This is a genomic window from Salinisphaera sp. LB1 (genome assembly GCF_003177035.1).
Taxonomy (GTDB): domain Bacteria; phylum Pseudomonadota; class Gammaproteobacteria; order Nevskiales; family Salinisphaeraceae; genus Salinisphaera.
Genome location: NZ_CP029488.1, coordinates 2,812,712 through 2,870,382, shown reverse-complemented (window position 1 = coordinate 2,870,382; position 57,671 = coordinate 2,812,712). Strand labels below are relative to the sequence as shown.

The following is a 57,671-nucleotide window of genomic DNA, read 5'->3' as shown; positions in this document are numbered from 1 at the left end:
GAGCGGGATAGCGCGGTCGAGGTGGGCATGGGCGGATTCGATATCGGCCTCGATGCAGACATCCGAATGCTCGTTCTTATAGAACTGGTTGAGGTTGTCGCACAGTTCCTGGAGGTACTTGCCGAATTCGACGTCATGCGCCTGGCCGGACTGGTACAGATGCTGATGCAGGCGACCGAGCGTCGTCACACGGTTACGCACCGCGCGAAAACGCTGCTGGGCAACCGAGTCGTCGAGGCGGGCGGTTTCGATCGACAACAGATTGCTTACGACCTGCAGATTGTTCTTGACTCGATGATTGAGCTCGTCGAGCAGCGTTTCCTTTTCGCGCAGCAACACATCCTTGTCGTGCACGGCGCGCTCGAGCGCCTGCTCGGTCTGTGCGCGCTCGTGGGCCGAAGCCAGAACGTTGGCAAGCGATTGCAGGAACGCCGCGTCGTCCTCGTCGAACACACGGTTGCGCGCCGACGTGTCGGCCTCGAGCACGCCGAACGGCTCGCCATTCCCCTGGATGATGACGTTGATCGCCGTGTCGACCCCGTGATCGGCCAGCACCCGGGGCGTACGAAAGCGTTGCTCGCCCCGCAGATGGTTGGCGATGACCGGCCGGCCCGTATGCAGGGCGTACCCCGCGGGCGAGTCGAGCCCGCCGCCGATCGTGGCGTGGCCGACCACCCCTTCATGCCAGCCCACGCCGGCATACACGAGAAAATGGTTCTCGGCCGGCTGATAGATCAGAACCTTCGCCAGGCGCGAATGCACGCCTTCCGCGGCCAGCCGCGAGGCCTCGTTCGCCAGGGCCGCGAAGTCGCGGTTATTCAGCGCATACAAGCCAAACTCGGAGATCAGGGATTGCTGTCGCAGGCGGTATTCAATGGCTTGGTCTGTCATGTCACGCAAGCGGGCCAAAGTTCGTGGGACATAGACTCGATTCGCAACCAACGTACGCAGGATAGCCTACGCACGCTGAACATCATCGGCTCGAATGGCTGTATCCGAACCGACGCGAGCCGGCCGGTGGCCGGCTCCGAGACTCAGGGCGTGCTGGCAAGCAGCCTTGGCGCCGGAGCGCCGTCGCAGTGCAGGTATCGCGAATGCTTGATCCACGACGGCTTGGGGTAATACGCAAACACATACTGCCCATTCTTGAGACTGTTGATCAGCGGCTTGACCACGGCCGGCCGAACGGCCGGGCAGCCCAGACTGCGCCCCAGCCGTCCGACGCGATGGATGAAGGCAGGCGTGGCGTATTGCGCGCCGTGAATGACGATCGCGCGGCTGTAGGCGTTACTGTTGATGCCGGGTTCCAGACCTTTCAGGCGCAGCGCGTAGCCATCGTGCCCGTGGTAACTGTGCAGTGTGCGGAACAACCCCAGGCTGGACTCGTGGCTGTCCGGAACGTTGGAGAAATGCTCGGCCTCGTTGGCGCCGGTGGCCCGGCCATGCGCGACCCATTCCTTGAACAGCAGCTGCGGCTGCGATAAATCGAACACCCACAGGCGACGCCGGGTTGACGGCAGCGAATAATCGATCACGGCCAACCGATCCGCGCCAGGCTGGCCGTGGCGCTCGGCACAGGTCATGGCTGAGGCCGCCAACGCCAGTACACGCGGATTGGCGCCCGGCGCCAGACGTTCGAGCATGGCGGTCAGACTGCCGGCGTGGGCCAGGCCGGCGCAGGCCGCCCAGCCGATCAGAACCCGGCCGAGCATCCGGGCCGGCCACCACCGGACAGCCGCATTCGAACGCAAAAACCAGGCAAGACACGACAGCAGCTTGATCAGCATCGGCATTGGATCCCGTGTTGGCGCACACGGGCACGGACCTTGATCCCGATCAATCCGTGCCGCGGCACAAGCCGCCATTATGGCGAAATGATGATCGGCGACAAGCATTTGAGGCATTTCGCGTGGCGATCCGGCGCGATTTGACGGCTTTCGGCCTCGCCCTGCTGCTGTGGGCGCTGCAGGGCACAGCCTGGGCGCAGGCCGTGGATGAACCGGCGATCGCCGCGCAATTTCAGGCCATGCTGCCCCATGTGACGGCCGAGCCGTCGCCTGCCGGTGCCAGCATGGCACAGGTCCGGAATTTTTATGCCGCGCGCGATTTTCGCCCGGCCTGGGACGGGACGGCAACGGTGCCGGCCTTCCTGGCGGCACGGTATACACAGGTCGACGACGGTCTGGCGCCGCGCGATTACGGCGCCGATCGCCTTGTCGCCGCTTATCGTCAGGCCGGTGCATCGAACCGGACGACGGCCGCGACCCGCGCACGCTGCGACTTGAACACGACCCGACTGTATCTGAGCGTGCTCGACGATCTGAACCGCGGCAAGGTCGATCCGGCTCTGCTCGGCCCCAGCTGGGGCCTGCCCGCCGAACGCTACCGGCCCGACATGAGGTTATTGTCGCGGGCCGTGGACGCGCTGGACTTCGAACAGGCGTTTGCCCGCGCGCGCCCGGCCCATGCCACTTACCCGCGGCTGCCGGCGGCACTGGCGCATTATCTCAATATCAAAAGCCGGGGCAGCTGGCCACAACTGCCCGCGGGCTCGACTGTCCTGCACCCGGGTGATGTCGATCCTGGCGCGGCGGCACTCCGCCGTCGGCTGGCAGCCATTGGCGAACCGGTGGCCGCATCGGCCCGGCCCGATCTTTACGACGCGATCCCGGCCGGTGCGGTGCGCCGGTTTCAGTTCAATCATGATCTGGCGGTCGATGCGGTTGTCGGCGCGCAGATACTTTCGGCGCGGGCAGAAGCGTTCGACATTGCATGTGGCGGTCAATGCACGCAGCGATCAGATTCGCGTCAATGTCGAATCTGCAGACGATCGTGCCCGGCACAGTTCGAGCAAACACTCGATTCTCCGACATCACCGTCCCCGAAATATCCACCAGCACTCGTGTCTTGGCAGCCGCCGATCGCCTTCGCGCATCGGACTTGCCGGCACCGGCGACACGCGCGTTCCAGCAAACTCGCAGGCGTCCCGTCCGGCAGCGATTCACGACGAACCGGAATCGCGAGGGACCGGGAAGGCGGGGTCGGACTGGACTGATCGTGCGCAACACCCCGAACCGAAACCATACCGTGTCTGGGGCGCCGATCGGCCGCTCGCTCGACGAAACCATCGACGTCCCAGGCCAATCCGCGCATCGTGCGACCGTGCTCTGCGTCCTGCTGTGGATCACGACCGCGGGTTCACTGTTGTTCACGGCATTGAACCTCGCCCATCACCACTGGGCGCTGGCCGTGATCGAAGTCGGTCTGGCGGTATATGCCCTGGCATTGCTCAAGGCAACCCGCGGCCGGAGTGATCCCGGTCGCTACGCACTGGCCTATGTCATCCCGCTCAGCGTGGTGATCCTGTACGGCTATATCGCCGTACCGCTCGACGAATCGATCTACGTCTGGATGCTGGTGGTGCCGATGGTGTCGTACATCCTGCTCGGCCAGTGGCAGGGGTTCGCTGTCACCCTGGGCTTTTTCACGCTCGCCCTGGTCGTTTCGCTGTTCAAGCTCGGCGCCACCGCTTCCAACTGGGATGCGGCGGCAGTCAACCTCGTGGTCTGCTTCGTATCCGTCGCCGGCCTGGTCCATGTGTACGAAGTCGTCCGCTCGAACGCCGAAGAGCGGCTGCGCACTTCGGCGCTTCGGGATTCCCTGACGGGGGTGTTCAATCGCACCGGCGTCAACATGCGCTTCGACCACCACACGCGGCGCGTAGACGGCAAGTCCACGCCACTCGCCTTGATCGTGCTCGATCTGGATCATTTCAAGCGCATCAACGACAGCCACGGCCATCAGGCCGGCGACGATGTACTGCGCCGCGTCGCGCGCTGCCTCGATGCCCACATCGGGGCCCAGGACACCATCGCCCGCCTCGGCGGTGAGGAGTTCGTGGTCCTGCTGCCCGGTCGCGGGCTCGAACAAGCTCGAGGCATCGCCGAGCGCATGCGTTGTGCGATCGCGTCATCCCACGGCGCATTCGACATGGCACCGATCGAAGTCACGGCAACTCTCGGCGTGGCCGTGCGCGATCGTGATGAAAGCCTGGATACGCTGCTCGAACGCGCGGATGCCCGGCTGTATCGCGGCAAGCTCAATAATCGCAACCAGGTGGTCGCCACGGCGTAGCGCCGCCCGGGCCGGGCCGCGCTCCGGAAAATCGCCGGCACCGGTTGCACCGAGCCATTCATGCCGGCATATATGCCGGCATGAGTACCCCGGGTTCAAATACCGTGCGCAAGATCGTGCATGTCGACATGGATGCGTTCTATGCGTCGGTCGAACAGCGCGACAAACCCGAGCTGCGCGGCAAGCCGGTGGTCGTCGCCCAGCGCAGCCCGCGTTCGGTGGTCACCGCCGCCAGCTACGAGGCCCGCCCGTTCGGCATTCATTCGGCGATGCCGGCGTTGCGCGCGGCCAAACTATGCCCCGAAGCGGTGTTCGTACCGCCGGATTTCGCGCGCTACAAGGCCGTTTCGGCCCAGATCCGCGAGATCTTCTTTCGCTATACGCCACATGTCGAACCACTGTCGCTGGACGAGGCCTATCTCGATGTCACCGACCCGCTGATCCCTTCGACCTCGGCTACCGATACGGCGCGCGCGATCCGGACGGCGATCCGCGAGGAAACCGGGCTCACCGCCTCGGCGGGTATCGCACCGAACAAGTTCCTGGCCAAGATCGCTTCCGACTGGCGCAAGCCCGACGGCCAGTTCGTGATCAAACCACATCAGATCGAACGCTTTCTGGTCGATCTGGAGGTCGGCAAGATTCCGGGCGTGGGCCGCGTGATGCGCGCCAAGCTTGCCGAAATGAATATCGCGACCGCGGGCGATCTGCGCGCGGTGGGCGCGGCGGTGCTCGTCGAACGCTTCGGGCGTTGGGGCCAGCGTTTATCCGAGCTGGCCGAGGGCATCGACGAGCGCCCGGTGAAAGCCCATCGCGAGGCGGTGCAGATTTCGGCCGAGGACACGCTACGCGAGGATCTTCTGCTATCGGAACTGGCGCCACATATCCAGCGTATGGCCGACAAGACCTGGGCCAATTATCAACGCAAGGCCGAACGCGTGGCCTGCACCGTCGTACTCAAACTCAAGACTTCAGACTTCCAGATCCTGACGCGCAGCTACACGCCGGTCGCCCCGCCACGTAGCGCCGCCGAACTCACGGCCATTGCCTGTGCCCTGCGCGATCGGGTCGAGCGCAGCCCGAGCGAGCGCTATCGACTGGTGGGCGTGGGCCTGTCCGGATTCGTCGCGGATCATGAAGCCGTGCGCCAGACGGCGCTGTTCTGAATCGCCCCACCGTATCATCGCGCATTGACGCCGGCCGATCCCTTTGCTGCGATAGCGGAATAACTCGCAACGGTAACCACCATGAGCTACAAGCTCTATTACTGGCCGAGCATCCCCGGTCGCGGCGAATTCGTGCGTCTGGCGCTCGAGGATGCGGGCGCGGAATATGTCGATGTGGGCCGCGACCAGGGGGCGACGGCCGTCGCACAGATGATCCACAACGGCGCGCATTTCGCGCCGCCGATTCTGGCCGACGAATACGAATCGGTCTCGCATGTGGCGCATATCCTGGCCTGGATCAGCCGCCCGCTCGAACTCGCGCCCGGCGACGAGCGCGATTTCCGGCGCATGCATCAGATGCAGCTCACGGTGACCGATTTCGTCGGCGAGATTCACGATACCCATCATCCGCTCGGCCCGAGCCTGTACTACGATGAGCAGAAAGAGGCTGCGGCGCGACGCAGTGCCGTGTTCATCAGCGACCGGCTGCCGAAGTTTCTCGATTATTTCGAGCGCATGCTGACCGACAACCCGGACAGCGACGAATGGGCCATCGGCCGGCGCTGCACAACGCTCGATCTGTCGCTGTTTCAGGTCATGCGTGGCTTACGCCATGCCTTTCCGAACGCCCTTTCGGCGAACGAAACACCGGCACTCAACGAACTCACGCGCCGGGTCGCCCGGCGGCGGGGCATCGCCGCTTATCTCGATAGCGAGCGTTGCATCGACTTCAACCAGGACGGCATATTCCGCCACTATCCCGAACTCGACGGGCCGAACCGATGAAGCAGGACTTCTGGCTGGAACGTTGGAAAAAAAAACAGATCGGATTCCATCAGCCGGAGGGCCACCCCTTGCTGCGCGAACACTGGCCGCAATTGTCGCTGGTGGAAACCAGCCGCGTGCTCGTGCCCTTGTGCGGCAAGTCTCAGGACATGCTCTGGCTCGCCGAACAGGGACATCGGGTCACCGGCATCGAGTTCAGCCCCATTGCGGCCCGTGAGTTCTTCGAGGAAGCGGGTCTGGGTTGGCGGCGCGAACGCAGCGGCGCCTTCGATTGCTTCATAGGCGATCGCATCGAGATTCGCGTGGGTGATTTCTTCGACCTGCCGCGTGCGGACCTGGCACGGTTCGAGGGTTTCTACGATCGCGCCGCCTTGATTGCCCTGCCGGAGGACATGCGCCACGCCTACGTCGATCATCTGATGTCGGGGCTGCGTCGTGGCGCCACCGGCCTGCTGATCACCTTTGGCTACGACCAGACGATCATGGACGGACCGCCCTTCAACGTGGACGACGAGGATGTCGGCGAACTCTACGGCCGTTATGCCCATGTCGACCTGCTGGCCGAGCGGCGCGGCCTGCCCGAGAGCGATCACCTGCGCGACCGCGGGCTGACCGATGCGCGCGACGCCGTCTACCGTATCGTGCGGCGTTGACGAAAAACCGACGAAAACGAAAAGAAGTCTTGTCGAATACCGCGATCCAAGCTTAGATCGCGCCATCGCCCGCGCTGCCCGCCGCATGCAACCGCGCCTGCTCAAGCATCTCATGAACGTCTGGCCGCCCTTCGCCGCCAGCGGCATCCGTGTCGCCCATATCGCCGACGACTGGCGCCAGGCGCAGGTCACACTCCGCCTGCGGCCGTGGAACCGCAACTATGTCGGGACCCAGTTCGGCGGCAATCTGTTCAAGATGTGTGATCCGTTCTGGATGCTGCTGGCGATGGAACGCCTCGGCCGTGACTACATCGTATGGGACAAGGCCGGCGCGATCGATTTCGTCTCCCCCGGGCGGGAAACGGTACAGGCAACATTCGTGTTCGACGACGCCCTGCACGCCGAAGCCATCGTCGCCACCGAAGACGGTGACAAGTTCTTGCGCTGGTACGAAAACGACATCACCACCGCCGACGGCACGGTGATCGCCCGCATGCGCTTGCAGCTCTATATCCGCCGCAAGCGCCGCGACCGCTGATCGGACCAAGACGGACGCCCGCACCGAAATCGCGACCACGCTCGCCCGGTGCATGTTTCGCGAGTCACGATGCGCCCAACGTCTACGCTACTGAACGTGAGCCGACCAAGAACGAAAGACGTTCTTTATATCTGCGTAAATCTGCGTTGATCTGCGGATAAGTACTTTGAGAGAAAGGCAAAGTCCCCATGACCTGTTGCACACAAGGGCCTGTTGCCGTTTCGTGCGAGTCCGCGCCAAGCGCTGTTTTGCGGCAAGACGAGGCGTAGTGCGCGCCGTGCAGTCACTCTGCACAAGCGGGCTACAACGCTGGATTGCCGCAAAACAGCGCTTGTCCCGAAGGGTTGGGCCGCAAATCGCGCCCGGCGGCGTTGCAAGTCTTGATCGTGGCACGCCACGATCGGCGACTCGCGCCTTGCCGGACACGATTTGCGGTCTCCAACGCGGCGCTCGCACGAAACGGCAACAGGCCCTAGAACGCCGCCCGCCGATAACGCCGATAGCGCGGGAACCAGAAGTTGCGCTCCACTGACGCCTGGATCGCCTCGTCGGAAGACGACAGGGCCACGCCATCCTTCTGTGCCTGCTTGGCGACGGCAAATGCGATCGCCTTGGACAGTTCACGCACATCGGACAGCGCCGGCAGCAGGGCCCCGGTGTCCGAATGGGCCAGCGGCGAGTTTTCGGCCAGCGCGCGCGAGGCCGCCATCAACATTTCGTCGGTCACCTTCCAGGCATTGGCCGCGATCACGCCAAGCCCCACGCCGGGGAAGATATAGGCGTTGTTGCACTGGGCGATGGGAATCGTGCGGCCGTTGATCTCGACGTCGTCGAACGGGCTGCCGGTGGCGACCAGCGCGTCGCCGTCGGTCCAGGTGAGGATTTCTTCCGGGGTGGCTTCCACGCGCGAGGTCGGGTTCGACAGCGGCATCACGAACGGATGCTTGCACTGGCTGTGCATCTGCTTGATGACCTTCTCGGAGAACAGCCCGCGCTGGCCCGACACGCCGATGAGCACGGTCGGCTCGGCGTTCTCCACCGTCGTCATCAAGGCCTCGTCGCCGAGATCGCCCGACCAGTCCGACAGATCGGCTTTTTTCTGGGCCAGTTTCTGCTGGAAGTTGTAGAGATTATCCGTATCGTCGGTCAGCAGGCCCGACTTGTCGATCATGAAAATACGCTGGCGGGCTTCGGCGTCCGACAGCCCCTCGTCGACCATGGCCACGATGATCTGCTCGGCGATGCCGCAGCCGGCCGAACCGGCGCCGACGAACACGATGCGCTGGTCGGAGACCTTTTCCTGCTTCGCCTTGCAGGCGGCCAGCAGCGAGCCGACGCAGATCGCCGCGGTGCCCTGGATGTCGTCGTTAAAGCAGCAGATCTCATCGCGATAGCGCTTGAGCAGCGGATTGGCGTTGGTCTGGGCGAAGTCCTCGAACTGCAGCAGAATCTTCGGCCAGCGGCGCTTGACCGCCTGCACGAACAGATCCACGAACTCGGCGTAGGCCTCGTCGGAAATCCGTTCGTGGCGCCAGCCCATGTACATCGGATCGTCCAGCAACTGCTGGTTGTTGGTGCCCACATCCAGCACCACCGGCAGCGTATAGGCCGGCGACACGCCGCCGCAGGCGGTGTACAGCGACAGCTTGCCGATCGGAATCCCCATGCCACCGATGCCCTGATCGCCCAGGCCCAGAATGCGCTCGCCGTCGGTGACCACGATCACGCGCACGTTGTCCTTGGTGGCACTGCGCAGCATGTCGTCCATGCGATGGCGATCGGGGTAGGAAATGAACAGCCCGCGGTGATTGCGATAGATCTCGGAGAACTGCTCGCAGGCCTCGCCAACGGTCGGCGTGTAGATGATCGGCATCATCTCTTCGAGATGCTCCTCCAGCAGGCGGAAGAACATGGTCTCGTTGTCATCCTGAATGCCGCGCAGGTAGATATGCTTGTCGAGCGCCGTGTCGCAGGCCTTGTACTGCCGGTAGGCGCGCTCGACCTGTTCCTCGATGGATTCGACGTTCTGCGGTAGCAGACCGATCAGATTGAAGTCGACCCGCTCATCGGCCGAGAAGGCGCTGCCCTTGTTCAGAAGCGGCATTTCGAGCAGCGTCGGGCCGGCGTAGGGAATGTAGAGCGGGCGTTTTTCGCGATCGGTCATGGTGTCGGATGCGGGCAACGATGAGTGGGGTGCCTAGGATAACCTCTCTGCCCGGGTTGGCTACCCGGACAGCCGACCGAGACGACCACGCGCACTGGGGCCGGTTCATGCGAACGACAGCCGTCGGCGGCGAGTATCGCCGGATCGTACAATGCCGCACGTCGCCCGCCAGCTCCCGTTTCGATGTCGATCCATGCCCTGATCACGCTCGTTGTGCTGACCGCCGTTCTGGTCACCCTCGCCCTCAGTTCGCTGGGCGCCGATCTGGTGCTCATGGCCGGCCTGGTGGTACTGCTGGTGTTCGGCATCGTCTCCCCGGCCCACGCCTTGTCGGGTTTTTCCAACCCCGGGGTCGTAACCATTGCCGCGTTGTACATCGTGGTCGCCGGGCTGCGCGATACCGGGGCCACCGAATTACTCATCGGCCGCCTGCTCGGCCGTCCGCGCTCGATCCGCCATGCCCAGGCGCAGATCATGCTGCCGACTACGCTGATGAGCGCATTTCTCAACAACACGCCGGTGGTGGCCGCGCTGATTCCGGTGATCGGCGACTGGGCCCGCAAGTATCAGTTGCCGGTCTCGCAACTGCTCATGCCGCTGAGCTTTGCCGCGATTCTCGGCGGCACCTGCACGCTGATCGGCACCAGTACCAACCTAGTAGTGAATTCACTGCTGATCCGCCAGACCGGCCACGGCCTCGGCATGTTCGAATTGGCCTGGATCGGCCTGCCGATCGCGCTCGCCGGATTGGCGCTGATCATCGGCGCCAGTCGCTGGCTGATTCCCGACCGCCGCACGCCCGTCGCGCAACTCGACAACCCGCGCGAATACAGCGTGGAGATGATCGTGGCCGCCGACGGTCCGTTGCCGGGCCAGACCATCGAACAGGCTGGCCTGCGCCACCTGCCCGGCATGTTTCTGGCCGAGATCGAGCGCGACGGGGCGCTGCTGCCCGCAGTCTCGCCGCGCCAGCCGCTGGCGGCACACGACCGACTGGTGTTCGTCGGCATCGTGGATTCGGTGGTCGAGCTGCAGCGCATCCGCGGCCTGATGCCGGCCACCGAGCAGATCTTCAAGCTGGACAGCCCGCGCCGCGCCCGGGTGCTGATCGAAGCCGTGGTGTCGCCGAGCTGCCCGCTGATCGGTGCCAGCATCCGCGCCGGCGGTTTCCGTACGCGCTATAACGCGGTGGTGCTGGCCGTGGCCCGCGACGGTGAGCGGGTCCGGGCCAAGATCGGCGATATCGTCCTGCGCCCCGGCGATACGTTGCTGCTTGAAGCGCGCCCAGCGTTCGTAGCCCAGCAGCGCCATTCGCGCGATTTCTTCCTGGTCAGCCAGATCGAGAACTCGCACCCGCCGCAGCACCACAAGGCCTATACCGCGATCGCGGTGCTCGCGGCCATCGTGCTCAGCGTGGCCTTCGGGCTGATCGATATTCTGGAAGCCTCGTTGCTCGGTGCCGGCGCGGTACTGGCCTTGCGTTGCAGCACAGCGGAAGCGGCGCGGCGCGCGATCGACTGGTCGCTGCTGGTGGCGATCGGCGCGGCCATCGGCATGGGCGAGGCAGTGCAGAACACCGGGCTCGCCGCCGACTTCGCGCAGGCCCTGACGCACCTGGCCGGCCAGGGCACCCACGCAACGCTGGCCGCCCTGTTTATCACCACGGTGGTGATCAGCGCAGTGATCACCAACAACGCCGCCGCCGTGATCGTGTTTCCGGTGGCCGTATCGCTCGCCCACGGCGCGGGCGAGAACGTCATGCCGTATGTGATCACGGTGGTGATCGGCGCCTCGGCCAGCTTTCTCACGCCGATCGGCTACCAGACCAATCTGATGGTCTACGGCCCCGGCGGCTACCGCTTCACCGACTTCGTCCGTCTCGGCCTGCCGCTGACCGCGATCATCGGCGCGCTCACCGTGGTGCTCGTGCCGATGATCTGGCCCACGGGCGGCTGAGCCGAGCCGCGGCTCAGCGTTGGCTGTGCTGCCAGTTCTCGGGCCGATACCAGGCCTTGTCCTCGACGATCGGCGTACGGCCGCGCACCGCATCGGCGATCTTCTCGGCGATCATGATGGTCGGCGCATTGAGATTGCCGGTGGTGATGCGCGGCATGATCGAGGCATCGACCACGCGTAGCGATTCCACGCCATGCACCCGGCCCTCGCCGTCGACCACGGCTTCGTCGTGATGGCCCATGGCACAGGTCCCCGACGGATGGTAGGCGGACTCGCCCATCCGGCGCACCCAGGCATCGATCTCATCGTCGGACTGGACCTCGGGGCCCGGTCCGAACTCCTTGCCGCGATAACGATCGAACGGCTTCTGCTCGATGATCTCGCGGGTCAGACGGATCGAGTCGCGCATTTCACGCCGATCGCGCTCGGTGGCCATGTAGTTGAACAGAATTTTGGGCGCGGCCTTGTAGAACGACGAGGCCAGCGTGACCTCGCCGCGCGACTCCGGCCGCATCGGCCCGACGTGGGCCTGGAAGCCATGGCTGGTCGCCTTGGCGCTGCCGTCGTAGGACACGGCCATCGGCAGGAAGTGATACTGGATGTTCGGGTACTCGACGCCCGGCTCGCTGCGGATGAAGCCGCCCGATTCGAAATGGTTGGTCGCGCCCAGGCCCTTGCGCGTGAGCAGCCACTGGGCGCCGATCTTGCCCATGGCCGCCGGGCTCTGCGCCGAATACAGCGTGATCGGTTCCTTGCACTCGTACTGAACGTAGACTTCCAGATGATCCTGCAGATTCTGGCCGACGTTCGGATTCTCGTGCACCGGCGTGATGCCGTGCGCCCGCAACTGATCCACCGGCCCGATGCCCGAGAGCATGAGGATCTGCGGCGAATTGATCGCGCCGGCGCACAACAGCACTTCGCGCTCGGCCTCGACCCTGGAGCGCGTGCCGAGATGATCGATCTCGATGCCGACGGCCTTCTTGCCGTCCATCAGGATCCTGCGGGTGTAGGTCCGCGTCATCACCGTCAGGTTCGAACGCCGCATCACGCCGCCGCGCAGATAGGCGTTGGCAGTGGACCAGCGCACGCCGTCCTTGGTGGTCATGAACATCGGGCCCACGCCTTCCTGCTGGAAGCCGTTCATGTCTGCGGTGTATGGATAACCCGCTGCCATGCCCGACTCGATGAAGGCGTGATACAGCGGGTTGCGGCCCGGGCCGGTGGTCACATGCAGTGGGCCGCCGGCGCCATGATAGTCGTTTTCGCCCTGATCGAAATCCTCGGCCTTGCGGAAGTAGCCGAGCACATCCTTGTAGCGCCAGTCCTCCAGGCCGAAATCGTTGGCCCAGCCCTCGAAGTCGAGCGCGTTGCCGCGAACATACGCCATGCCGTTGATCGAGGACGACCCGCCCAGCACCCGCCCGCGCGGGCAATGCATGACGCGGTTGTCCATGTGGGGATCGGCTTCGGTGTGATAATTCCAGCTGTAGGTATCGCCGTTCATGGGATAGGCGAACGCCGACGGCATGTGGATGTAGATGGAGCGATCCATCGGGCCGGCCTCGACCAGCAGCACCGACACATTCTTGTCCTCGGACAGCCGGTGGGCCATCACGGCACCGGCCGAGCCGGCACCTACGATTACGTAATCGTATTGCTTCTTCGGGTTGCTCATGCGCTAGAAACCTCGTTTGAATCGAGCGTATCGATGATTCGCATCAGATCGCCTCGTCGTCGTCGCAGCCCTGGCCGGGGCGGATCGTCGTCAACGACCCCGCGCGATCGCGGGGCCGTGGCCGGATCAGGCGCCGGCACAACCCAACGCGTTAGTACGGCGCTTCCACCGCGCCGCGGGCGACGAACACGCTCTTGATCCGCGTGTAGTGCTCGAGCGCGCGCCGGCTGTTTTCCTTGCCGATGCCCGAACCCTTGATGCCGCCGAACGGCATCTCGATCGGCGTGATGTTGTAGTGGTTGATCCAGCAGATACCGGCTTCCAGTTCGCCGATCACCCGGTGGGCGCGCTCCAGATCGCGTGTGAACAGCCCGGCCGCCAGACCGAACTCGGTGTGGTTCGCGCGCTCGATTACCTCGGCCTCGTCGGTAAACGACAGCACGGACATCACCGGACCGAAGATCTCTTCGGTGACGATCTTCATGTCGTCGCTGCAAGCGTCGAACACGGTCGGCTGGATGAACACGCCGTATTCGCAGCCGTCCACCGCCACCTGTTCGCCGCCGATCACCAGCTTCGCGCCGCCGGCCTTGCCGGCCTCGATATAGTCGAGCACGATCCGGCCATGTTCCGGGCTGATCATCGGGCCGACATCCGTATCGGCATCGGCCGGATTGCCGATTCTGAGTTTTTCAACCCGGGCGACGAGCTTGTCGAGGAACGCCTCGCGCACCGATTCGTGCACGAACACACGCGTGCCATTGGTGCAGATCTCGCCCTGGGTGAAGAAGTTGGCCAACAGTGCCCCGGACACGGCATTGTCGAGATCGGCGTCGTCGAAGATCACCAGCGGCGACTTGCCGCCGAGTTCCAGCGACACGGTCTTGAGCGAACCGGCCGCGTCGGCCATGACTTTCTTGCCGGTATCCGCCCCGCCGGTGAGCGAGATCTTGTCGATGCCGCGGTGGTTGGACATCGCCTGCCCGGCATCGCCGAAGCCCGGCACGATGTTCAGCACGCCGTCCGGCAGCCCCGCCTCCTTGGCCAGCTCGCCCAGACGCAACGCCGAGAGCGGCGTCAGTTCGGAGGGCTTGAACACCAGCGTGTTGCCCGCCGCCAGCGCCGGCGCCGACTTCCAGCAGGCGATCTGCAGCGGGTAGTTCCAGGCGCCGATAGCCCCGACCACACCCAGCGGCTCCGGCCGTGTGTAGAAGAAACCGCCGTCGACTTCCTGGTACTCGCCCTGTATCGAGCTGGCCTGGCCGGCGAAGTATTCGAGGCAATCCGCGCCCGAATCAACGTCGGCTTCCGGCGTCTCGGCGATCGGCTTGCCGCCATCCAGCATCTCCAGTCGCGCCAGTTCGTCGCGGTGCTCGCGCAGCAATACCGACAACCGATGCAGAATCCGCCCGCGCTCGACACCATTTAGGGCCTTCCAGGGGCCGAGTGCGGCGCGTGCCGCGGCCACGGCCGCATCGATATCCGCCGTGCCGGCCTTCGCCACCTGCGCCAGCGACTCGCCGGTCGCGGGATTCACCGTTTCGAAGAATTCGCCCGATTCGGCTTCGACGTATGCGCCGTCGATCCAGAGGAGTTTCCGCTCGCCCGATGCTGTCATGTCTGCCTACCGTGCCTATGGCCCTGGAAAACCGACTATGCTAACACGCAGCCATGACGATTCTTTTGCGCCGCGATCTGCCCGCGCCCGGGTTTTCAACATCGCTCGGGGATAAGCCTGTGGATAACATCGGGGAGAAGCATCCCAGCCACCGTGTAACGAAGGCCGGAGCAGAATGAACATTTTATGACCAGCGCTTAGGCAGCAATCGGCGCGCGGCAAAATAAGCCATCGCACCCCGCCCGCGCGACCCCCCGGGTTTTGCACACCGAGCCTGAACAAGCCTGTGGACAGCTCGGTTACAAACGCTTGAAACGCCCACAACACGGGGGCTGCGAACAGTTTGATCAAATTCTGACCAGATCGCTATCGTCCCGGGCGCGACCACTGGCCGCGCCCCACACCGCTGCCGGCGACCGCGACCGACGCGGCTTGTTGCAGGAACTTGTCAGCCCCGGTGCTAGGCGCTGAGCCGGCGCACTTTTTCACAGACGCGCTGTACAAGCCTGTGTATAACTCTGTGGTAAACGCCGCAATCGCCGTCTCCACGCGCATTGCAGCAGACTGATCAGTCCTTGACCAACCCCGGCCCGCGCGCCACATCGCGACCGCCGGACGCGAAAAACCCGCGACCGGCAACCGGCCGCGGGTTTGGCAGGACAACGACAACTGCGCCCGGATCAGGACGGCGCGTCGCCGGTTTCCTCCGGAGCCGCGTCGTCGCCGCGCCGCCGCCGCTTGGGCCGGTAGTTCGGGTCGTCGGCATCGACATCGGCATCGGCTTCCAATACCCGCACATTCGCCGCCGGCGCCTGCCCCTGGCGATCCTCGCCGAACCAGAGCGTCTGATGCGGGAACGGGATCTCGATCCCGGCCCGGTCGAAGTGGATCTTGACCAGGCGGTTGAACGCGCGGCCCACGCCCCACTGCGTGCCGGGCGTGGTCTTGATCATGATACGGATGTTGACCGCACTGTCGGCCAATGCGGTCACTCCCGGTACAGTCATGTCCTCGAGGATATTCGGCCCCACGTCCGGGTCGGACTTGAGATCCTCGAACGCCTCGCGCAGGTAGTAGATCGCGTTGTCGATATCCTCGCGATAGGCGATGCCGTACTCGGTACGGAAATACGCCCAGTCGCGCATGAAGTTCGACACCACGCTCGCCGAGGAGAACGGCACGATGTGGTAGGCGCCGTCGATGTCCCGAATCGACACCGAGCGGATGGTCAGGCGTTCGGCCGTCCCGGTGACGCCGCCTACGCTCACCACGTCGCCCGTGTTCATGGCGTTTTCCAACTGGATGAATACGCCGGTGATGATGTCCTGTACCAGCTTCTGCGCACCGAAGCCGATGGCCAGACCGAACACCCCGGCACCGGCGATCAACGGGCCGATGTTCACACCGATCTGCGACAGGGTGATCATGATGGTAAAGGTCGCGATCAGTACCGCCAGTGCATTGCGGAACAGCACCAGCAGGGTCTGCTGGCGCGCGCTCGGCGCCCCGCCCCCGGTGTTCGGACTCAGACGATGCTCGATCACGCTGGCGGCAACGAGCCAGAACAGGGCCGCCGCGACCAGTATCACGGCCACCTTCAATGTCACCGAAATCGTCGTCAGGCCGGCACTGGAGGTCAGCCAGGTATTGAGGTCGAACACGTGCCAGGCATTCGCGACCACCGCCGCGAAGATCAAGAGAATGACAACCCGGACGGCCTTGAGCGCGGCCGGCACGTAGGAGTTCACCCGCGCCTCCAGCAACGGCAACTTGTCATGCAGCGACTCGGGGAAGGTAATGCGATGGCCGATGGCGCGGGATAAAAGCCCCGACAGGCCAATGCCGATCCCGGCGGCGACCAGGCTCTGCGCGGTGGCCGAGAGCATGAACGGTAATGCGCCCGCCGGATCGGCCTGGCTGGCAAAGAACAGCACGGAAAAATACACGACTGCGATCAGGACCCATAGCCGGGCGAACAGTCGGTAAAGCACCGCGAAAAAACCGATGGACGCGGTCTCTGCCTTGTGAATCAGGCGTTCGGTAAGCACACGGCGATTGGCGAAGATGACCTTGAGCGCATACACATAGGCCGCCCCCATGATGAGAAAAGTCAACACCGCCCCCATGAACAGCGACAGCTGGGCATTGACAATAGGCACGGCCACCAGCAGTCCGTAACCGACCACGCCGACGAACCAGCGCAGTCGCAGGCTCCACCAGCGGGCCACATCGGCGTCGACCTGGATCAGTCGCAGGCTATCGTAACGTTCGGCGAACAATGCCCGAATCGCGACCTTGATCAACTCCACCAGCACGAAGGCGTTGATGAACAGCGATTCCCGCGTGCCCATGCTGCCATGGTCGCCGACGGCGTACAGCCCGACAAAATAGCCGGCGCTGCCAGCAGCCAGCACGACAGCCGTATCAACGGCGATGCCGACCAGGACGCCCGCCGCCCGGCGGAAGAGCCCGCGACCTTTCGCCCCGGCAGTGGCAAAGCGACTGATCCCGGAAAACAGCACCGTGGCCACCAGGCGTAGCACCAGGAACGCCACGATGGTGGCCGCAACCACCTCGGCGAATATCAGCAACGCGCCGAAGAAGACGCTCGCATTGAACACGCCTGCACTGTGCTTGCCATTGCCCTTGTGCGCCAGCGCCACCACCGTGTGCCAGGCGCCGACGATATGGGCGCTGATGGCCTCCGACCAGGACGAAGTGATCTGTGCGAAGCGACGGGCGAACGAGGCGCTCTGCTTCGATACCGGCTGTTTCCGACCCGTGGCGGCTGGCCCGGACGCGCTGCCCTTGGCACCCGACTCGGCCTTGGCGGCCTGTCTCAGCTCATGGATCAGCTGCTTGCGCGTCTTGTCGTTCTCCAGCAGATTGGCCAGCTGGTTCAGCGACACCGACTGACCCGAGTCACTCTTAGCGGCATTCTGGCTCTGCGGTGCAGCGGCATCGGCCTGAACCAGCGGCGCGAGGGCGAACAGACAAATCAGGGCGCAAGCGAGAAAGGCCGGCATGAGGCCGGCTCTCGAACACAGCGCTCGGTATGGATCCATGGGCGTTCTACCTTGTGGCGATTTATCCGTGGAGATCACGCCTGAGGCCGTCATGGCGAAACATGCGAGCGCCGGGACCCCAGACTCCAGCGCTCCATGATGCCGTCCCGTGGGTCATCAAACAATCGCGCACGACCGAGATACCGCCCCGAATCGCGCCGATGTGGCCGGCATTGGCGCCCGCCTGCCCCGTTCGACGTGGGCGCTGCGCACGATCGCGTGCCGGACACGCCGGGCTATCGCGACCGGCCGTGGCGCAGACAATCGGGGCGCGCCACCTCGGCCGTTTCGCGGGCTGTGCGGCGGGTCAATCGTCCGCAGGCTCCGACGGCACGATGGTGCCGACCCGCGCCAGCGCCCGTCGGGTATCGAAGAAACAACACCGAATCCGCTCGAGGTCGCTGCTTTCGGACAAACCGTGCCCCGCGGCTTCGAGAATCGTCTCGGCGTGCCTCGCCAGCGCCCGGCGTTCGAGATCGCGCCGGGTCAACGGCGCCAGCTTCTCGATCACGCGGAGCATTTCCCGCATGGTGATCACGCTGGTCCGGCCATAGTTGCGAATGGGCATGAACGCCGCATCGAGCAGGTCGTGAAAATTCGGCACGCGAATGATCAGCCGCATCTCGCCGCCCGGATCGGTCACCACCTCGGTGGGCATGGGCCGCGCAATCAATACCGCCAGCGACCGGCCGATGCGATTAACACAGTCCAGTGCCGTGAACGGATTGTTGAGCGCCGGTGACAGCGCCCGCACCCCGATCTCGGCCATCTGGTTCAGCGCGAACAACAGATCGTGATCGGTCATGCGGCTGCGCCCGAGGATGTATTCGCGGGCGGCATGACCGGCCGTATCCTGGTCGAGCCCGGCACCGTGCAGGCGGGCCAGCACGCCGCCGGGCAACACGTAATCGCCGTAGCTCACGCGCGATTCGATCACGATGTCGTGGCGCTGCGCGATCTCGAGCAGCGCCTCGATCCCGATCGCCTGCACATACCCGCCGTCGTGCGCGAGCAGATCCTGCGTGCCATGGCCGAGTTCGGGCGCCGACATGCCGTCATCGCCTGCGTGGTCGGGATACATGCGGTCGATGGCCTGGTCGAATTCCACCCCCACCGTCTCCAGTACCTCCGGCGCAGCGAACAGCTGGGCCATGTGGTGGGTGAAATAGATCAGCGTGCAGGTCGCGAACAGCGCCAGCACGAAGCCCACGCTCAGCGACACGTCCGGCACGAACCGGTTCTCCGGATCGTTGCCGACCATGTGGAAGACGAGCATGCAGTAGACGAAGGTGGCCAGGAAGATACCCAGCACGGTCTGATTGGCCCGGTCGCGCATGAAACTGCGGATCAGGCGATGACCGAACTGGCTGGTGGCCAGCGTGAGCACGACCATCATGGTCGAGAACACCACCGTCGCGATCGCCACCATCGCGCCGGTAAGCGTCTGCAGCAGGTTGGTGGCGTTGGTGGTGCCGCCGGAATAGAACAGGGCCTGCAGCACGCCGCCGGCCGGATGCAGTTCGTCGATCGTCAGCGTAATCGCGAACAGGATCAGCCCGGCCAGCATCATCAGCGAGGGCAGAAACCAGAAACTGGAGCGGGCCAGCTCCCAGAATTCGTGGACTCGTGCGCGCATACACGGCTCCTGCTGTCCCCGGCGATCCGCCGCGGATCAGGTGCGGCGTCCCCCGTAAAAAAGCCGTCGACCGCGGGGCGCGATCGACGGCCTGTCCTGCCCGATCAGGCGATCAAGCGGTGGCGTTCAGCGCCTTGGCGAAGATATCCAGCGCCTCATCGATCTGATCGCGGTTGGCGACCAGCGGCGGCAGCCAGCGGATCACCTGCTTGCGCGGACCACAGCGCAGCAGCAGCAGTCCCGAGGCCTCGCAGGCCTTGACGATATGATCGGCGCCGCTGCCGTCGGGCTCGCCGTCCTTTTGGATCTCGCAACCGATCATGAAGCCCTTGCCGCGCACATCGGCGATGCACTCGTGATCGGCCGCCAGCGATTCCAGGCGCTGCTTGAGATGCGCGCCCTGCTCGGCCGCGTTCTCCACCAGGCCTTCCTCTTCGATTACATCCAGGGTCGCCAGCGCCGCCGCGCAGGCCACGGCGTTGCCGCCATACGTCCCGCCCTGAGAGCCCGGCCAGCCTTTTTCCATCAGCGCACGCGAGGCGCCGAAACCGGACAGCGGGAAGCCCGAGGCCAGTCCCTTGGCGGTCATCACGATATCCGGCTGCACATCGAAGTGGCTATGCGACCAGAACTTGCCGGTGCGACCATAGCCCGCCTGGACTTCGTCCACGCCGAGCACCAGGCCGTGCCGATCCGCACGCTCGCGCAGCCCCTGCATGAAGCGGGTGTTGGCCGGCACGAAACCGCCCTCGCCCTGGATCGGCTCGATCAGGAAGCCGGCCGTGTCCTTCGGCGAGCTGATCGTGTCGAAGATATGATCCAGTTCACGCAGGCAGAAATCGGTCGCCTCGTCTTCCGACCAACCGTAGCGGAAGGCATTGGGGAACGGTGCCACCACCACGCCGCCCATGATCGGCTGCAGGCCGGCGGTATACGCGGTGCCGGAGGTGGTCATCGAGGCCGCGCCCATGGTGCGACCGTGGAAGCCGCCATGGAATACCACGATGTTCGGGCGGCCGGTGGCGTGGCGCATCAGGCGCATCGCGCCTTCGGCGGCCTCGGTGCCGGCGCTGGCGTAGAACATGGTATCGATGTCGCCCGGCATCTTCTCGGCCAGACGCGCCGAGAGATCCTGAATCGGCTTGTGCATGATCGTGGTGTACTGACCGTGGATCAGTTTGCCGACCTGCGCCTGGGCGGCGGCCACGACCTTGGGATGACAATGGCCGGTGCTGGTCACGCCGATCCCGGAGGTGAAATCGATGTAACGGCGACCTTCGGTGTCGAACAGATAGCAGCCCTCGCCTCGCTCGGCGTAGACGTCGGTGGCCTGCTTGAGCAGTGGGGACAGGTGACCCGGGCGATTGGCCGTCATGGCTGTTCTCCTGACTGTGTTGGAACGTTTTCTGGTGGGTTGGCAATCGTAGCTGGCGGCGAGGCTAGACCTGTTGCGAAGCGGTTGCAATCCGTGCTTGTCGTTCGCCTCCGGCCGATCTCCTCCAGTCTTACGTACGCGCCTCGCGAAGCGCCGCCAGTACAGCGTCGCCGATCGCATCGGTGGCGCGCGCATCGCCGGCATGAGCGGCCAGGTCGGCCGCAACCGCGTTACGCAGGCGCACGCCCGCGCGCGCCGCCACCGCGTCCTCCTCGCCCATCCAGTCGAGCATCATGGCCGCCGTCAGCAGCATGGCCGCCGGCCCCGCCTTGTTCTGGCCGGCAATATCCGGTGCGCTGCCGTGGGTGGGCTCGAACATCGGCGGGCGCGAACGATCGGACGGGTTCAGGTTGGCCGAGGGCGACACCCCCATGCCACCGTTGAGCACCGCCGCCAGGTCGGTGAGGATGTCGCCGTGCAGATTGGAGGCCGCCACCACGTCGAACATCCACGGATGGGAGACGAACTTCATGCAGGCCGCATCCACCAGTTCGTGATGGGTGGCGACATCCGGATAGTCCTCCGCGATGGCCGCGAACATTTCCGTGTACATGTCGCCCCAGAATTTCTGGGCGTTGCGCTTGGTGACCAGGCAGACCTGGCTGGCGTGCTTGTCGACACCGAACTGGCGTTCGCGGCCTTCGCTCAGGCGCAAAGCCGCGCGCGCCCGGGCCTGCTCGAAGGCATGCCGGATGATGCGATCGGTGGCGCGATGGGTGAACACCGCGGTCTGGGTGACCACTTCATTCGGCGTCCCGGCGGCCAGCCGGCCGCCCTGGTTCACGTACTCGCCCTCGCTGTTCTCGCGAATGACGAGCATGTCGATATCGGCCGCCCGGGGATCAGCCAGATACTGCGGCGCGCCTTCCAGCCGGCGCACCGGCCGTTCACATACCCATTGATCGAAGCCCTTGCGGATTTCCAGCAATGGCGCCAGCGAATCCGAATCGGACAACAGATACCGATCCGGGTCCGTGGTCGGGCCCGGGTCGCCGAGCGCGCCCAGCAGGATCGCGTCGTAGCCGGCCAGCCGCGCCAGATAATCGGCCGGGGCCGATTCACCATGCGCTTCGTGCCACGCATGCGAGGGCCAGTCGAACGTGTCGTAATCGATCGCCAGATCGGGCTCGACCTCGGTCAGCGCATCGAGCGCACGGGTGGCCTGGGCGATCACTTCGGGGCCGATGCCGTCGCCGGGCAGAACAGCGACGCGCCATGTCTTTCGTGTAGTCATGCGGCGAGGCTACCACCGCGGCCCGGCCGCGCCTATCCATCCGAAAGCATGAGGCCATGGCCGCTCGCCGCTCAGCCCGCGCTGGCGCGCCGTGCTCGAAAGAAACGCCGCAGGAGATCGGCGCTTTCATCGGCGAGCACACCGCCCCGGTGCGCCACGCGATGGTTGAGCCGCGGCTCGTCGAATACGGCAAATATGGAGTGCGCCGCGCCGGCACGAAAATCGTCGGCACCATAGATCACGCGCGCGATGCGGGCATGGCCGATCGCCCCAGCGCACATGGCGCACGGCTCGAGCGTGCAATACAGCGTCGCCCCCGGCAGCCGATAGTTGCCGACGGCGGCGCAGGCCGCCCGAATGGCCACGATTTCGGCATGTGCCGTGGCATCGCAAGCCGCTATCGGGCTGTTGCGGCCATGCCCGAGCGCGATGCCGTCACGCACCACGACCGCCCCGACCGGCACTTCACCCGCTGCGCCGGCCGCGGCTGCCAGATCGAGCGCTACGCGCATCCAGTGGGTATCGGCGTCGGAATCGACCGGGGCAGCGTCGGACATCACCAGCAAGCAGAACGGATCGGGCCATCCATTATGCCGGTTCGACAGCGGCTGTTCGCGCCGGCGCCGGGATCCCGCGCGCCGCGGCGCGGAAACCATCCCCATTGCGGCGACACCCTATTGCGCCCCGGCCTTCACGCGCGTACGGCACAGGGCTTATCGTTATATCCAAGGCAACCACGTGAGGAGACGACCATGGCGTCGCTGGTACAAACCCGGGTTCTGGTCATTGGCGGCAGTTCCGGCATTGGCGAGGCCGTGGCCCGCCGCAGCGCCGAATCGGGCGCCGATGTGACCATCGCGTCCCGCTCGGCGGACAAGCTGGCGCACGCGGCCGAAAGCATCGGTCACGGGGTGCGCACGGCCGTGCTCGATACCGGCGACAATGGTGCGGTTGAGCGTTTCTTCAACGATAATGCGAGCTGGGATCACCTGATCGTGTCGTCCGCGGCTACAGCCCGGGGCGGCATGCGCGCGATGACGCTCGAAGATGCCTACGCTTCCATGGACAGCAAGTTCTGGGGCGCCTATCGTGCGGTGCGAGCCGCCCGCATGGCCGACGGCGGCACCATTACGCTCGTCTCCGGCTTTCTGTCGGAGCGCCCGTCCGCGGGCGCCACGCTCCAGGGGGCGATCAATGCGGCCATCGAAGGCCTGATGCGCGGGTTGGCACTGGAGCTGGCCCCGGTACGTGTGAATGCGGTATCGCCGGGTATGATCGATACGCCGCTCTGGGACGATATGCCGCAAACGCGCAAACGCGAACTCCTGGCCGGCGCGGCGAAGCATCTGCCGGTGGGCCGCGCCGGCCGCGCCGGCGATATCGCCAATGCCGTGCATTATCTGATGATCACCGGCTTTGCCACCGGCTCGGTGGTTCGCGTGGACGGCGGCGGCGCCATCGCCTGAGGGCGCCCGCGATTATGTCGCCCGGCGCATGCCGGCCTCGGGCGGGCGCGATGCCGCCCCGATCGATGACCCGGCCGCACCGCTCGGGCGGCCCGCCATGCCGGCGGCATGGGGCCTGTTGGGCTGCCCGGCGAGGCGCGATATATTGCCGAACAGACCGACCGCCCCGGAATCCATCGCCCATGTCACAGCCCCCCGCCCGCAACAGCGACTCCGCGCGACAGGCGAGTGCCGCCCAGGCGCTGTTCGATACGGTCTGCGACCTGCTGCGGCGCGGCGATGAGCGCGCCAACGCCCTGCTGCCGCGCCTGCAGGCCTATCCCGCCCATGGCCCGGGCTGGCTGCAACTCGGGCGCACGCTCACCGAGCTGGGGCAATCGAACGCGGCCATGGTGGCATTCGATCAGGCCCTGGCGGCGCCGGAACCACCGCTGGCCGCCCTGCTCGAAAAAGCCGATCTCATGATCGCGACCGGCGACGCCGCGGCCGCGGCGCGCTGGCTGGCCACATTTCAGCGCCGCGGCGCGGACGATATCCGGCTTCACCACAAACTGGGCCGCGCCCATTACGCGGCCGGTGACTGTGAGGCCGCGCGTACCGCACTGCGGGCCACGGTAGACAAGGCGCCGGATTTTGCCGAAGCCTGGTTTCATCTCGGGTTGGTCGAGCAGGACCTGAACCGGCCAGCCGCGGCGGCTGCGGCGTATCGCCATGCGTTGTCCGCCGGACCGGACATGTTCGAAGCGGCCCTCAACCTCGGCATCAGCCTGCAGGACACCGGCGATATCGAGACCGCGCTGGATGCCTACGCCCGGGCGGTGCGCATCAAGCCCGCGTGCTTCAATCGAGTGGCGCAGGCGCTGACCTCGGCGCCGACGGGGCAATTGTGGCTCGACCCGCGCGCGCTGCGGCGTTCACTTGCCAGGCGTGCGTGAACGCGGCGCCCGGTACTGCTTGCGGTAGATGCCCTTGTCGTCCAGCAATCGCCGCCCCAGGGCGTCGTAGGCGGCCGTTTCCTCGGCATTGAATGCCTGGAACTCGTATTCGAGCGGCTCACGCTGCACCGGAAAGCACTGCACCACCGGCGTGCCCCGCGCCAGAACGCCTTCGAAATCGGGCTGTGTCCAGATCGCGGGAAACAGGATGCCAACATCGTGGTATCGATCGGCATCGACCAGCCCCGACAAGGCCTGAAACGGCAGATCGGTTCGGTTGGCCGGCGGCATGGCGAACAACGACCAGCCGTCGGGCAATTCGACGGTCCAGAAACTATTGAACTTTACGATCACGCGATCGTCGGCATGAAACGGCGTGCCCTCGACCTGGGCCGGCACATGGAAACTCAGCGGCGCCCGCGGGTGCATGCGTGCCGCCGGTTGCGGCAACGACCAGTCCCAGGAAAACACCCCGTTCCGGACATGCACGTCGCAAGGCAACGTGAACACGAAACCATGCGTCATGGCATCCACGAATGGCGGGCACTGCTTGACCGTGCGGATGTCGCCGCCGTGGGTCTCGGAATGCGCCGTACTCGGCATCTGCCGCAGCCAGTCCGGTAGCGCCGCCCGCGCCGCCAGGGGCTCGGGCAAGTGCCCTTTCAGATGCGGGTCGCAGCGAAAGATCACACGCATATCGGCCGCCCCTCACGGCTGACGGCTGTCGTCGACGCTCAAGTTGAATGCGATCGAGATCCGCTGGGTCGGTCCGAGATACGGTCGCACCTGATGATAGAGCCAGGCCGGAAAAAGAATCAGCAGACCGGCGCGCGGCGTAAACCGCACGTTGGTCCCCCCGGTATTATGCCCCCCTTCGTCGAACACGAGTGAGGGCGCATACATGGCCACGCCCGGGCCACGCGGATCCATGATCTCGAACTCGCCGCCGCATGACTCATCGGTCGCGCGCCCCCCATCGTCGACATAGTAGGTGCCCGACCAGTAAACGCCCGGATGATAGTGAAACTCATTGCCGTGCCCCTTTTCATTAATGTTGGCCCACGCACGCGTCGACCAGTTGATCCGTACCGATTGCCCGGAACGATCCAGGGTCAGACGATCCGCCATCTGACACGCGGCCGAGAGAATCTCCTCGACCCGTGGCCCGCCCCATTGTTCCATCGGTCGACCGGAATGCCATCCGCCAAGATTCGACGCCGCGATTGAGTCCTCACGATCGCGCTCAGCGAAAATACGCTGCTTGAGATCCGCGTTGCGCGCCTCGCTGTCCTCGAGAAGCGTCGCGGCGACCGGCGTGGCAAAGAAATGCCCGACCTGCATCTGAAGTTCCGAATCGCTCATGCTCGTCCTGACTCTCATACCAAAACGCAAAAGCCGTTACGGCAACACCGATCCGGCAACATATCACGCCCCAAAAAAGACGCGGCCCGACGGGTTGTATTCCGCCGGGCCGCTTTTCCGATTACGAAGGATCCGTGCGGATCGTTACGACATCAACTCTCACCCTTCGAGGCTTTCTTGCCAATCGACGAGGGATCGTTGAAGGCCTTGAGCAGCTCCTCATAGGGCAGCGTTTGGCCAGGCGGATTCTCGTTGGCAAGCTTGGGCTTCGGCGAGCCCGGCTGATTCAGCCAGTACTCCTTGCTCTTCTTCGGGTTCAACTTCGGCGGCGCCACTTTTTCCAGGCCCGCAATCTGAATCCGGTGCATGACCTGGTCCAGCTCCTCGGCCACCTTGTCCATGCCTTCCTGGGGTGTGAGCGAACCGCTGTTGATCTTCGCGATGTTCGTCCACCAAGCCGACGTCATCTTGCCATAGGCCGGCACGTTGGTCCCGGTCGGTGTCCAGTACTTGTGCGCCGGACTCCGGAAGAACTCGACCAGACCGCCCAGATACGGCGCGGCCTGACCCATTGGCTTCGAGTCGATATCGGATTTCCGGAACGGCGTCAGCGCAGCCCAGCTCTTGCGCAGCGATACCGACTTGCAGATACAGAACTGGGCATACAGCCAACTGGCCGCCCGTTTCTTCGGCGGCGTCGTCTTGGGCAGAATCCAGGAACCGCAATCCTGATAGCCCAGCTTCATGCCGGCTTCCCAGTACGGCCCGTGGGGCGACGGCGCCATGCGCCATTTCGGCGTACCGTCGTCGTTGACCACCGGCAGGCCGGGCTTGGTCATGCTCGAGGCAAACGCCGTATACCAGAAGATCTGCTGCGCAATATGCCCTTGCGCCGGCACCGGGCCAGCTTCGGAGAACGTCATGCCAGCCGCTTCCGGCGGCGCATATTTCTGCAGCCATTCCTTGTACTTGGTAATGGCATAGACGGCAGCCGGGCTGTTGGTGGCGCCGCCGCGCTCGACGCTGGCCCCAACCGGATTCTCGTCCTCGTTGACGCGAATACCCCAGTCGTCGACCGGCTTGCCGAACGGCAGGCCCTTATCGCTCATGCCTGCCATCGACAGCCAGGAGTCATGGATACGCCAGCCCAGCGACGGCGATTTCTTGCCGTAATCCATATGACCGTAGATACGCTTGCCGTCCAGATGCTTGACCTTGTTGGTAAAGAAGTCGGCGATATCCTCATAGGCCGACCAGTTCACCGGCACATCAAGCTCGTAACCGTATTCGTCCTTAAACTTCTTCTTGAGATCCGGACGCTCGAACCAGTCCTTGCGATACCAGTACAGGTTCGCGAACTGGCCGTCCGGGATCATGTACATCTTGTTGTTCTTCGGCCAGGTGACGAAGCTCTTGCCGATGAAATCATCCACGTCCAGCGTCGGCAGCGTGATGTCCTTGCCCTCGCCGGTAATGTAGTCCGTGATCGGAATCACGTCATCCATGCGCGGATGGGTACCGATGAAATCCGAGTCATTGATGAACAGGTCATAGACATCCTGACCCGTGGCCATCTGCGTCTCCAGCTTGGAGACCGTCTTGCCCTCCTGCATCGTGTCGTGATTCACCTTGATGCCGGTGATCTGCTCAAAGGCCTTCGACAGGATGTTGGCCTCGAAGTTATGCGTGCCGGTCACCTCGGTAACGACATTGATTTCCATGCCGCTATAAGGTTTGGCTGCTTCGTGCAGGAACTTCATCTCCTTCATCTGCTCGTCCTTGTTCAACGTGGACGGTTGCAGGAAGTCGGTGACCCAGTTTTCGGCCGCGGCCATGCCGGATTTGCCTTTGCCATAGTCCTTATAGCTTGGGATCTGGCCGAGCGGCGGGAAATCACTGATGCCTCCCGATGAAGACGTGGCCGCCTGCGCCGACGAACCGATAAACGGTACCGCGGCCATACCGACCGCCGCAGCCGCGCCGCCGCGCAGGAAATGACGCCGGTTCACATCGAATCCCTGTTCGGTATCCGATGTGCCCGACGTGGTGACGTCGTCTGTTTTCTTTTTGGTCATGTCGATCTCCTTCCGATCGCTGTGCGAACCGGCTCGCGCCTACGAACCGGGATTTTCCCGACGAAACCCGACCTAGGATCCCGGCGGCTATAGAGAAACATCTCGTCGTTCAGGTCAGCCCACAAACATCAAGGTGAGCATGAGCACGATGACGGCGAGTAAAAGTAACCAGCTGGTCAGCGGGATGAGCGCCACCCAGAGCGCACTAAGATAGGCCGATGCCAACAAGCCGATGAAAAGACGGTCGCCGCGCGTGGTGCGCATGGGAATGATCCAGCCACGGCGCTCGCGCGTCGGTTGAAGGATCTGCCAGACCGTCATAATCGCCAATATGATCACGATACCGGCAAAAAAAGCAGCCGTGGGTAAGGTCCAAAGCATCCATTGCATGGTCGAACTCCTAACTAAACCCGGCCCAGGGCGAAACCGGAGGCAATACGATGGCGCACGAACCAGATCACGAGGATGCCCGGAATGAGAGTGAGCGTGCCGGACGCCGCAAGAATACCCCAGTCCGTGCCCGAGGCGGTGAAGGCGCTGCTCATCTTGGTGGCGAACGGCATGGCATTACTGGAAGTCAGCGTGTTGGCCAGCAGCAGCTCAATCCAGCTGAACATGAAGCAGAAGAACGCCGCGACGCCGATCCCCGAGCCAATCAAGGGTATGAAGATCTTGATGAAGAAACGCGGTAATGAATAACCGTCGAGATACGCGGTCTCGTCGATCTCGCGGGGCACGCCGGACATGAAACCTTCCAGGATCCAGACCGCCAGCGGCAGATTGAACAGCGTATGCGCGAGCGCCACCGCAAACACCGTGTCGAACAGATGGATGCTGTGATAAAGCTGGAAATACGGGATCAGGAACACTGCCGGCGGCGCCATCAGGTTCGTCAGGAACCAGAAGAACAAGTGCTTGTCAGCGATGAAATCGTAGCGCGAAAACGCGTACGCGGCCGGTATCGCCAGGGGCAGCGTGATCGCCACGTTGATCACGACGTATGACAGCGAATGCAGGAACGAGCCCGTCCATTTCCCGCTGTTGAAAATATCCTGATAGTGGCTGAGCGTCCAATGGCTCGGCCAGAACGTCAGCTGCGTCGTGATCTCGGTGTTGGACTTGAACGACATCATGACCAACCAATAGATCGGAATCATGAGAAACAGGATGAAGAGCGTCAGGCTGATACGACGGATCGTCATTTTATTGGCCCCCTTCGCCGGTGCCCACGCGGGTCAACACGATATAGAACACATAACTGACCAGAAGGATGATCAGGAAGTAGAGCAGCCCGTAGGCAGCCGCCTTGCCGTAGGCGAACTGGCCGATCGCCGTATTGGTGAGCATCTCCGTCATGAAGGTCGTTGAGCTACCGGGGCCGCCGCCAGTGACCGTCAACGGCTCGGCATAGACCTTGAAGCTGTAGACGAAGCGCAACAGGATCGCGATGGTCAGCACACCACGAAGCTTGGGCAACTCGATGAAGCGGAATACGGCCCAACGCGAGGCGCCGTCGATACGCGCGGCCTGATAAAACGCGCCCGGAATCGAGCACAGCCCGGCATAGCACAGCAACGCGATGAGCGAGGTCCAGTGCCATACACTCATCAGCACCACCGTGAACCAGGCGGAGAAGGTGCCCGTCGCGTAGTTGTAGTTGATGTGCAACACGTTGTTGACGAACGCACCGAACAAGCCGATGTCGCCACGGGCGAAGATCTGCCAGATCAGACCCACGACATTCCAGGGCACCAGCAGCGGCAATGCCAGCACCACCAGCACCGCACCGACAGCCCGCCCGCTGCGCGGCATGGTAAGCGCCACCCCGATGCCAAGCGGCACCTCAATTGCCAGGACGATGGCCGTGAACAGCACCTGCCGCCCGAAGGCATCCCGGAACTGCGCGTTGGTCAGTGCATCGTGGAACGTCGACCACCCGACAAACGTGTGGTTTTGCATGCTGAAAACGATCTGGAGGCTGTAATTGACCACCGCCATGAACGGAATCAGCGACGAAAACGCCACCAGCAATGTGGCCGGCAGCACCAGGAACCACGCCCGGTTATCGGAAAAACGATTGTCACTCATGCCGCCACCTCACTGCCAATCAGGCGCTCGTTGCGATAAAGACACAGCCACTCATGCGGGAATTCGATCGACAGATCGTCGCCGCCGATCTCGCTCGACTCCACCGGCAGCCGGATCTTGATGTCATGCCCTTCGAGATCAGCGGTGATCAGCCGAAACTCGCCCATATCGGCCTGCCGCCGCACGGACACGGTCAGCGCATCAGCTGCATCCGAGCGCATGACAAACTCAGGCCGGATTCCGAGTTTGTAATCGCCATCGTCATGTTCGGCCGCCGCCGCGGCCTGGGCCTCGGTTAGCGGGATGCGGGTCGAACCGACGACCGCCGTACCGCCATCGATATTACAGGGGAGAAAATTCATGCCCGGGCTACCGATGAAGTAGCCCACGAAGGTATGTTCCGGACGCTCGAAAAGCGCCTGCGGGGTGCCGACCTGAACGATCTCGCCATCCGACATCACCACCACTTTATCGGCGAATGTCAGCGCCTCGATCTGATCGTGGGTGACATAGATCATGGTGTGGCTGAACTGCTTGTGGACTTCCTTGAGCTGACGCCTCAGACGCCATTTAAGCTGCGGATCGATCACCGTCAGCGGCTCATCGAACAGGATGGCCGAGGTGTCGTCGCGCACCAGGCCGCGCCCCATGGAAATCTTCTGCTTGAGTTCAGCGCCCAGCCCGCTCGCGCGGCGCTTCAGCACGTCGCCGAGATCAAGCATCTCGGCGACTTCCCGAACACGCCGGTCGATGTGGCTACGCTCGACCTTGCGGTTGCGCAATGGAAACGCCAGGTTGTCGTACACGCTCATGGAGTCGTACAACACCGGAAACTGGAACACCTGTGCGATGTTACGGCGCTCGGGCGACAGGTCGGTGACGTCCTGATCGCCGAAGAACACCCGCCCTTCCGAGGGCTTCAGCAACCCCGAACAAATATTCAACAATGTACTCTTGCCACAGCCGGACGGCCCGAGCAGAGCATAAGCACCGCCGTCGTCCCAGCTGAAGTTCATCGGAAGCAGGGCATAGTCCTCGGGCCGGTCAGCCTGGCCAGAATAGCTATGCGCAACTCCGTCGAAACGAATCAAGGCCATAGTGATTGGCTCCCTCGTTTTAGCGGTCGGCGCCGGCTTCGGGTGAATGGACCAGCTGCTTATCATCGCGGTTGAACACGAACAACTTGTCCGGATGGAAACCCAACGCGATAGCAGCGCCGAGCTCGTGCTGGTGCACGCCCGGCTGCACGGCCACCCAGGCGCGGCCCTCCACTTGGCAATGGACGTAGGTATCCGAGCCACTGATCTCGGTGACATCAACGGTCGTATCGATGCGCTGACCTCTGGTATCGGACTCGACGTTGACGCTCAGATGCGGCGGGCGCACACCGAACAGATACGAACCGTCGGCCAGCCCGGACAACGCCGCCGGGCGCGCCGTGCGAAGCGTATCGCCCACGTGCAGCTCATCGCCCCGGATTTCACCGTTGATGATGTTCATCGGCGGGTCGCTGAACACACTCGCCACGTGCGTCGTGGCCGGGGCCGCGTAGACATTCGCCGCGTAGTCGTACTGCAGCAGGCGTCCCTGTTCCAGAACAGCCGTACGACCGCCGAAGGCAAGCGCTTCCCAGGGATCGGTCGTGGCATACACGACGATCGAACGACGGCCCTCGAGCGCTTTAGGCAATTCTTCGCGCAGGGTCTCGCGCAGCTTGTAGTCCAGGTTCACCAACGGCTCGTCCAGCAGCACGAGTTCGGCATCGCGAACCAGCGCGCGCGCCATCGCCGTTCGCTGCTGCTGCCCACCGGACAGCTCGGCCGGCAAGCGGTCGAGCATGGCGTCGATGCGCAGACGCTCGGCCTCGGCGCGCACGCGTCGATCGATCTCCGAGCTCGAAACGCCCGCAATGCGCAGGGGCGAGGCGATGTTCTCGTAGACCGTCAAAGACGGGTAGTTGATGAACTGCTGATAGACCATCGCGACGTTGCGCTTGCGAACCGAAAGCCCGGTAACATCGGTGCCATCAACGCGAACGCGTCCGGACGAAGGTTTGTCCAGGCCAGCCATCAATCGCATAAGCGACGTCTTGCCCGAAAGCGTCAGACCGAGCAACAGCGACAGCGAACCGCTTTCCAGCTCGAGATCCATCGGTGCGATATGGGTCTCACCGCCCACGACCTTGGACACATTGTCGAGCACTAGCGACATGGCCACCCTCCTCCTAGATACCGCCGGCGGTTGCCGACCGCTGCCTCATCCGTATGCATCAAGCGATGCCCCAGTTGTCCCGTTGATTTCGATACACGTTGACACCGCGCCAACCGTTATTCGTTTCGAGCTTAGTGTTCGAAACCGAACATGAACAACTAGTCAAAAGTCGTAGACCGCTGAACCGACCCGACCCAAACCACCGAATACCGGGCTATTCGGCAACATGCACCGACACACCAGCTTCGGCCAGGAGGTCGGCAAGCGGCTTGGGCGGCGCCACATCGGTAAACAGCGCATCGATGCAGTCCACGATGTTCCCGGCGCGCACCAGCGCGTGACGGTTGTACTTGGTCTGATCGGCGAGCAGGAACACACGCCGGGCGTTGGCGATGATCACGCGCAGCAGGCGTACTTCGCGATAATCGAAATCGAACAAGGTGCCGTCCGACTCGATTCCGGAGATGCTCATCAGCGCGTAATCGACCTTGAAATTGTTAAAGAAATCGAGCGTCATCTCGCCGGTCACGCCAGCGTCGATCGAGCGCACCGTGCCCCCGGCGACCATGACCTCGGCATCCTTCGAGGCCGATAGCATGCCGGCGATCTGCAGATTGTTGGTGATCACGCGCAGCCCCTTGTGCCCGGCCAGCGCCCGCGCGGTTTCCTTGGTCGTAGTCCCCAGCGTGAGAAACAACGACGCGTGGTCGGGAATCTCGCGCGCCACCAGTTCCGCGATCTTGCGCTTGCCTTCCAGATTGAGCACCTGGCGGGCCTCGTAGGCGAGATTTTCGACGGTCGAAGGCAAACCCGCACCGCCGTGATAACGCCGCAACAATCCAGCTTCGCACAGCGCATTCACGTCGCGACGCGCGGTCTGTTGCGTGATATCGAAACTGCGAGCCAGCGCCTCGATGGCGACGAAACCCTGCTGCTCCACCAGATCGACGATCTCGCGCTGGCGCGCCGTCGGCGTTTGTTCATCCGAAGCCGAACGATTGGGCGTTGTCACTCCACTCTCTCCTTTCGGACCCGATCAACGCGATCCGCGCTGTCGCGGCCCATGTTTCGAAGCCGCACCCGTATTTGTCCTGCCCGGCCCCGGAACCGCCGGGGACCGGAAAAACCGCCGGCGTGCATCCATTCAAGCCGGGGCCGCACGGCACACCTAATCCAGAGTGCATGTTAGCCGGCCGCTCAACTATCGCCCTCTACAACTTTTGTTGTATTTTTGTTTTCGCTTTCGAACTCTAAGGTTTTAATCCGAACATAAGGCGATCCCGATATGAGCACTCCGCAAACGTATGACCTGATTGTGGTCGGTGGTGGCATCAATGGCGCCGGCATCGCCCGCGACGCCGTGGGTCGAGGTCTTTCGGTTCTGCTGTGCGAGGCCGACGACCTGGCGAGTCATACGTCCTCGGCTTCGACGAAGCTCATACATGGCGGGCTGCGATACCTTGAGCAGTACGAATTCAAGCTCGTGGCAAAAGCCTTGTCGGAGCGCGAAGTACTGCTCAAGGCCGCGCCGCACATCATCTGGCCGATGCGGTTCATCCTGCCGCATCAAAAGCATCTGCGCCCGGCCTGGATGATCCGTACCGGGCTGTTCCTATACGACCATCTCGGCGGCCGTCAGACCCTGGCGGGCTCGCACGGCGTGAAATTCGACAGCCACCCGGCCGGCGCGCCGCTCAAGCCCGAGTTCAACAAGGGTTTTGTCTATTCGGATGCCTGGGTCCAGGACGCACGGCTTGTCGTGCTCAACTGCATGGATGCCGCCAACCGCGGTGCCACCATCATGACGCGCACGCGCTGTGAATCGGCCACGCGCAGCGCGGATGGCTGGCAGGTAACACTCAAGACCGCCGCCGGCGAGACCATCGAGGCCAAATCACGCGGGCTCGCCAACGCCGCCGGTCCCTGGGCGGTGCGTTTCCTCGACGATGTGGCGACGATGAACCACCATTACGCGCTTCGGCTGATCAAGGGCAGTCACATCGTGGTGCCGAAGCTGTTCGACCACGACTACGCCTACATCTTCCAGCAGCCGGACGGACGCATCGTGTTCGCCATTCCCTACGAACAGGATTTCACCCTGATCGGTACCACCGACGTGGAGCACGAAGGCGCGCCCGGCAAGGTTGCCATCGAGCAAGACGAGATCGCCTATCTCTGTGAGTCGGCGAACCGCTACTTCGAGCAGTCGATCGCGCCGGACGACGTGGTCTGGAGTTATTCCGGCGTGCGCCCGCTGCTCGACGACCGCGAGGACAACGCGAGCGAAATCACCCGCGATTACCGCATCCAGCTCGATACCGACGGCGCGCCGCTGCTCAACGTCTTCGGCGGCAAGCTGACGACTTTCCGCCGCCTGGCCGAGGACGCCGTCGACCAGATCGCGCCCGAACTCGGCAACCAGCACAAGGCCTGGACCGGAAACGGCCATCCCCTGCCCGGGGGTGACGAGTCCAGGCCGCAACATCTGTTCGAATCGTTGCAGGCCAGTCATCCGTTCATCCCCCTGGGCATGGCGAATCGCATGGTGTTCAACTACGGCACGCGCGTGCGCGATATCGTCGCCGGGGCGAAAAGCCTGGATGACCTGGGCGAGCACTTCGGCGCCGGCCTGTACGCAGCGGAAGTCGATTATCTATGCGAGCACGAATGGGCGCGCACGGCCGAAGACATTATCTGGCGCCGCTCCAAGCTGGGTCTGCGGCTGGCGTCCGGCGAGGTCGACCGGCTGACGGCCTATCTGCGCGAGCGCGCCCCCGCCTGAGCACGGCGCCCGATCTGCCGCCGGCTTTGATCCGGGTTACCTTGGGCCGGGCACGCCGCCGTTGAGCGGTTCATCCACGGCCACCGGCCGGCGTCGCCGGGCGGCCCCGACAAAAACGCCTGCGATGCGGTGTCGCGCGCATGAAACGAAGCAAGCGCCGCGCGCTTCAAAGGAGAGAGCGATGGACAAGAAATACATACTCGCCATAGACCAGGGAACGACCAGTTCGCGCTCGATGCTGTTCGACCGCAATGGCCGGATCGCCGGCATCGCGCAACGCGAATTCGAACAGATTTTTCCGCGTCCGGGCTGGGTCGAGCACAACCCGCGCGACATCATGACCAGCGTGCTCACCACGCTCACGGAACTGATCAACAACACCCAGGTCGACGTCTCGGAGATCGCCGGCATTGGCATCACCAATCAACGCGAGACCACGGTCGTCTGGGACAGAAAGACCGGGCAACCGGTCTACAACGCCATCGTCTGGCAATCGCGCCATTCCGCCGAGATCTGCGACGAGCTGCGCGAAGCCGGCCATGCCGAGATGATCCGCGACAAGACCGGGCTGGTCATCGATGCCTATTTCTCGGGCACCAAGCTGAAGTGGATCTTCGACAACGTGGACGGTGTGAAGGAAAAAGCCGAAAGCGGCGACCTGCTGTTCGGCACCATCGACTCCTGGCTGGTCTGGAACCTGACCGGCGGCGAAGTGCATGTCACCGACGTGACCAATGCCTCGCGCACGATGATGTTCAACATCCGCGAGCGCCAATGGGACCCGGAACTGCTTGAACTATTCGGTGTGCCCGAGGCCATGCTGCCGGCGGTGAAGTCGAGCAGCGAAACCTATGGCCACGTTCAGCCCAAGTATTTTTTCGGCAACGAGATTCCCATCGCCGGCATGGCCGGGGACCAGCAGGCCGCCCTGTTCGGCCAGGCCTGCTTCGAGCCGGGCATGGCCAAGAACACCTATGGCACCGGCTGCTTCACCTTGATGAACACCGGCACCGAGGCCACGGCCTCGGAAAACGGCCTGCTGACCACGATCGGCTGGGAGATCGACGGCACCATCGAGTACGCCCTGGAAGGCAGTGTTTTCGTGGCCGGTTCCGTGATCCAGTGGCTGCGCGACGGGTTGCGCATGCTGGGCAAATCGTCCGATTCGGAAGCCTATGCCGAGCGTGCCGGCGACAATGACGGCGTGTACATGGTGCCCGCATTCACCGGCCTCGGCGCCCCGTACTGGGACAGCAACGTCCGCGGCGCCGTGTTCGGGCTGTCGCGCGGCACTACCAAGGAGCATTTCATACGCGCGGCCGTGGAATCGATCGCCTACCAGAGCGCCGATGTCCTGCAGGCCATGCAGGCCGACGCCGGCCTCAATCTGGCCGAACTGCGCACCGACGGCGGCGCGATCGCGAACGACTTCCTCGCCCAGTTCCAGGCCGACATTCTCGGCGTGGACGTACTGCGTAGCGAAGTCAGCGAGACGACCGCGCTCGGTGCCGCCTATCTGGCCGGCCTGGCCGTGGGCTTCTGGGAATCGCGCGAACAGATCGCCGAGCAATGGGCCATCGAAACGCGTTTCACACCGGCCATGCCGAGCGCCAAACGCGAACAACTCGTCGCCGGATGGGAGCGCGCGGTACGGGCCACCATGGGCTTTCGTGTCGAGTCGTGACACACCCGTCAGTCGACTCCGTTTGTCGGAACGCATCTCCTCCGATGCGCTTGCCTCGCCGAGACGATCTCGGCGAGGCTTTTTTCCGAGCACGCGGGAGCGACACGGGCAAACTGATACCCACTTTCGCGGCCATGCACGCAACGCGCGGGACCGAAAGGGTTCACGGCGTCGAAGCCGCATACGGTAATGTCTACCGTGATCGCAGCGAATGCTTGGATTCCGCTCGAAAGCTCCACTCGAGGGCGCCTCTATGATTACCCAGATCAGAGCACTGTTGGACGATTCTCAGACCAGGAAAGCACGCGCTTTCGTCGAAAAAGCCGAATTCGTCGAGGGCAAGGCCACCAACCGTGGCTCCAATGTAAAAAACAACGAGCAGATCAGTGAAAACGACTCGGACCAATCCGATATCGGAAGGATGGTGGTCCAGGCCCTGCTGAATAACGACGACGTTCTCAACACCGCGTTCCCTCGCGGCATCCCCGGCCCCACCTTCTCCCGCTATCAGCCCGGCATGTACTACGGGCTGCATATGGACGAAGCGATCATGAACACCAAACCGAAACCGTTGCGCACGGATCTGTCGGTCACGGTGTTTCTGTCCGCCGCCGACGAATACGACGGCGGCGAACTCGAACTCTGGACCGGAACCGACCCGCAGCTCGTCAAGCTCGATGCCGGCGACGCGGTGATCTACCCCACCGGCCTCATCCACCAGGTCCGGCCGGTGACCCGCGGCACGCGCTATGCTGCGGTTACCTGGATACAAAGCCAGATCCCCGAACTCAAACACCGCCAGATCCTGTCGCATTATTATCACCTCGTCGCCCGCATGGGCCACAAGGCCGACGAAACCGATCGCCTGTTGATGGAATCCGTGCGCACCGGGCTGTACCGAATGTGGATGGAACTCTGAACGGCGCCCGGGGCGGCGCCGGTCGGCCATACCGGCGCCGCAGCGCATGCCACCCCGCCCTGTTCAACGCCCCGCAGCCGCGGTTGGCCCGGCGGAGCGACGGTGAGCGCGTTGCCATCGACGGCGCCGTGCCGTCCGGCCGCCATTGGATGGCCTGAGCATGCCGCGCCCCGCGGCGCGAAACTGTGGCACGCGGGCTGCAACACCTGTGGCAATCGAGGCAGAGCTTCACACCCCAGCCAATGTGTGCAAGGCCGGATTTCCGGGCATCGCGGCGCCCCATTCCAATGGCGCGAAATTTGCGCTATCACAGGGGAACCGGCGTTCAGGAAACGCGCGCCGCCCCGCTCCGTGAGCGGAGCATCCAAAACCATAATGAGGAGATCGATTATGTGCGCAGTCGCAGCCCGTGAAGTCCAACTCGAATCCAGTGTCCGCCAATTCATCGACACCCCACGCAAGATGCTTATCGGCGGCGAATGGGTGGCCGCCGAATCGGGCAAGACCTTCGAGGTCTACAATCCCGCGACGGACGAAGTCGTCGCCCATGCCCAGTCCGCCGAGAAGGCCGATGTCGACAAGGCCGTGAAGGCGGCCCGCAAGGCCTTCGATGATGGGCCGTGGACCCAGATGTCGCCGGCCGAGCGCGGCCGCATCGTCTGGAAGATCGGCGACCTGATCATGGAACACCAGGAAGAGCTCGCCCAACTGGAAGCACTCGACAACGGCAAGCCCATTTCCATTGCCCGGGCGGCCGATGTACCGCTGGCGGCCGAACTGTTCCAGTACATGGCTGGCTGGGCGACCAAGCTCAACGGCGAGCAGATCGGCATTACCGTGCCCTACGCGCCCGGGGCCCAGTGGCATGCCTACACCCGCCGCGAGCCGGTCGGTGTGTGCGGGCAGATCATTCCCTGGAACTTCCCGTTGCTGATGGCGGCCTGGAAACTCGGCCCGGCCCTGGCCTGCGGGAATACGGTGGTCATGAAACTGGCCGAGGAAACACCGCTATCCGGCCTGAAGCTCGCCGAAATCATGCAGGAAGCCGGCGTACCCGACGGCGTGGTCAACATGCTCACCGGCTTCGGCGAGGAGGCCGGCGCGCCGATCGCGGCCCACCCGATGGTCGACAAGATCGCCTTCACCGGCTCGACTGAGGTCGGCCGCCTGATCGTGGACGCGGCCAAGGGCAACCTCAAGAAGGTTTCACTCGAGCTGGGCGGCAAGTCGCCGAACATCGTGCTCGACGACGCCGATCTGGACAAAGCCATTCCAGGCGCGGCCAATGCCATCTTCTTCAACCACGGCCAGTGCTGTGCCGCCGGCTCACGCCTGTTCGTACACGAAAAAGTCTACGACCAGGTGGTCGAAGGCGTGGCTGAGTACGCTCGCAACATCAAGCTCGGCCCGGGCCTCGATCCGGAAACCCAGATGGGCCCGCTCGTCTCCCGGACCCAGCTCGAACGCGTCACCGGTTATCTCGAAGCCGGCCGGAAACAGGGCGCGACGGCTGCCGCGGGCGGTGAACGCGCCGAGGGCGAGGGCTACTTCGTCAAGCCGACGGTGCTGGTCGACGTATCCGACGAGATGAGCGTCTATCAGGAAGAAATATTCGGGCCGGTGGTGACGGCCACGAAGTTCAAGGACGTGGACACCGACCTGATCAAGCGCGCCAACGACACCGTGTTCGGTCTGGCTTCAGGCGTCTGGACCCAGGACATCGGCAAGGCACACCAACTCGCCGCCAAGATCCGCGCCGGCACGGTCTGGGTCAACTGCTACAACATCTTCGACGCTGCCCTGCCCTTCGGCGGCTTCAAGCAGTCCGGCTGGGGCCGCGAGATGGGCGAGCAGGTGCTGAACAACTACACCGAAACCAAGGCCGTCGCCGTGTCGCTCTGACACCTCGCTTCGCGCACCAATCGGCCGGCTCCTTCGGGGGCCGGCTTTTTTCGTGCCCGGCGCCGGGCGCCGGGATCAGCGGGCATTGCGCTCTGATTTATATGTCCATATTATTGGACATATGGACGAACTCAACGCCATCGAGTGTTTCTCGGCGCTCGCCCAGCAAACGCGGCTCGCGGCCTTTCGCCTGCTGGTCCGGCACGAACCGAATGGCCTGCCGGCGGGCGAAATCGCGCGCCTGCTGGACGTGCCCCACAACACGATGTCGGCGCATCTGGCGGTACTGACGCGGGCCGGTTTGACCCTATCGCAACGCCACAGCCGATCGATCATCTACCGCGCCGATCTGCCGCACATGCAGGAGACCGTGCGCTTTCTCGTGCGCGACTGCTGCGGCGGCCGCCCCGAAATCTGCGATCCGTTGCTGGATTCGCTGGCCGAATCCGCTCCGGCGCCCGACAACCGCAAGGACCCGCCATGCAACCGATGATTTACCACAACCCCAACTGCGGCACCTCGCGCAATACGCTGGCGATGATCGAGGCCTCCGGCGAGACGCCCGAGATCGTCGAATATGTCGATAACCCCCCGTCGCGGGCACGCCTGCTCTGGCTGCTGGAGCAAATGAACATGCCCCCGCGCGATCTGCTGCGCCGCAAGGGCACACCCTACGACGACCTCGGCCTGGACGATCCCGCCCTCACCGACGCGCAACTGATCGACGCCATGCTGGCCCATCCGATCCTGATCAACCGGCCGATCGTAGTGACCGACAAGGGTGTGCGCCTGTGCCGGCCATCCGAGCGCGTGCTGGAACTGCTGGATGCGCCGGTCGCCCGCTTCACGAAGGAAGACGGCGAAGTCGTCACGCACTCGCAGGGCGCGTAATGGTCGATCGTTTCAGTCTTCACGATCTGCCGAATATCGATCCGAACGCGCTGCACCCCATCGATATCGACGCCCTGGTCGGCCAGGATACGGCTCGGCACGCGCCGCGCATTCTGATCCTTTACGGCTCGCTCAGAGCGCGCTCCTATTCCCGCTTTCTGGCCGAGGAAGCGGCCCGCCTGCTGCGCTGGTTCGGCTGCGAGGTGCGGTTGTTCGACCCGGCCGGCCTGCCACTACCGGACGATGCCGAGGCCGATCATCCGAAGGTGCAGGCGCCGCGCGAACTGGCCACCTGGTCGGAAGGCATGGTGTGGGTCAGCCCGGAACGTCACGGCGCGATGACCGGCATCATGAAAACCCAGATCGACTGGATTCCGCTGTCGCTGGGCGGGGTCCGGCCCACCCAGGGCAAGACACTGGCGGTCATGGAAGTATCCGGCGGCAGCCAGAGCTTCAATGCGGTCAATCAACTCCGGGTTCTGGGCCGCTGGATGCGCATGGTCACGATTCCCAACCAATCCTCGGTGCCCAAGGCATTCGGCGAGTTCGACGACGATGGCCGCATGCAGGATTCGCCGCTGTATCGGCGAGTGGTCGACGTCTGCGAGGAACTCGTGAAATTCACCTGGCTGATGCGCGACCGCGGCGATTATCTGACCCGCCGCTACTCCGAACGCGTGGAAAGCGCCGAACAGACGTCCAAACGCGTCAATCAAGTCGCGCACTGAACCGCTTTTCTCCCCCGGAGTTCCCGTCATGCTGGCGCTCGCCATCTTCATCGTCACCCTCGTGCTCGTCATCTGGCAGCCAAAGAATCTCGGCATCGGCTGGAGCGCGCTGGGCGGTGCCGCCGTGGCACTGGCCACCGGCGTCGTGCACGGGTCCGACGTTGCCGTGGTCTGGCATATCGTCTGGGATGCCACGTTCACCTTCGTCGCGCTGATCATCATTTCGCTGATTCTCGACGAAGCCGGCTTTTTCTCCTGGGCGGCGCTGCATATCGCGCGCTGGGGCAACGGACGCGGGCATTTACTGTTCCCGCTCATCGTGCTGCTGGGTGCGGTGATCGCGGCCTTTTTCGCCAATGATGGGGCCGCACTGCTGCTCACGCCGATCGTGATCGCGATCCTGGTCCGGCTCGAATTCTCCGCCTCGGCGGCCCTTGCCTTCATCATCGCCACCGGCTTCATCGCCGATACCGCCAGCCTGCCGCTGGTGATCTCCAATCTGGTGAATATCGTCAGCGCCAATTTTTTCGGCGTCTCGTTCGATCGCTATGCCATCGTGATGGTGCCGGTCGACCTGGTATCGATCACCGCCACGTTGGCCGTGCTCTGGCTGGCCTTCGGCCGCCGGATTCCACGGCGCTATCCGCTCGACGCACTGACGACGCCGGCCAGCGCGATCATCGATCCGCAGGTATTCCGCGCGGCCATGCCCGTGCTGGCAGCGCTGCTCGCGGCTTATTTCGTCCTTGCGCCGTGGCATGTGCCTTACTGCCTCGTGACCGGTAGCGGCGCCCTGGCCTTGCTCGCCATCGCCGGACGCTGGTGGCGCGGCGGGCGCGGGGCCCGTGTTCCGCTCGGCCCGGTCATGCGGAACGCGCCCTGGCAGATCGTGCTGTTCTCGATCGGCATGTATCTGGTGGTCTACGGGCTGGGCCGGGCCGGACTGACCGATTACGGCGCGACCGTGCTCCACTGGCTGGGGGCGCAAGGCCCGATCGTGGCCACGCTGGGTACGGGGTTTTTATCGGCCTTCGTGGCCTCGGTGATGAACAATCTGCCGTCGACGCTCGTCGGCGCGCTGGCCATCAAGCAGGCCCAGGTGCCGGAGCTCACCCGCGAGCTGATGCTCTACGCCAATGTGATCGGCAACGACCTCGGCCCCAAATTTACCCCGATCGGCAGTCTGGCCACCCTGTTGTGGCTGCATGTGCTGGCCAACAAGGGCCACCGCATCGGCTGGGGTCAATACATGAAGGTGGGTCTGGTGCTCACACCGCCCGTACTGCTGGCCACACTCATGGCTCTGGCGATCTGGCTGCCGCTGGTGGCGTCACCGTGAACGAAACCGGTCGACCGCTTCCGCGCCAGCCCGGTTCGCAGTCGGCCTCACGCGGGCGAAGCACCAGGCGGCGCAGCCCCGCACCCGTGACAAGGCCCGCCGCCACCATGGCGCTGCCCCTTGGTCATGAAAAAATCATCGCCGGCCCGCAGACTGACCGTCGCTGCAGGCGCGGCCTGCGGGCACGGGCCCGCTTGACCCCTTCGGCCGGGATCATTGCCAACCATAGAACGGAGGCCACATGAGCCTGATCGCGATCGCGTTGATTGTCGTGGCGTTCGCCTTTGCCTGGAGCATGGGCGCGCACTACACCGGCGCCTGCATGGGCATGCCGTATGCGGCGAACACGATTCGCCTGCGGCCAGCGCTGCTGCTGATGGCACTCTTCACCCTGCTCGGCGCGACCTTCCTGAGTCACGCCGTACTCACCACGGTCGGTCACGGCATCGTCGGCGCGCCACGAATCAGCGTTGGCGCGGCGTTGTGCATCGTCGCCGTCGCCTTCGCGCTCACGACCTGCTTCAACCTGTTGCGCATCCCCACCTCCACCATTCAGATTCTCGTGTTCGCGGTGGCCGGTGTCGGCATGTCGCTCGGTCTGCCCATCCGTTGGGGCACGATTGAGCGCCTGGTGGTGCTATGGGCGGCCGCGCCGCTGGTGGCCCTGGTGTTGGGGTTCGTCTTCACGCATATCCTGAGCCGTTGGCCCGCGGCCCGGAGCAAAAGTCAGCCGGCCATCGCGCGCGCCCTGGTGGCGGTCGGTGTCCTCGCCTCGCTGACCATGGGCGCCAACGATGTGTCCAACGCCACTGCCGTGTTTCTCAGCACGCATCTGTTCGGTGTATTCGCGGCCGCCTTCGTGGGCGGCCTGGGCCTGGCGCTGGGCGTGCTGACCTGGGGCAAGCCGCTGCTGGAAAAAGTGGCATTCGATGTCGTAAAGATGGACCTGCCGATGGCCACCGCCGCACAGGGTGTCCAGGCGCTGGTGGTACTCGCGGCGGTGGCGTTCGGCTACCTGACGTCGATGAATCAGGCCCTGGTGGGGGCCATGGCGGGCGCCGGCCTGGCCCGCGGACGCGACACCGTACAGTGGCCGGCGGTGAAGGGGATTTTGAAAGGCTGGCTGGTGGGGCCGGGCGCCGGATTCCTGTGCGGCTATGGCGCGGCGTTCATTGTGCGCTGGACCGGGGGCTGAGCGGGCCTTGCCCGCCGGCTGCGCGCCCAGGGACGGTCGAAAAAATGCGGGGCCGGAGCCCCGCAAAGTCCGGAGGAGCCGGAGTCAGCTCAGGTGATGCGTTTCCTGCAGGCCATAGACCGGCGTGGGAATACCTTCCATTCGCGCTTTGAGTTGTAACGCGAGGTAGTGCGAGTAGTGGCGCGACTGGGCCAGGTTGCCACCGTGGAACCACAGGCCTTCCTGCTGGGTCGGTTTCCACATGTTGCGCTGTTCGCCTTCCCACGGCCCGGGATCCTTGGGCGTATCGGAGCCCAAACCCCAGACCTTGCCGACCTTGTCGGCCACCTCCTGTGAGATCAGATCGGCCGCCCAGCCATTCATCGAACCATAACCGGTGGCATAGATGACGACATCGGCCGGCAGTTCACGGCCATCCTCGAGCACGACACTGTGCTCGGTCAGTTCCTTCACATCGGCGCCGCTGGCCAGCTTGATCCGGCCATCGATGATGAGCTGGGACGCGCCGACGTCGATGTAGTAGCCGGACGCACGCCGCAGATACTTCATGAACAGGCCGGAATCGTCCGGACCGAAATCAAGCATGAAGCCAGCGTCTTCCAACTGTCGATAGAACTCGGCGTCTTCCTCGCGGATGGCATCAAAGATCGGCTTCTGGAAGTCGGCCATGATCGCGTAGGGAATGGAGGCAAACAGCAGATCGGCCTTTTCGGTGGTGATGCCGTTGGCCACGGCCTCCTCCGAATACAGCGGGCCCAGCGCATGCTTCATCAGCGATTCAGAGCGCGAGATGTGCGTGGACGATCGTTGCACCATGGTCACATCGACCCCGTGTTCGGCAAGCGCCGCACAGATGTCGTGCGCCGAGTTGTTGGCACCGATCACCACGACCTGCTTGCCCTCCATGCCGTCCGGCCCGGGGTGCTCGGACGAGTGTTGCTGGATGCCCTCGAAGCGATCCTGGCCCGCAATGGTCGGCCTATTCGGCTTGGCCGACATGCCAGTGGCAAGGACCAGCTGTTTGGGATGGAGCGTGATTTCTTCTCCGTCCCGGTCGACGACCACGGTCCAGGTCTGGGTGTTCTCGTCGTAGCTGGCCCGCCTGGCCTCGGTCGAACCCCAGAAGTTCAATTCCATGACCCTGGCGTACATTTCCAGCCAGTCGCCGACCTTGTCCTTGGGCGAGAACACCGGCCAGTTATCGGGGAATTTGATGTACGGCAGATGGTCGTACCACACCGGGTCGTGCAGACACAGCGACTTGTAACGCTTGCGCCAGGAATCCCCAGGACGTTCGTTCTTCTCGACGATGAGCGCCGGCACGCCGTGCTGGCGCAGGCGTGCGGCGAGCGCAATGCCCCCCTGCCCGCCGCCGATGATCAGCACATAGGGCTGGGTCGTTACGCCCAGTTCAGCCAGCTCGGCCTCCCGCTCCTCGGCCCAGGTGGGCTCGCCCTGGTGTTCGCCGTGTTTGGCACCCAAGGGACGCGAATGGCCTTTCGGCTCCTCGTAACCCTTCAGTTCGTGCATCGTCGTGAGCAAGGTCCAAATCAGGCCGTTCTTGAGCCGGATATAGCCGTAACCACGCGCCACGCCCGTATCGAATTCGATGAAGCCCTCGGTGATGCCGTCGGCATGCGCGGGCTCCTCGTTGTCGTCCACGGTCCAGTCGGCAGGCTGTACGTCGTCGAGCCGGTTTTCCAGCATGTCGCGAATTTGTGCCTTGCCTTCGACCGTCTTGATGTTCCAGGTGAAGGCAACGAGATCGCGCCAGTAGCAGTCCTCGGCGAAAAGCTCCAGCGCCTCGTCGATATTTCGATTGATAAGCGCCTTGTTGAGCGCCGACAGCACGTTCTGGATCTTGGTGCCTGCGGCAGTGTCCAGCATGGTTTTCTCCTCTGTGTTTCGCTGTTGTCGGAATAATCGGGTCAGGCCGCGTTCTCGAGATCAATCAGGATCTTGAGTTCGGTGCCGGCCGGGTCGAGCAGCGCGTCGAAGCCGTGTGCGACCGCCTCGTCGAGTGGGATACGGCGCGTCACCGCCCGTTCCGACGGGATCTGCCCGCTGGCGATCAGCCGGCAGACACGCGGCCAGTACCAGGTCGGGTAGCACCACGAGCCGCGTACGTCGATGTCCTTGAACGTCACATCGAACCAGTTGAGCGGGTTTTCGCCCGCATGCAGCCCGGTCTGCACGATCACGCCCTGCTTGCGCACGGCGTCCAACGCCGATTTCAGCGTCTGCTCGTTGCCGGCGCATTCGATGGCGACGTCGCAGCCGACATGGCCTTCGCTATGGTCGCGCACGACATCGCCCACCGGTTCGCTCTTCGCGTTGATGGCGACCACCCCGGGCACCGCGGTCTCTGCCAGCTTGAGCCGGGTCGGATTCACATCCGAGATGAACAACTGCGTGGCGCCCGCCGCGCGTGCGACAAGCAGCACCAGAATGCCAATCGGGCCGGCCCCGGCGACCAGCACACTGGAACCGGCGGCCACGCCGCCCCGGTCGCAGGCATAAACAGCCACGGCAGTCGGCTCGACCAGCGCAGCCTGCTCGTCGCTCATGTCGTCCGGGATCACCTGCACGTTGTAGTCGTTGACCAGCGCGCCACCCGACATACCGCCGTAATCCCAGGACAGGCCCACCAGCGCCAACCGCTCGGACAAATGAAACAACCCGCGATCCGCGAAATAATCGCCGGCACGCGGCATGATCAGCGGTTGGATCGAAACCCGATCGCCGACCGCGGCGCTGGTCACGCCCTCGCCCACGGCGGTCACCACCCCGCCGAATTCGTGGCCCAGCGTCTGCGGTAGCTGCGCTTTCGAGTAGGGATGGGGCGCGGTCGGAATGAAAATGGGCCCGTAGGCGTATTCATGCAGATCGGTGCCGCAGATGCCGCAAAAGCGGTTGGCGACGACGACCTGCCCTGGTGCCGGATCATGCGGGGGCTCGACTTCCTCGATCCGCAAATCCCGGGCGGCGTGGAATCGCAGTGCTTTCATCTATCTCCTCATTCGCACGATGGACCGTGTCGTTGACGTGGCGCGCAAACGCGCTCTGGAGAAGATATGGCAAGCGCCGTGCCGTTAATTCATCACCTTGTTTTAAAACAATTATTCATCGGGGCATGCAGCCACGGCCGCGGCGCGTGCCACAGGGTGTTGCCACAGGTGTGGCAGGTCGATGGCGGGCCAAAATCAGTGCGTACGCAGGCGCTTGAGGCGGCGATGAACCGTGGTGCGATCCACGCCGAGCCGGCGCGCGAGTTCCGAAACATTACCGCCGCAGTCGGCCAGCTGGGCTTCCAGGCCGGCACACGCCGACGACACGCCGATCTCGTCGGGCAGGTCGTGCATTTCTATGGTCGGCGGCTCGCACAGGGCCGCGGCCACCGCCAGCGCGTTATGCAGTTCGCGCACGTTGCCGGGCCAATGATGCGCCGCCAGCCGGCGCCGCGCCGGCCCGGAAAGACGATATCGCTCGCCGTGCTCGGCACCGAGCTCGACCAGGATCGTATCGGCCAAGGTATTGAAGTCGCCGCGCTCGCGCAGTGGCGGCAGTTTCAGCACGGCGGCGTTGAGCCGGTAGTACAGATCCTCGCGAAAATCGCCGGTCGCCACCCGGTCGGCCAGTGGCGCATGGGTTGCGGAGATCAGATGAATATCCACAGGACGAGACTCCAGCGCGCCCACCGGGGTCACGCAGCGCTCGGCCAGCACGCGCAGCAACCGGCTCTGCAGCGCCAGCGGCATATCACCGATCTCGTCGAGAAACAGCGTGCCGCCGTTGGCGGCGTCGATCAGCCCGCGCTTGCCCCCTTTGGCCGCACCGGTGAAGGCATTGGGCGCATAGCCGAACAACTCGGATTCGATCAGATGCTCGGGGATCGCTGCGCAGTTCACCGCGACGAACGGGCCCGGGTCGGGGCGCGCGGCATGCACGGCGCGGGCGAATACCTCCTTGCCGGTGCCGGTTTCGCCCTGGATCAGCACCGGTAGATCACGCTGGGCGAACCGGGCAGCGCGGCGTGCCAGGCGCGTCATCGTTTCATCCGCGCCGGCCAGGCGAGCGAGCGAGTCCGGCATGTCATCACGCGGCGCCGGCACGGTGGCACGAATGGTTCGCGGCGTACGCGTCGCCGGCGGCTCGGCACTGGCGAACAGGCGCGGCTGGCCGCCGGCGAACAGGAGCCGGTCGCGGGCCGACTGGCCGCGCATGTACTGATCGAGCGTATCGGCATCCAGATCGAACAGGGTATCGATCGCCTGGCCGATGAGTTCCACGCTACTGCGCTCGGTCAGGCCGATACGCTGTGACAATGCACCGAACGCCGCATGCGTCATGCCGCGGATCTGCCCGTCGCCATCCACGGCGATCGCGGCTTCCGGATCGCTGTCGATGAAATCGGGCGAACGCGACAGGCGCAGCAGCCAATGACCTTCGGCCTGACTCATCAGGTTGGCCAGTTCCACCCGCCGCGCGGTGGCGATCACCAGGTGCCGCGCCAGCTGCTGGCTCGAGCGCGGCACGGCCGAGCGCAGCTGCGAAATATCCACTACCGCCACCAGCTCGCCCAGGGTGTCGAACACGGGCGCGGCGGAACAGGTGAGCCCGATATGGGCCGGGTCGAAATGATCGTCCCGGTGCACGGTGATCGGCTGACGCGAGACCAGGCAGGCGCCTACCGCGCACGTCCCGCTTCGATCCTCGGCCCAGTCCGCGCCCAGGTACAGGCCGGCATCGCGCAGCGCCGGATCGAGCTTGGGGTTGCGGTAGTGCGCCACGGACACGCCGCGTGCATCGGACAACAACAGCACGTAGTTATGCCCCGCCACCTGCTCGTAAAGATGATCCAGCGCAGCGCTGCTGATGCGGATCAACTCCTCGGCCTGCTGCTGGTGCTCGCGCAGTTCGGAGCCCGGCACGATATAGGCATTGCCCCGCTGGCTCGGGTCGAGTCGATATTCGTGCAGGCAACGCAGCCAGGAATTGACCACCAGACCGTCGCGACTGGATGGCTGTCCGGCCGCAACGCGCTCGATTTCCTTCAGATGGGCACTGATCGCTGACATGGCCTCACCTCCGGCCCGACGATGTCACCGTGCGCGGCGCGCGTGCTACCCGACGTTAGTCGGCCGCCGCCCGGGTACTTTTTACATCGACGGCAAGGCCCGGGGTTGGCCGCAACGATACAATAATTCCATCATGTGCAATCGATTGGATCATGTCGGATATTCGCAATCCCGAGCGCCCGGCGCGCGCGCTCGAAATACCGCCTGCGCCCCGTACGGGCACCACCGCCATCGCCGGCGGCATCAGTCTCGTGCTGCTCGCCGTGCTGTTTGCCGGCTATGGCTTCGCGCAGGGCGTTCTTTATGTCGTGGCGCTCGGCCTGGGCGTCGCGCTCTACCATGCGCGTTTCGGCTTCACCTCGGCATTCCGCCAGCTCATGGCCGTCGGCCAGGGGCAGACGCTGCGCGCGCACATGCTCATGCTGGCTGTGGCGAGCCTGTTGTTCGCGCCGCTGATGGCGCTCGGCACCACCGCCTTCGGCGGCCCGTTGTCGGGTTATGTCTTTCCGGTGGGGCTGTCGGTCGCCTTCGGCGGGTTCATCTTCTGTATCGGCATGCAGCTCGGCGGCGCCTGCGCCTCGGGCTCGCTGTATACGGTCGGCTCGGGCCAGACCTCGATCCTGATCACCCTGTTCGGCTTCATTCTCGGCTCGGTCTGGGGCGCCCACGATTTCGGCTTCTGGCTGCAACCGGACTTCGTCTGGAAGAAGATCTCCCTGGCCGATACGTCCTGGGGTTATACCGGCGCGGTGATTCTGCAGTTCATCATCATCGGCGCGATCGTGGCCGCGACCTGGCTGGTCGAGCGCCGGCTGAATCCGCCGCCACGCAAGGGTCCGCCAAGCGAACGGGGGCTTAAGCGCGTACTGCGCGGCGCCTGGCCGCTCTGGGGCGGCGCCCTCGCGCTCGCCGTGCTCAACGCGGCCACGCTCTGGCTGTCCGGCAAACCGTGGGGCATAACCAGTGCGTTCGCGCTCTGGGGGTCGCAGGCACTGTCGGCGCTGGGCGTGGATGTCGGCAGCTGGTATTACTGGTCCGGCCCGCATGCCGGCGGGCTGCATACGCCGATCCTCGCCGACCGGACGAGCGTAATGGATATCGGCATCATCTTCGGCGCGATGGCCGCCTCGGCCTGGGGCGGCACGTTCAGGATCGCTACCGACCTGCCCTGGCGCATCATCCTCGCCCGCCTGATCGGCGGCGTGCTCATGGGCTACGGCGCGCGGATCGCCTTCGGGTGCAATATTGGCGCCTACTTCGGCGGCATCGCCTCGTTTTCGCTGCACGGCTGGCTTTGGGGCGCGGTCGGTTTGCTGGGCACCGTGGTCGGTATCAAGTTGCGGCCCGTGTTCGGCATGGGCGTTCCAAAGCTGAGTGACAGCAGTTGCTGACAACGGGGGCCACGGCCGCCCAGTCGAGCTTCTGGGCGCGCCGGAATCGTTCACGCGGGCCGGCTCTACAAGGGCTGGCACGCCGGTGACGGGTGCATGGCGTGCTAATATCCTACGCCAAGCTTCGCGAACTCATCGCCCGCTCAACTGCTCGCCCGACACTTCATGAGTACGACCCGTTTGCCTCGCAGCGACTTCAACCTGACCGATCGGCTCGTGTCCGATATTTTCTCGGGGCGCTACAAGCCGGGCGATTTCATTCCCAAGGAAATGCAGATCTGTGAGCAGTTCAGCCTGAGCCGAACGGTGGTGCGGCGCCATCTTTCCCAGCTTGTGGACGGCGGCATCATCGAGCGGATATCCGGCTATGGATCGCGCGTTCGCGAGTACTCGGAGTGGCACATCCTCGATCCGCTCGTCACGGATTGGATGACGCGCTTTGCCGCCCCCAATGAGGAAATTCAGCGCGAGGTGCTGTCATTTCGCCTGAGCGTTGAACCCCATGTGGCCATGGCCGCCACCCGCCAGGCCAACGCCCACGATCTGGTCGCGATCGAGGAAGCCTTCAACGGCATGGCCCGCACGCTCAAGGAAGCCAAGAGCGGCGAACGGCGACGCCTGGATAGCGAGTCGGACGTGGCCTTTCATGTCGCTATCTTCCGTGCGACGCACAACATCGTCTGGTCTCAGCTGTCGCATATCCTCCGCCCCTCGATTCACCTCCTCGTGGTCGAGTCGAACGTCAGCGCAAGCGATCCCGAAGACAGTCTCGAGCGTCATCGGCGGCTGATGGAAGCGATCCGGATGCGCAAGGTCGAGGATGCCTTCTACGCCGCCCATGCGATTCTGGAAGGCACGAGCCTCGCACTGGGACTTGCGCACACGCGCCCGGAAGTCATTCCGGTCAGTCTCAGCGACTGAACGACATCAGGTTCGTTATCCAGCCCCTAGCTCGGGGGCTGCCAGCCATCGCGTGATCGGGTGCGTGATTCCCGGATAACGAACCGGCCCTTCCACAGTGGGCCCGTACAGCTTCTTATTAGGGCTGAGCTTGGACGGTCGGCGCGGCGGCCATGTGTTGACCCAGCAGTCCGAGCCATCGGCATTGAATACGAGAAGCTTAGTGCCCTGTAACGCAAATTCATCGCATTATTTCGGCGCTTTTTCGCACCATGCGGCGTTGCGCCGATTCGCCGTATTCCCTGATACGGCTCATCGCCGCGCCTTGCCTGGCACAAAAAATCACGCGAAATCCATGGCGCGAACTTACGTTACAGGACACTAGCTGCGCAGGGCCCGGCCATCCATAGCGCCCAGACGCGCGGTCTCGCTACGGCACAAGCCCTCGCACACGCCGGCCACCGCCAGTAAGCGCCGCGCCCGGTTCGCATCACGAGTCTGGCACGCGAGTTCGCGTAACTCATCGGCACTCTAGGGCCTGATCATCTCGCAACAGCCAAGCCTTGGGTATGGCGTTTCCGGTCGTGATCGCTGATCCGCTACTGCGTCATTATCGTAACGCCTTGTTTTCATGAATGGGCGTAAGACAAAAGTCCATGTTGAACATTACTGATTAATGTTTGAACATTTTTAGCAGTCGTGCACTGTGTCTTGAATCGAATGCAGCGGCGCGCCGCTCGCAGGAGACCGCAATGCCTATTTCTACAATACACCTCAGCATCAATTATTTTGCGTCAAAAATGACAACGTTGTCATTCAACGCCGGCCGAACTCGCCAGCTGGCATGGCAACCGGCGAACCGCTGGTCAAGCGGCGACGATTCCCGTTTCACCGACCGATAGATCGCGGCGACGCGTGGTCGTGAATTGCGACGCCTAGCTCTCAATGCAAGCCGGCATTTCAAGACCGGCCACACTTCAAGATTTCGAGATGGAGGAGAACCATGACCCGCGAGCCGATTACGCGCCGGGAGAAACTCGGCTTCGGCATGGGCGATGCTGCGAACAATATGTCGTTCGCTGCCGTCGTCATGTATCTGTCCTATTTCTACACCAACATCTACGGCATATCGCCAGCGGCGGTCGGCACGATCTTCATATCCATGCGGGCGATCGACGCGATCACTGACCCCTTCATGGGCATGATCGCCGACCGTACGCGCAGCCGCTGGGGCCGATTCCGGCCTTATCTTCTATGGTTTCCGCTGCCGCTTACGGCCAGCTGCATCCTGATGTTTACCACGCCCGACTGGGGCAATACCGCCAAGGTGATCTACGCCGCGGGCACGTACTCGGTGATGTCGCTGCTGTACACGGCTGTGAACATCCCCTACTGCTCGCTCGGGAGCGTGATTACCGACGACAACCAGGAGCGTGTCTCCTGCCAGTCGTATCGGTTCGTGATGGTCGGCCTCGTCTATATCTTCCTGACCACCTGTGTACTGCCCCTGACTCAATTCTTCGGCGGCGGCAACGATGCCACCGGGTTTCAGATCACGATGACGATCATCAGCGTGGCGGCGCTGGGCATGTTCATGTTCTGTTTCAGCAATGTGCGGGAACGGATCGTGCCGACTCACGAAAAACGACGTTCGTTTCGAGCCTCGCTGGCCAGCGTCGTGCGCAACCGGCAGTGGCTGATCATCCTGGCGATCACTTTCTTCGAAGCGCTGCAGTTCTTCGTGCGCCAAGGAGCCGCCATCTACTACGCGCAGTATGTGATGGGGTTCGGCACGACGCTGATCTCGGTCTTCATGACCGGCGGCGTGGTCGCCAGCATTCTCGGCACCGCGACCTCCGGCTTCTATACACGTCGACTGCAGAAGAAATGGGTGTTCTGCTTCAGCTCGTTGCTGTTGGCGGGATTCTCCGTCGTGCTCTACCTCGCGACCGGCACCAGTCCCGTGCTGATGGGAGGCCTGTTCTTCATCATCAATTATCTCCACGGCATCGGCGCGCCGATCTCCTGGGCGATGATGTCGGACGCCGACGACTACGGCGAATGGCAGAGCGGCGAAAAGAACACCGGGACCACCATCGCCGGCAATCTCTTCTTTCTCAAGCTCGCGCTTGCAATCAGTGGCGGCATCACGGGCTACTTGCTGTCGCTGGGCGGCTATCACGCAGACGCTGCCCAGCAGGGCGACTCGGCGATCTTCGCGATTGTGCTGCTGCTCACCCTCATCCCCGCTGCGGTCAACGTCCTTCTGGCCGCTGCGATCTGGGCCTTCAAGGTCGACGACCGGCTGGTGGCGCGAATCCGCACCGATCTGAATACCGCCTCGTCCGACACGGACCCGAGCGACTATGGCGATCTGGCCTACGATTCGCCCGGACGCTGAAACCCACCACAGCGACACAAAACACTGTAAACAGCCTTTTCGAGGAGTTCGAGCATGCAAGCGAAGATTACGGCCCATCCGCGATTCATCCGGGCACGCATCGATGACCGGCTCTATGGTGCCTTTATCGAACATCTCGGCCGCGCGGTCTACGGCGGCATCTACGAGCCCGATCATCCAACGGCGGATGCCCGTGGCTTTCGCACCGACGTACTCGATCTCGTACGCGAGATCGGCGCGCCCGTGGTGCGTTACCCTGGCGGCAACTTCGTGTCCGCCTACAACTGGGAGGACGGCATCGGGCCGGTCGAGCAACGCCCCACTCGGCTCGATCTGGCCTGGCACACGCGCGAGTCCAACGAAGTCGGCATCCACGAGTTCGCCGACTGGTGCGATGCCGCCGGCATGGACATGATGCTGGCCGTCAATCTCGGCTCGCGAGGTATCGACGCCGCCCGCAATTTCGTTGAGTACGTCAATCATCCCGGCGGCAGTCACTGGAGCGATCGGCGTATTGCCAACGGTCGGGCCGAGCCCTGGAACGTCAAACTGTGGTGCCTCGGCAACGAAATGGACGGGCCGTGGCAGATCGGACACAAGACGGCTGACGAATACGGCCATCTGGCCAACGAAACCGCCAAGGCGCTGCGCGCCTTCGATCCATCGCTGGAACTGGTGGCCTGCGGCTCGTCCAACGCCGAGATGCCAAGCTATCCCGAATGGGAAGCCAAGGTGCTCGATCGCTGCTACGAGTCGGTCGACTACATTTCCCTGCACATGTATTTCACCAACTACGCCGACGATGTGGTCGACTATCTCGCCCTGTCGGAAAAGATGGATCGGTATATCGGATCAATCGCCGGGGTGATCGACTACATCAAGGCCAAGAAGCGATCGCGGCATCAGGTCGCAATCTGTTTCGATGAGTGGAACGTCTGGTACCACAGCACCGAACAGGACAAGAAGGTGCTGGAAGGCGATGACTGGCCATTCGCCCCACCGCTGCTTGAGGATGTCTACAACTTCGAGGATGCCCTGTTAATCGGCTGCGTTCTGAACACGCTCATCCGCCGTGCCGATCGGGTCAAAATCGCCTGCATCGCCCAGCTGGTCAACGTGATCGCCCCAATCATGACGGAGACTGGCGGCCGCGCCTGGCGCCAGACCATCTTCTACCCCTACTACTTCGCAGCACGCTATGGTCGCGGTGTGGTGCTCGACCTGGACGTCGAGGCCCCCCGATACGACACCACCGACGAACGCAACGTGGCCGCACTCGACATCACCGGAGTGCACAACCCGGACGAGAGCACGATCACTTTTTTCGCCGTCAACCGATCGCCTGACGACGCGCTCGACATCGACCTCGATTTGAGAGCTTTCGGCTCGATCGGGCTGATCGAACACCAGGTACTGCGCCACACCGATACCAAGGCCTTCAATACGGCCGAACGACCGCACGAGGTGGCCCCGGCGCCCGGCGAGGGAATTTCCTGCGATAGATCGCGCCTCACCGGCCGTATCGAGCCGCTGACCTACCACCTGATTCGGGTCGAAGTTTGCGCTGATCAGCCGTGAACGAGCGCCAGCCGCAACGAAACGGCAGAGCGCCACCGGGACAATCGTTCCCAGGCTCGCCACGATGCTCGCCACATCAAGCGAGCCCCCTGCATTAAAACGAAAGTCTATGTTGAACATATCTCCAACATGTTTGACATTAGTTGTCTGCTACAGGAGTTAGATGATGAGCGACGGACAGAACGGTAATCCCAAACGCCGATCCCAGGCCTGGTTCGGCGGCCACGACCGCGACGGCTTCCTGCACCGAAGCTGGATGAAGAACAGCGGGCTGCCCGACGATGCATTCGACGGCCGGCCGGTGATCGGGATCTGCAATACTTTCTCCGAATTCACCCCGTGCAACGCGCATTTCCGGGGTCTGGTCGAGCACATCAAGCGCGGCATTCTGGATGCCGGCGGCACGCCGCTGGAATTTCCGGTGTTCTCCTGCGGCGAGACGCTGCTGCGCCCGACCGCCATGCTGTTCCGCAACCTCGCGGCCATGGACACCGAAGAAGCCATCCGCGCCAACCCGATGGACGGCGTGGTGCTGATGTGCGGCTGCGACAAGACCACGCCCTCGCTGATGATGGGCGCGGCCAGCTGCGATCTGCCCACCCTGGTGGTTTCCGGCGGGCCCATGCTCAACGGCCGCTTCAAGGGGCGTCAGCTCGGCTCCGGCACCGACGTCTGGAAGTTCTCCGAGGACGTCCGCGCCGGCAAGATGTCGCTGGATGATTTTCTCGCCGCGGAATCCGGCATGCATCGCTCGGCCGGCCACTGCATGACCATGGGCACGGCCTCGACCATGGCCTCGATGGCCGAGTCGCTGGGCATGGCGCTGCCCGGCAACGCGGCCTTTCCCGCGGTGGATGCGCACCGCAACCGGCTTGGTCGCATGTCGGGCCGGCGCATCGTGGAAATGGTCGAGGAAGACCTCAAGCCGTCCAAAATTCTCACCCGCAACGCGTTCGAGAACGCGATCCGTACCAATGGCGCGATCGGCGGCTCGACCAACGCCGTGATTCACCTGCTGGCGCTCGCGCGCCGAGTCGGCGTCGACATGCATTTGTCCGATTGGGACAAACTCGGCCACGACGTGCCGTGCCTGGTGGATCTGATGCCGTCAGGGCGTTTCCTGATGGAGGATTTCTGCTATGCGGGCGGGCTGCCGGCGTTGATGAAGCAGATCGAGGATCTGCTGCATACCGATGCCCTGACCGTGAACGGACACACCATCGGCGAGAACCTGGCCGACGTCGAATGCTTCGACCACGAGGTCATCCGCAAGCGCGACAATCCGGTCAACGAACGCGGCGGCATTGCGGTGCTCAATGGCAACCTCGCCCCCGACGGCGCCGTGCTCAAACCGTCGGCGGCCACGACCGAACTCATGACCCATCGCGGCCGGGCCGTGGTGTTCGAATCGATCGAGGACTACAAGGCCCGTGTAGACGATCCCGATCTGGATATCGACGAAACCTGCGTCATGGTGCTCAAGGGCGCCGGGCCCAAGGGTTACCCGGGCATGGCCGAAGTGGGCAATATGCCGCTGCCGACCAAGATTCTGGAAAAAGGCGTGCGAGACATGGTACGCGTATCCGATGCTCGCATGTCGGGCACCGCGTTCGGTACAGTGGTGCTGCATGTCTCGCCCGAGTCGGCCGCCGGTGGTCCGCTGGCCCTGGTCGAGAACGGCGACATGATCGAACTCGACGTCGACAACCGTCGACTGCATCTGGATGTGGACGACGCCGAACTCGAGCAACGCCGTAAGCGCTGGCAGGCCCCGCCGCCGGCGATGGACAGCGGCTACCAGAAGCTGTACTTCGATCATGTACAGCAGGCCGATCTCGGCGCGGACCTGGATTTCCTCGGCGGTTGCCGCGGCGCGGACGTTCCGCGGGAAAACCATTGATCGGTCGGCCATGAGTCAATCCGCGATCTATCCCAGTCTCGAGGGCCGGACGGCATTCGTCACTGGCGGCGGCAGCGGCATCGGGGCCGAACTGGTGTCCGCCCTGGCCCGCCAGAAGGCGAACGTGCATTTCGTCGATATCGACGAGGCCGCCAGCCAGGCCCTGGTGACCCGCCTCCAGGCGGAATCGAACGCACACCCGGTGTCGTTCACGCCCTGCGATATCCGCGACGTCGACAAGCTGCAGGCCACGATTCACGACATCGAGGCTCGCCACGGCGCCATTCGGGTGCTGGTCAACAACGCCGCCAGCGACGACCGCCACGATTGGCAGTCGGTCACGGCCGACTACTGGGACGAGCGCATGGCGATCAACCTGCGGCCGCAGTTCTTCGCCATTCAGGCCGCCGCCCCCGGCATGGCCGAGGCCGGCGGCGGCTCGATCATCAACTTCGGGTCGATCAGCTGGAAGGTCGCGCTCGGCGGCATGCCGGGTTATACGACCGCCAAGGCGGCCATCCATGGTCTGACCCGCGGCATGGCGCGCGATCTCGGCGAATCGAATATCCGGGTCAACACCATCATCCCCGGCGCGATCATCACCGAGCGCCAGCTCGATAAGTGGATCACGCCCGAGGATGAGGCGCGCATCCAGGCCAATCAATGCCTCAAGCAACGACTGCTGCCCGAACACGTAGCGCCCACGGTGCTGTTTCTCGCCGCCGACGACAGCGCCGGTTGCACGGCCCATGAATATTTCATTGACGCCGGCTGGGGTTGATA

46 protein-coding genes and 1 pseudogene (1 of these 47 cut by a window edge) are annotated in these 57,671 nt (G+C 63.8%); 24 read left to right on the top strand and 23 right to left on the bottom strand.

The annotated features are described in order from the left end of the window. Nucleotides 1-891 carry the 5' portion of a sensor histidine kinase gene (locus SALB1_RS12875; RefSeq protein ID WP_145961322.1) on the bottom strand. The gene continues 297 nt to the left of window position 1, outside the view, so the window shows 891 of its 1,188 coding nt (coding positions 1-891); its start codon is at nucleotides 889-891; its stop codon lies off the left edge, out of view. 143 nt (nucleotides 892-1,034) lie between these two features. Beyond that, nucleotides 1,035-1,712, bottom strand: a complete 678-nt coding sequence (locus SALB1_RS12870; RefSeq protein WP_109995425.1) for a murein L,D-transpeptidase catalytic domain family protein — start codon at nucleotides 1,710-1,712, stop codon at nucleotides 1,035-1,037. A 197-nt stretch (nucleotides 1,713-1,909) separates the two neighbouring features. Between SALB1_RS12870 and SALB1_RS19060 the strand changes: the two genes are divergently transcribed. From SALB1_RS19060 to SALB1_RS12840, 6 genes are all read left to right on the top strand, one after another. Then, nucleotides 1,910-3,055 carry a hypothetical protein gene (locus tag SALB1_RS19060; RefSeq protein ID WP_158590738.1) on the top strand — a complete coding sequence of 382 codons (1,146 nt, stop codon included), beginning with the start codon at nucleotides 1,910-1,912 and terminating at the stop codon, nucleotides 3,053-3,055. Nucleotides 3,056-3,057: 2 nt separating this feature from the next. Further along, nucleotides 3,058-4,134, top strand: a complete 1,077-nt coding sequence (locus SALB1_RS12860) for a GGDEF domain-containing protein (RefSeq protein WP_158590737.1) — start codon at nucleotides 3,058-3,060, stop codon at nucleotides 4,132-4,134. Between the two features lie 80 nt (nucleotides 4,135-4,214). Next, nucleotides 4,215-5,300 (top strand): DNA polymerase IV, encoded by a 1,086-nt coding sequence (gene dinB, locus SALB1_RS12855; RefSeq protein ID WP_179950666.1) that lies wholly within the window; start codon nucleotides 4,215-4,217, stop codon nucleotides 5,298-5,300. Between the two features lie 81 nt (nucleotides 5,301-5,381). After that, nucleotides 5,382-6,086, top strand: a complete 705-nt coding sequence (locus SALB1_RS12850) for a glutathione S-transferase (protein WP_109994230.1) — start codon at nucleotides 5,382-5,384, stop codon at nucleotides 6,084-6,086. Continuing rightward, complete coding sequence (locus SALB1_RS12845) at nucleotides 6,083-6,739, top strand: thiopurine S-methyltransferase (protein ID WP_109994229.1); 657 nt, start codon at nucleotides 6,083-6,085, stop codon at nucleotides 6,737-6,739. Before SALB1_RS12850 ends, SALB1_RS12845 begins: the two co-directional genes overlap by 4 nt. Further along, the gene (locus tag SALB1_RS12840; RefSeq protein ID WP_255414396.1) at nucleotides 6,702-7,277 is read left to right on the top strand and encodes a DUF4442 domain-containing protein; all 576 of its coding nucleotides are present in this window, start codon (nucleotides 6,702-6,704) and stop codon (nucleotides 7,275-7,277) included. Before SALB1_RS12845 ends, SALB1_RS12840 begins: the two co-directional genes overlap by 38 nt. Before the next feature lie 472 nt (nucleotides 7,278-7,749). Here the strand turns inward: SALB1_RS12840 and SALB1_RS12835 are convergent, their stop codons facing one another. Next, a complete protein-coding gene (locus tag SALB1_RS12835) occupies nucleotides 7,750-9,441 on the bottom strand; it encodes an NAD-dependent malic enzyme (protein ID WP_109994227.1) in 1,692 nt (563 codons plus the stop codon). A gap of 183 nt (nucleotides 9,442-9,624) precedes the next feature. On the opposite strand from SALB1_RS12835, the gene SALB1_RS12830 reads away from it, so the two are divergent. After that, nucleotides 9,625-11,397, top strand: a complete 1,773-nt coding sequence (locus SALB1_RS12830) for an SLC13 family permease (protein WP_109994226.1) — start codon at nucleotides 9,625-9,627, stop codon at nucleotides 11,395-11,397. 13 nt (nucleotides 11,398-11,410) lie between these two features. Here SALB1_RS12830 and betA read toward each other — a convergent pair whose 3' ends face one another. The 7 genes from betA to tadA all read right to left on the bottom strand — a co-directional run bounded on the left by betA (nucleotide 11,411) and on the right by tadA (nucleotide 22,620). Beyond that, entirely contained in the window at nucleotides 11,411-13,075 is a 1,665-nt protein-coding gene (gene betA, locus SALB1_RS12825; protein ID WP_109994225.1) for a choline dehydrogenase, read from the bottom strand. Between the two features lie 151 nt (nucleotides 13,076-13,226). Then, complete coding sequence (betB, locus tag SALB1_RS12820; RefSeq protein WP_109994224.1) at nucleotides 13,227-14,693, bottom strand: betaine-aldehyde dehydrogenase; 1,467 nt, start codon at nucleotides 14,691-14,693, stop codon at nucleotides 13,227-13,229. Nucleotides 14,694-15,373: 680 nt separating this feature from the next. Then, nucleotides 15,374-17,758 (bottom strand): mechanosensitive ion channel domain-containing protein, encoded by a 2,385-nt coding sequence (locus SALB1_RS12815; protein WP_255414395.1) that lies wholly within the window; start codon nucleotides 17,756-17,758, stop codon nucleotides 15,374-15,376. Nucleotides 17,759-18,065: 307 nt separating this feature from the next. Continuing rightward, on the bottom strand, nucleotides 18,066-19,394 hold the full coding sequence (locus tag SALB1_RS12810) for a DUF2254 domain-containing protein (RefSeq protein WP_109994222.1): 1,329 nt from the start codon (nucleotides 19,392-19,394) through the stop codon (nucleotides 18,066-18,068). A gap of 112 nt (nucleotides 19,395-19,506) precedes the next feature. Continuing rightward, nucleotides 19,507-20,769 (bottom strand): aspartate aminotransferase family protein, encoded by a 1,263-nt coding sequence (locus SALB1_RS12805; RefSeq protein ID WP_109994221.1) that lies wholly within the window; start codon nucleotides 20,767-20,769, stop codon nucleotides 19,507-19,509. Nucleotides 20,770-20,899: 130 nt separating this feature from the next. Beyond that, nucleotides 20,900-22,063, bottom strand: coding sequence for an isocitrate/isopropylmalate dehydrogenase family protein (locus SALB1_RS12800; protein ID WP_109994220.1), 1,164 nt, complete (start codon nucleotides 22,061-22,063; stop codon nucleotides 20,900-20,902). Nucleotides 22,064-22,134: 71 nt separating this feature from the next. Further along, nucleotides 22,135-22,620 (bottom strand): tRNA adenosine(34) deaminase TadA, encoded by a 486-nt coding sequence (tadA, locus tag SALB1_RS12795; protein WP_179950665.1) that lies wholly within the window; start codon nucleotides 22,618-22,620, stop codon nucleotides 22,135-22,137. A 195-nt stretch (nucleotides 22,621-22,815) separates the two neighbouring features. Here tadA and SALB1_RS12790 point away from each other — a divergent pair, with 195 nt between their 5' ends. After that, nucleotides 22,816-23,529, top strand: a complete 714-nt coding sequence (locus tag SALB1_RS12790) for an SDR family oxidoreductase (protein ID WP_109994219.1) — start codon at nucleotides 22,816-22,818, stop codon at nucleotides 23,527-23,529. A 182-nt stretch (nucleotides 23,530-23,711) separates the two neighbouring features. Beyond that, nucleotides 23,712-24,464: a tetratricopeptide repeat protein gene (locus SALB1_RS12785; RefSeq protein ID WP_158590736.1), complete on the top strand. Its 753-nt coding sequence runs from the start codon at nucleotides 23,712-23,714 to the stop codon at nucleotides 24,462-24,464. Here the strand turns inward: SALB1_RS12785 and SALB1_RS12780 are convergent. The 9 genes from SALB1_RS12780 to SALB1_RS12740 all read right to left on the bottom strand — a co-directional run bounded on the left by SALB1_RS12780 (nucleotide 24,444) and on the right by SALB1_RS12740 (nucleotide 33,212). Beyond that, nucleotides 24,444-25,160 (bottom strand): hypothetical protein, encoded by a 717-nt coding sequence (locus SALB1_RS12780; RefSeq protein ID WP_109994217.1) that lies wholly within the window; start codon nucleotides 25,158-25,160, stop codon nucleotides 24,444-24,446. The genes SALB1_RS12785 and SALB1_RS12780 overlap by 21 nt on opposite strands. A 12-nt stretch (nucleotides 25,161-25,172) precedes the next feature. Continuing rightward, nucleotides 25,173-25,826 (bottom strand): TIGR02466 family protein, encoded by a 654-nt coding sequence (locus SALB1_RS12775; protein WP_158590735.1) that lies wholly within the window; start codon nucleotides 25,824-25,826, stop codon nucleotides 25,173-25,175. A gap of 152 nt (nucleotides 25,827-25,978) precedes the next feature. Then, nucleotides 25,979-27,901, bottom strand: coding sequence for an ABC transporter substrate-binding protein (locus SALB1_RS12770; protein WP_199678794.1), 1,923 nt, complete (start codon nucleotides 27,899-27,901; stop codon nucleotides 25,979-25,981). Nucleotides 27,902-28,015: 114 nt separating this feature from the next. Continuing rightward, the gene (locus SALB1_RS12765; RefSeq protein WP_109994215.1) at nucleotides 28,016-28,291 is read right to left on the bottom strand and encodes a DUF2160 domain-containing protein; all 276 of its coding nucleotides are present in this window, start codon (nucleotides 28,289-28,291) and stop codon (nucleotides 28,016-28,018) included. Nucleotides 28,292-28,305: 14 nt separating this feature from the next. Beyond that, nucleotides 28,306-29,103: a carbohydrate ABC transporter permease gene (locus tag SALB1_RS12760; protein WP_109994214.1), complete on the bottom strand. Its 798-nt coding sequence runs from the start codon at nucleotides 29,101-29,103 to the stop codon at nucleotides 28,306-28,308. A 1-nt stretch (nucleotide 29,104) separates the two neighbouring features. After that, nucleotides 29,105-29,989, bottom strand: coding sequence for a carbohydrate ABC transporter permease (locus SALB1_RS12755; RefSeq protein WP_109994213.1), 885 nt, complete (start codon nucleotides 29,987-29,989; stop codon nucleotides 29,105-29,107). After that, the gene (locus SALB1_RS12750) at nucleotides 29,986-31,086 is read right to left on the bottom strand and encodes an ABC transporter ATP-binding protein (RefSeq protein ID WP_109994212.1); all 1,101 of its coding nucleotides are present in this window, start codon (nucleotides 31,084-31,086) and stop codon (nucleotides 29,986-29,988) included. Before SALB1_RS12750 ends, SALB1_RS12755 begins: the two co-directional genes overlap by 4 nt. 19 nt (nucleotides 31,087-31,105) lie before the next feature. Further along, nucleotides 31,106-32,200, bottom strand: coding sequence for an ABC transporter ATP-binding protein (locus tag SALB1_RS12745; RefSeq protein WP_109994211.1), 1,095 nt, complete (start codon nucleotides 32,198-32,200; stop codon nucleotides 31,106-31,108). Nucleotides 32,201-32,414: 214 nt separating this feature from the next. After that, complete coding sequence (locus SALB1_RS12740) at nucleotides 32,415-33,212, bottom strand: DeoR/GlpR family DNA-binding transcription regulator (protein ID WP_109994210.1); 798 nt, start codon at nucleotides 33,210-33,212, stop codon at nucleotides 32,415-32,417. Nucleotides 33,213-33,485: 273 nt separating this feature from the next. On the opposite strand from SALB1_RS12740, the gene glpD reads away from it, so the two are divergent. The 9 genes from glpD to SALB1_RS12695 all read left to right on the top strand — a co-directional run bounded on the left by glpD (nucleotide 33,486) and on the right by SALB1_RS12695 (nucleotide 43,640). Beyond that, nucleotides 33,486-34,982, top strand: coding sequence for a glycerol-3-phosphate dehydrogenase (gene glpD / locus SALB1_RS12735; RefSeq protein ID WP_109994209.1), 1,497 nt, complete (start codon nucleotides 33,486-33,488; stop codon nucleotides 34,980-34,982). A 181-nt stretch (nucleotides 34,983-35,163) separates the two neighbouring features. Beyond that, nucleotides 35,164-36,666, top strand: coding sequence for a glycerol kinase GlpK (gene glpK, locus SALB1_RS12730; protein ID WP_109994208.1), 1,503 nt, complete (start codon nucleotides 35,164-35,166; stop codon nucleotides 36,664-36,666). A gap of 253 nt (nucleotides 36,667-36,919) precedes the next feature. After that, nucleotides 36,920-37,585, top strand: a complete 666-nt coding sequence (locus tag SALB1_RS12725) for a Fe2+-dependent dioxygenase (RefSeq protein ID WP_158590734.1) — start codon at nucleotides 36,920-36,922, stop codon at nucleotides 37,583-37,585. A gap of 390 nt (nucleotides 37,586-37,975) precedes the next feature. Beyond that, entirely contained in the window at nucleotides 37,976-39,487 is a 1,512-nt protein-coding gene (locus SALB1_RS12720) for an aldehyde dehydrogenase family protein (RefSeq protein ID WP_109994206.1), read from the top strand. A gap of 121 nt (nucleotides 39,488-39,608) precedes the next feature. Beyond that, nucleotides 39,609-39,980 carry a helix-turn-helix transcriptional regulator gene (locus SALB1_RS12715; protein ID WP_109994205.1) on the top strand — a complete coding sequence of 124 codons (372 nt, stop codon included), beginning with the start codon at nucleotides 39,609-39,611 and terminating at the stop codon, nucleotides 39,978-39,980. After that, entirely contained in the window at nucleotides 39,968-40,378 is a 411-nt protein-coding gene (gene arsC / locus SALB1_RS12710; RefSeq protein ID WP_109994204.1) for an arsenate reductase (glutaredoxin), read from the top strand. The genes SALB1_RS12715 and arsC overlap by 13 nt, the downstream gene beginning before the upstream one ends. Further along, nucleotides 40,378-41,106 (top strand): arsenical resistance protein ArsH, encoded by a 729-nt coding sequence (gene arsH, locus SALB1_RS12705; RefSeq protein WP_109994203.1) that lies wholly within the window; start codon nucleotides 40,378-40,380, stop codon nucleotides 41,104-41,106. The genes arsC and arsH overlap by 1 nt, the downstream gene beginning before the upstream one ends. A gap of 28 nt (nucleotides 41,107-41,134) precedes the next feature. Beyond that, on the top strand, nucleotides 41,135-42,445 hold the full coding sequence (locus tag SALB1_RS12700; protein ID WP_109994202.1) for an arsenic transporter: 1,311 nt from the start codon (nucleotides 41,135-41,137) through the stop codon (nucleotides 42,443-42,445). A gap of 241 nt (nucleotides 42,446-42,686) precedes the next feature. After that, a complete protein-coding gene (locus tag SALB1_RS12695; RefSeq protein ID WP_109994201.1) occupies nucleotides 42,687-43,640 on the top strand; it encodes an inorganic phosphate transporter in 954 nt (317 codons plus the stop codon). Nucleotides 43,641-43,724: 84 nt separating this feature from the next. Here the strand turns inward: SALB1_RS12695 and SALB1_RS12690 are convergent, their stop codons facing one another. The 3 genes from SALB1_RS12690 to SALB1_RS12680 form a co-directional block, all read right to left on the bottom strand. Then, nucleotides 43,725-45,527 carry an NAD(P)/FAD-dependent oxidoreductase gene (locus tag SALB1_RS12690; RefSeq protein ID WP_109994200.1) on the bottom strand — a complete coding sequence of 601 codons (1,803 nt, stop codon included), beginning with the start codon at nucleotides 45,525-45,527 and terminating at the stop codon, nucleotides 43,725-43,727. Nucleotides 45,528-45,568: 41 nt separating this feature from the next. Further along, nucleotides 45,569-46,648, bottom strand: coding sequence for a 2,3-butanediol dehydrogenase (locus SALB1_RS12685; RefSeq protein WP_109994199.1), 1,080 nt, complete (start codon nucleotides 46,646-46,648; stop codon nucleotides 45,569-45,571). A 195-nt stretch (nucleotides 46,649-46,843) separates the two neighbouring features. Further along, the gene (locus SALB1_RS12680; protein ID WP_109994198.1) at nucleotides 46,844-48,718 is read right to left on the bottom strand and encodes a sigma-54-dependent Fis family transcriptional regulator; all 1,875 of its coding nucleotides are present in this window, start codon (nucleotides 48,716-48,718) and stop codon (nucleotides 46,844-46,846) included. A gap of 152 nt (nucleotides 48,719-48,870) precedes the next feature. On the opposite strand from SALB1_RS12680, the gene SALB1_RS12675 reads away from it, so the two are divergent. After that, nucleotides 48,871-50,109, top strand: a complete 1,239-nt coding sequence (locus tag SALB1_RS12675) for a YeeE/YedE family protein (RefSeq protein ID WP_109994197.1) — start codon at nucleotides 48,871-48,873, stop codon at nucleotides 50,107-50,109. Nucleotides 50,110-50,274: 165 nt separating this feature from the next. Beyond that, nucleotides 50,275-51,030 carry a FadR/GntR family transcriptional regulator gene (locus SALB1_RS12670; RefSeq protein ID WP_109994196.1) on the top strand — a complete coding sequence of 252 codons (756 nt, stop codon included), beginning with the start codon at nucleotides 50,275-50,277 and terminating at the stop codon, nucleotides 51,028-51,030. A gap of 366 nt (nucleotides 51,031-51,396) precedes the next feature. Here SALB1_RS12670 and SALB1_RS19960 read toward each other — a convergent pair. Continuing rightward, a pseudogene (locus tag SALB1_RS19960) lies at nucleotides 51,397-51,540 on the bottom strand (IS630 family transposase); the annotation flags it as partial. A gap of 472 nt (nucleotides 51,541-52,012) precedes the next feature. On the opposite strand from SALB1_RS19960, the gene SALB1_RS12665 reads away from it, so the two are divergent. The 4 genes from SALB1_RS12665 to SALB1_RS12650 all read left to right on the top strand — a co-directional run bounded on the left by SALB1_RS12665 (nucleotide 52,013) and on the right by SALB1_RS12650 (nucleotide 57,669). Next, nucleotides 52,013-53,410 carry an MFS transporter gene (locus tag SALB1_RS12665; RefSeq protein WP_109994195.1) on the top strand — a complete coding sequence of 466 codons (1,398 nt, stop codon included), beginning with the start codon at nucleotides 52,013-52,015 and terminating at the stop codon, nucleotides 53,408-53,410. Nucleotides 53,411-53,464: 54 nt separating this feature from the next. Continuing rightward, nucleotides 53,465-54,988, top strand: coding sequence for an alpha-N-arabinofuranosidase (locus tag SALB1_RS12660; protein ID WP_109994194.1), 1,524 nt, complete (start codon nucleotides 53,465-53,467; stop codon nucleotides 54,986-54,988). A 166-nt stretch (nucleotides 54,989-55,154) separates the two neighbouring features. Further along, complete coding sequence (araD, locus tag SALB1_RS12655; protein ID WP_109995421.1) at nucleotides 55,155-56,888, top strand: L-arabinonate dehydratase; 1,734 nt, start codon at nucleotides 55,155-55,157, stop codon at nucleotides 56,886-56,888. A gap of 10 nt (nucleotides 56,889-56,898) precedes the next feature. After that, a complete protein-coding gene (locus tag SALB1_RS12650) occupies nucleotides 56,899-57,669 on the top strand; it encodes an SDR family NAD(P)-dependent oxidoreductase (RefSeq protein WP_109994193.1) in 771 nt (256 codons plus the stop codon). The last annotated feature ends 2 nt before the right edge of the window (nucleotides 57,670-57,671 follow it).

What these genes read in the sequence shown, in the direction of transcription:
- SALB1_RS12870 (WP_109995425.1), bottom strand. Translation starts at nt 1,712, where the DNA reads ATGCTCGGCCGGGTTCTGATCGGCTGGGCGGCCTGCGCCGGCCTGGCC.
- dinB (WP_179950666.1), top strand. Translation starts at nt 4,215, where the DNA reads ATGAGTACCCCGGGTTCAAATACCGTGCGCAAGATCGTGCATGTCGAC.
- SALB1_RS12850 (WP_109994230.1), top strand. Translation starts at nt 5,382, where the DNA reads ATGAGCTACAAGCTCTATTACTGGCCGAGCATCCCCGGTCGCGGCGAA.
- SALB1_RS12845 (WP_109994229.1), top strand. Translation starts at nt 6,083, where the DNA reads ATGAAGCAGGACTTCTGGCTGGAACGTTGGAAAAAAAAACAGATCGGA.
- SALB1_RS12840 (WP_255414396.1), top strand. Translation starts at nt 6,702, where the DNA reads ATGCGCGCGACGCCGTCTACCGTATCGTGCGGCGTTGACGAAAAACCG.
- SALB1_RS12835 (WP_109994227.1), bottom strand. Translation starts at nt 9,441, where the DNA reads ATGACCGATCGCGAAAAACGCCCGCTCTACATTCCCTACGCCGGCCCG.
- SALB1_RS12830 (WP_109994226.1), top strand. Translation starts at nt 9,625, where the DNA reads ATGTCGATCCATGCCCTGATCACGCTCGTTGTGCTGACCGCCGTTCTG.
- betA (WP_109994225.1), bottom strand. Translation starts at nt 13,075, where the DNA reads ATGAGCAACCCGAAGAAGCAATACGATTACGTAATCGTAGGTGCCGGC.
- betB (WP_109994224.1), bottom strand. Translation starts at nt 14,693, where the DNA reads ATGACAGCATCGGGCGAGCGGAAACTCCTCTGGATCGACGGCGCATAC.
- SALB1_RS12815 (WP_255414395.1), bottom strand. Translation starts at nt 17,758, where the DNA reads ATGGATCCATACCGAGCGCTGTGTTCGAGAGCCGGCCTCATGCCGGCC.
- SALB1_RS12810 (WP_109994222.1), bottom strand. Translation starts at nt 19,394, where the DNA reads ATGCGCGCACGAGTCCACGAATTCTGGGAGCTGGCCCGCTCCAGTTTC.
- SALB1_RS12805 (WP_109994221.1), bottom strand. Translation starts at nt 20,769, where the DNA reads ATGACGGCCAATCGCCCGGGTCACCTGTCCCCACTGCTCAAGCAGGCC.
- SALB1_RS12800 (WP_109994220.1), bottom strand. Translation starts at nt 22,063, where the DNA reads ATGACTACACGAAAGACATGGCGCGTCGCTGTTCTGCCCGGCGACGGC.
- tadA (WP_179950665.1), bottom strand. Translation starts at nt 22,620, where the DNA reads ATGTCCGACGCTGCCCCGGTCGATTCCGACGCCGATACCCACTGGATG.
- SALB1_RS12790 (WP_109994219.1), top strand. Translation starts at nt 22,816, where the DNA reads ATGGCGTCGCTGGTACAAACCCGGGTTCTGGTCATTGGCGGCAGTTCC.
- SALB1_RS12785 (WP_158590736.1), top strand. Translation starts at nt 23,712, where the DNA reads ATGTCACAGCCCCCCGCCCGCAACAGCGACTCCGCGCGACAGGCGAGT.
- SALB1_RS12780 (WP_109994217.1), bottom strand. Translation starts at nt 25,160, where the DNA reads ATGCGTGTGATCTTTCGCTGCGACCCGCATCTGAAAGGGCACTTGCCC.
- SALB1_RS12775 (WP_158590735.1), bottom strand. Translation starts at nt 25,826, where the DNA reads ATGAGCGATTCGGAACTTCAGATGCAGGTCGGGCATTTCTTTGCCACG.
- SALB1_RS12770 (WP_199678794.1), bottom strand. Translation starts at nt 27,901, where the DNA reads ATGACCAAAAAGAAAACAGACGACGTCACCACGTCGGGCACATCGGAT.
- SALB1_RS12765 (WP_109994215.1), bottom strand. Translation starts at nt 28,291, where the DNA reads ATGCAATGGATGCTTTGGACCTTACCCACGGCTGCTTTTTTTGCCGGT.
- SALB1_RS12760 (WP_109994214.1), bottom strand. Translation starts at nt 29,103, where the DNA reads ATGACGATCCGTCGTATCAGCCTGACGCTCTTCATCCTGTTTCTCATG.
- SALB1_RS12755 (WP_109994213.1), bottom strand. Translation starts at nt 29,989, where the DNA reads ATGAGTGACAATCGTTTTTCCGATAACCGGGCGTGGTTCCTGGTGCTG.
- SALB1_RS12750 (WP_109994212.1), bottom strand. Translation starts at nt 31,086, where the DNA reads ATGGCCTTGATTCGTTTCGACGGAGTTGCGCATAGCTATTCTGGCCAG.
- SALB1_RS12745 (WP_109994211.1), bottom strand. Translation starts at nt 32,200, where the DNA reads ATGTCGCTAGTGCTCGACAATGTGTCCAAGGTCGTGGGCGGTGAGACC.
- glpD (WP_109994209.1), top strand. Translation starts at nt 33,486, where the DNA reads ATGAGCACTCCGCAAACGTATGACCTGATTGTGGTCGGTGGTGGCATC.
- glpK (WP_109994208.1), top strand. Translation starts at nt 35,164, where the DNA reads ATGGACAAGAAATACATACTCGCCATAGACCAGGGAACGACCAGTTCG.
- SALB1_RS12725 (WP_158590734.1), top strand. Translation starts at nt 36,920, where the DNA reads ATGATTACCCAGATCAGAGCACTGTTGGACGATTCTCAGACCAGGAAA.
- SALB1_RS12720 (WP_109994206.1), top strand. Translation starts at nt 37,976, where the DNA reads ATGTGCGCAGTCGCAGCCCGTGAAGTCCAACTCGAATCCAGTGTCCGC.
- SALB1_RS12715 (WP_109994205.1), top strand. Translation starts at nt 39,609, where the DNA reads ATGGACGAACTCAACGCCATCGAGTGTTTCTCGGCGCTCGCCCAGCAA.
- arsC (WP_109994204.1), top strand. Translation starts at nt 39,968, where the DNA reads ATGCAACCGATGATTTACCACAACCCCAACTGCGGCACCTCGCGCAAT.
- arsH (WP_109994203.1), top strand. Translation starts at nt 40,378, where the DNA reads ATGGTCGATCGTTTCAGTCTTCACGATCTGCCGAATATCGATCCGAAC.
- SALB1_RS12700 (WP_109994202.1), top strand. Translation starts at nt 41,135, where the DNA reads ATGCTGGCGCTCGCCATCTTCATCGTCACCCTCGTGCTCGTCATCTGG.
- SALB1_RS12695 (WP_109994201.1), top strand. Translation starts at nt 42,687, where the DNA reads ATGAGCCTGATCGCGATCGCGTTGATTGTCGTGGCGTTCGCCTTTGCC.
- SALB1_RS12690 (WP_109994200.1), bottom strand. Translation starts at nt 45,527, where the DNA reads ATGCTGGACACTGCCGCAGGCACCAAGATCCAGAACGTGCTGTCGGCG.
- SALB1_RS12685 (WP_109994199.1), bottom strand. Translation starts at nt 46,648, where the DNA reads ATGAAAGCACTGCGATTCCACGCCGCCCGGGATTTGCGGATCGAGGAA.
- SALB1_RS12680 (WP_109994198.1), bottom strand. Translation starts at nt 48,718, where the DNA reads ATGTCAGCGATCAGTGCCCATCTGAAGGAAATCGAGCGCGTTGCGGCC.
- SALB1_RS12675 (WP_109994197.1), top strand. Translation starts at nt 48,871, where the DNA reads ATGTCGGATATTCGCAATCCCGAGCGCCCGGCGCGCGCGCTCGAAATA.
- SALB1_RS12670 (WP_109994196.1), top strand. Translation starts at nt 50,275, where the DNA reads ATGAGTACGACCCGTTTGCCTCGCAGCGACTTCAACCTGACCGATCGG.
- SALB1_RS12665 (WP_109994195.1), top strand. Translation starts at nt 52,013, where the DNA reads ATGACCCGCGAGCCGATTACGCGCCGGGAGAAACTCGGCTTCGGCATG.
- SALB1_RS12660 (WP_109994194.1), top strand. Translation starts at nt 53,465, where the DNA reads ATGCAAGCGAAGATTACGGCCCATCCGCGATTCATCCGGGCACGCATC.
- araD (WP_109995421.1), top strand. Translation starts at nt 55,155, where the DNA reads ATGAGCGACGGACAGAACGGTAATCCCAAACGCCGATCCCAGGCCTGG.
- SALB1_RS12650 (WP_109994193.1), top strand. Translation starts at nt 56,899, where the DNA reads ATGAGTCAATCCGCGATCTATCCCAGTCTCGAGGGCCGGACGGCATTC.